Source organism: Mycoplasma sp. CSL7475-4, from assembly GCF_024834065.1.
Lineage (GTDB): Bacteria > Bacillota_I > Bacilli_A > Mycoplasmatales > Metamycoplasmataceae > Mycoplasmopsis.
This window is the reverse complement of record NZ_JANUYA010000003.1, coordinates 57,672-99,229: the sequence shown is the minus strand read 5'-3', so window position 1 is coordinate 99,229 and position 41,558 is coordinate 57,672. Positions and strand designations below refer to the sequence as shown.

Annotated in this window: 26 protein-coding genes (1 of these 26 only partly in view); 8 read left to right on the top strand and 18 right to left on the bottom strand. The window is 30.4% G+C overall.

The window, feature by feature from the left end; all coding sequences use genetic code 4:
- Nucleotides 1–210 precede the first annotated feature (210 nt).
- The 8 genes from dnaK to NXS15_RS01890 all read right to left on the bottom strand — a co-directional run bounded on the left by dnaK (nt 211) and on the right by NXS15_RS01890 (nt 8,356).
- On the bottom strand, nt 211–1,998 hold the full coding sequence (gene dnaK, locus NXS15_RS01925; RefSeq protein WP_259290185.1) for a molecular chaperone DnaK: 1,788 nt from the start codon (nt 1,996–1,998) through the stop codon (nt 211–213).
- Nucleotides 1,999–2,088: 90 nt separating this feature from the next.
- Nucleotides 2,089–3,447 carry an MAG0480 family ComEC-like protein gene (locus NXS15_RS01920; RefSeq protein WP_396888597.1) on the bottom strand — a complete coding sequence of 453 codons (1,359 nt, stop codon included), beginning with the start codon at nt 3,445–3,447 and terminating at the stop codon, nt 2,089–2,091.
- Nucleotides 3,372–3,824, bottom strand: a complete 453-nt coding sequence (locus NXS15_RS01915; RefSeq protein ID WP_259290183.1) for an MAG0490 family ComEA-like DNA-binding protein — start codon at nt 3,822–3,824, stop codon at nt 3,372–3,374. The genes NXS15_RS01920 and NXS15_RS01915 overlap by 76 nt, the downstream gene beginning before the upstream one ends.
- Nucleotides 3,825–4,020: 196 nt before the next feature.
- Nucleotides 4,021–4,686: a deoxyribose-phosphate aldolase gene (gene deoC, locus NXS15_RS01910; protein ID WP_259290182.1), complete on the bottom strand. Its 666-nt coding sequence runs from the start codon at nt 4,684–4,686 to the stop codon at nt 4,021–4,023.
- 8 nt (nt 4,687–4,694) lie between these two features.
- A complete protein-coding gene (locus tag NXS15_RS01905) occupies nt 4,695–5,993 on the bottom strand; it encodes a pyrimidine-nucleoside phosphorylase (protein ID WP_259290181.1) in 1,299 nt (432 codons plus the stop codon).
- Nucleotides 5,993–6,700: a purine-nucleoside phosphorylase gene (deoD, locus tag NXS15_RS01900; RefSeq protein WP_259290180.1), complete on the bottom strand. Its 708-nt coding sequence runs from the start codon at nt 6,698–6,700 to the stop codon at nt 5,993–5,995. Before deoD ends, NXS15_RS01905 begins: the two co-directional genes overlap by 1 nt.
- A gap of 307 nt (nt 6,701–7,007) precedes the next feature.
- The gene (locus NXS15_RS01895; RefSeq protein ID WP_259290179.1) at nt 7,008–7,253 is read right to left on the bottom strand and encodes a hypothetical protein; all 246 of its coding nucleotides are present in this window, start codon (nt 7,251–7,253) and stop codon (nt 7,008–7,010) included.
- 575 nt (nt 7,254–7,828) lie between these two features.
- On the bottom strand, nt 7,829–8,356 hold the full coding sequence (locus NXS15_RS01890) for a hypothetical protein (RefSeq protein ID WP_259290178.1): 528 nt from the start codon (nt 8,354–8,356) through the stop codon (nt 7,829–7,831).
- Nucleotides 8,357–8,767: 411 nt separating this feature from the next.
- Here NXS15_RS01890 and NXS15_RS01885 point away from each other — a divergent pair, with 411 nt between their 5' ends.
- From NXS15_RS01885 to NXS15_RS01875, 3 genes are all read left to right on the top strand, one after another.
- Nucleotides 8,768–9,580, top strand: a complete 813-nt coding sequence (locus NXS15_RS01885) for an HAD family hydrolase (RefSeq protein WP_259290177.1) — start codon at nt 8,768–8,770, stop codon at nt 9,578–9,580.
- 18 nt (nt 9,581–9,598) lie between these two features.
- Nucleotides 9,599–10,864 carry a GTPase ObgE gene (gene obgE, locus NXS15_RS01880; RefSeq protein WP_259290176.1) on the top strand — a complete coding sequence of 422 codons (1,266 nt, stop codon included), beginning with the start codon at nt 9,599–9,601 and terminating at the stop codon, nt 10,862–10,864.
- Between the two features lie 98 nt (nt 10,865–10,962).
- Nucleotides 10,963–13,002 (top strand): S41 family peptidase, encoded by a 2,040-nt coding sequence (locus tag NXS15_RS01875; RefSeq protein ID WP_259290175.1) that lies wholly within the window; start codon nt 10,963–10,965, stop codon nt 13,000–13,002.
- 290 nt (nt 13,003–13,292) lie between these two features.
- Here the strand turns inward: NXS15_RS01875 and NXS15_RS01870 are convergent, their stop codons facing one another.
- The 8 genes from NXS15_RS01870 to NXS15_RS01835 all read right to left on the bottom strand — a co-directional run bounded on the left by NXS15_RS01870 (nt 13,293) and on the right by NXS15_RS01835 (nt 34,319).
- Nucleotides 13,293–14,639 (bottom strand): ABC transporter ATP-binding protein, encoded by a 1,347-nt coding sequence (locus NXS15_RS01870; protein WP_259290174.1) that lies wholly within the window; start codon nt 14,637–14,639, stop codon nt 13,293–13,295.
- Entirely contained in the window at nt 14,639–16,114 is a 1,476-nt protein-coding gene (locus NXS15_RS01865) for an ABC transporter ATP-binding protein (protein ID WP_259290186.1), read from the bottom strand. The genes NXS15_RS01870 and NXS15_RS01865 overlap by 1 nt, the downstream gene beginning before the upstream one ends.
- Before the next feature lie 73 nt (nt 16,115–16,187).
- Nucleotides 16,188–17,168, bottom strand: a complete 981-nt coding sequence (locus NXS15_RS01860) for an ABC transporter permease (protein ID WP_259290173.1) — start codon at nt 17,166–17,168, stop codon at nt 16,188–16,190.
- A gap of 12 nt (nt 17,169–17,180) precedes the next feature.
- A complete protein-coding gene (locus tag NXS15_RS01855) occupies nt 17,181–18,260 on the bottom strand; it encodes an ABC transporter permease (protein WP_259290172.1) in 1,080 nt (359 codons plus the stop codon).
- A gap of 10 nt (nt 18,261–18,270) precedes the next feature.
- Nucleotides 18,271–21,204 carry an ABC transporter substrate-binding protein gene (locus NXS15_RS01850; RefSeq protein ID WP_259290171.1) on the bottom strand — a complete coding sequence of 978 codons (2,934 nt, stop codon included), beginning with the start codon at nt 21,202–21,204 and terminating at the stop codon, nt 18,271–18,273.
- An 8-nt stretch (nt 21,205–21,212) separates the two neighbouring features.
- Complete coding sequence (locus NXS15_RS01845) at nt 21,213–29,291, bottom strand: PDxFFG protein (RefSeq protein ID WP_259290170.1); 8,079 nt, start codon at nt 29,289–29,291, stop codon at nt 21,213–21,215.
- A 17-nt stretch (nt 29,292–29,308) separates the two neighbouring features.
- Nucleotides 29,309–32,476, bottom strand: a complete 3,168-nt coding sequence (locus NXS15_RS01840) for a hypothetical protein (RefSeq protein ID WP_259290169.1) — start codon at nt 32,474–32,476, stop codon at nt 29,309–29,311.
- Nucleotides 32,477–32,768: 292 nt separating this feature from the next.
- The gene (locus NXS15_RS01835) at nt 32,769–34,319 is read right to left on the bottom strand and encodes a phospho-sugar mutase (protein WP_259290168.1); all 1,551 of its coding nucleotides are present in this window, start codon (nt 34,317–34,319) and stop codon (nt 32,769–32,771) included.
- A 138-nt stretch (nt 34,320–34,457) separates the two neighbouring features.
- Here NXS15_RS01835 and NXS15_RS01830 point away from each other — a divergent pair, with 138 nt between their 5' ends.
- Together NXS15_RS01830 and NXS15_RS01825 are read left to right on the top strand one after the other, a co-directional pair.
- On the top strand, nt 34,458–35,321 hold the full coding sequence (locus NXS15_RS01830; protein ID WP_259290167.1) for a hypothetical protein: 864 nt from the start codon (nt 34,458–34,460) through the stop codon (nt 35,319–35,321).
- A 26-nt stretch (nt 35,322–35,347) separates the two neighbouring features.
- Nucleotides 35,348–35,776, top strand: a complete 429-nt coding sequence (locus tag NXS15_RS01825; protein WP_259290166.1) for a transcription antitermination factor NusB — start codon at nt 35,348–35,350, stop codon at nt 35,774–35,776.
- Between the two features lie 24 nt (nt 35,777–35,800).
- Here NXS15_RS01825 and NXS15_RS01820 read toward each other — a convergent pair whose 3' ends face one another.
- Complete coding sequence (locus NXS15_RS01820) at nt 35,801–36,406, bottom strand: FMN-dependent NADH-azoreductase (protein WP_259290165.1); 606 nt, start codon at nt 36,404–36,406, stop codon at nt 35,801–35,803.
- 173 nt (nt 36,407–36,579) lie between these two features.
- Between NXS15_RS01820 and NXS15_RS01815 the strand changes: the two genes are divergently transcribed.
- Both NXS15_RS01815 and NXS15_RS01810 read left to right on the top strand, forming a co-directional pair.
- Entirely contained in the window at nt 36,580–37,326 is a 747-nt protein-coding gene (locus tag NXS15_RS01815; RefSeq protein WP_259290164.1) for a nuclease-related domain-containing protein, read from the top strand.
- The gene (locus NXS15_RS01810) at nt 37,316–38,071 is read left to right on the top strand and encodes a YgjP-like metallopeptidase domain-containing protein (protein WP_259290163.1); all 756 of its coding nucleotides are present in this window, start codon (nt 37,316–37,318) and stop codon (nt 38,069–38,071) included. Before NXS15_RS01815 ends, NXS15_RS01810 begins: the two co-directional genes overlap by 11 nt.
- 75 nt (nt 38,072–38,146) lie before the next feature.
- On the opposite strand, the gene mgtA is transcribed toward NXS15_RS01810, so the two are convergent.
- Nucleotides 38,147–40,858: a magnesium-translocating P-type ATPase gene (gene mgtA / locus NXS15_RS01805; protein ID WP_259290162.1), complete on the bottom strand. Its 2,712-nt coding sequence runs from the start codon at nt 40,856–40,858 to the stop codon at nt 38,147–38,149.
- Between the two features lie 112 nt (nt 40,859–40,970).
- Here mgtA and NXS15_RS01800 point away from each other — a divergent pair, with 112 nt between their 5' ends.
- Nucleotides 40,971–41,558 carry the 5' portion of a M42 family metallopeptidase gene (locus NXS15_RS01800; RefSeq protein WP_259290161.1) on the top strand. The gene runs 501 nt beyond the window's last position, so only the first 588 of its 1,089 coding nucleotides appear in the window; the start codon lies at nt 40,971–40,973; its stop codon lies beyond the right edge, outside the window.

Sequence of the window (41,558 nt, the reverse complement as noted above, 5' to 3'; positions counted from 1 at the left end):
GAAATTCTTAAATTATTATCTAAAACTTATCAGGAATTAATTAATAAAATTTAAAATGTGCTTTAAAAAAAGCACAATACTAGACAATAAAATTCTACATTTAAATCACAAATGTATAAAACAAAAAGAGATTATTTAAATTTAAAATAATAAGTCACAGAAAATAACAAAAATATTGAGGACCAAATTCCTCAATATTTTTTTGTATTATTATTTAGAATCTTCTTCTTTAAAACCGTCTGGTTGTGCTTCTTTATTAGCTTCTTGGTTTTGCATTTGTTTCGAGATCATTTCAAATGCTTTATCAATTTCGTCAAGTTTTGCTTTTAGTTCTTCATAGTTTTTATCATCTAGTAATTTTTGTAGTTCATCAACTTTTTCTTGTGTTTGTTTTCTTTGTTCATCGTTGATTTTATCTTTATTTTCGTCTAGTGATTGTTTCATTTTTGAAATTAATGTTTCAGCACGAACTTCAGTTTCTATTTCTTGAGCACGTTTTTCATCTGCTTCTCTATTTGCTTCAGCATCCTTAACCATTTTATCAATTTCATCGTCACTTAATTTTGAGGAGTTTTTAATTACAATACTTTCTTCTTTCCCTGATTTTGCATCTTTCGCTGCAACTGTTGTAATACCGTTGGCATCAATTGTAAATGAAACTTCAATTTGCGCAGTACCACGTGGCGCGGGATCAATGCCCTCTAAATTGAACATTCCTAATGATTTATTGTCTTTTGCTAGTTTTCTTTCACCTTGAACAATGTGGATTGTAACTGCTGTTTGATTATCAGCTGCAGTTGTAAAGGTTTTTGATTTAGTGATTGGAATTCTAGTGTTACGGTCAATTAGTGAAGCAACTACACCGTGTTCAGTTTCAATACCTAGTGTGAGTGGTGTAACATCTACCAATAAAATATCATTAATATCACCTGCTAAAACAGCACCTTGGATAGCAGCACCCATCGCAACAACTTCATCTGGGTTAACAGATTTGTTAGGTTTTTTACCTAATTTAGATTCAACTAACGCTTGGACAGCTGGCATTCTTGTTGAACCACCAACTAATAAAACATCACTAATATCTGATAATGATAGTTTAGCATCTGAAAGAGCTCTATCGATAGGAGCTTTTGTTCTTTCTAAAAGAGATGCAGTCATTTGTTCAAATTCACTTCTTTTTAAAGTCGCTTCAACGTTAATTGGTGCTTTACCTTCCACAAAAATTAAGAATGGTAAAGAAATATTTGCAGTCATTGATGATGACAAGTCAATTTTTGCTTTTTCAGCAGCTTGTTTTAGACGAGCCATTGCCATTTTGTCTTCTTTTACATTGTAGTTGTGTTCTTTTTCAATTTTTTCAACAAGTCATTTAACGATTGCATTATCTCAATCATCACCACCCAATTCATTATCACCGGCAGTTGATAAAACTTCAAATGTACCATCTGCTAATTCAAGGATAGAAACGTCGAATGTTCCACCACCAAGGTCAAATACCAATACTTTTTTCTCTTCTTCTGTTTTGTCTAATCCAAAACTTAATGCAGCAGCAGTTGGCTCGTTAATAATTCTCATGACTTCAAGACCGGCAATTTTACCAGCCAATTTTGTTGATTCACGTTGAGCATTATTGAAGTAAGCAGGAACAGTAATAACAGCTTTTTCTACTTTGTGACCAATTTTTTCTTCAGCATATTTTTTCAAATTGCTCAAGATCATTGCTGAAATTTCTTCAGGTTTATATTCTTTTCCGTTCGCTTTAACAGTTTGTTTAGTCCCCATTAATCTTTTAATTGAAGCAATTGTGTCAGGGTTTGTTTCAATTTGGTTTTTAGCATTATCCCCAACAATAGTTTCGCCATCTTTAAACGAAACAACTGAAGGAGTTGTTCTTTTTCCATTTAAGTTTTCTAGTACTACAGGAGTTCCATTATCCACAATTGAAACAACTGAGTTTGTGGTACCTAGATCAATACCAATAATAACTTCTTTTGCCATAATTATTTTCCTTTCGTCCGGTTTCTTTTTTTGTTTTACATAACTATTTTACCACAAATTAGCACTCGAACTATTAAAGTGCTAATTTTTTTATTTATGACGTTTAGGTCTAAAAAACAGTGGAATATGTAAAAAGAATGCATAAGATATCATTCAAATTAATAAAGTTTTTTGAGAAATATTTAGCGATGTCGCTATAACTATGCTAAATTTCGCTGCCATAATTATTATTTTGTCAAGAATTAAATAAATTAGGTTTAAAAATAGCGGACTGAATGAAAAAAATATACTTAAAATATATACTATCTCAATAATTGGTGCTAAAACGAGTGAATATATTATTCCAGTAATGTTAATAAAATTATTCATTTTAATTGTTCACACTACCATATATAAATAAAGAATAATAATAAACAATATATAACGTAATACCTTATTTATTTTTCACTTTGTGAATATTTTATTAGTGATTAATATTACAAGCGTAATTGAATATGAAAGCAAAAAAGTGATCGAAATTATGTTGTTAAAATCAATAGCGAAAATTATTAAGGCGCTAAAAACCAATGCACTTCAATTTTTCTTGGGAAAAAGCATCAAAAACACATGCATAATAAATGCTCTCAAAGCGGGTACCGGATTATTGATAATGGTAAGGTAGTAAAAAATTAATATTAAACAAAAATATTTAATACTATTGCTAACTCATTTATTTCTAATTTTGGCGATTAATTTATTCGATATTTTAAATAGGATTTCAAAATGTAAACCCGAAATAACCAGCAAATGTATTATGTTAATTTTGATTGCATTAGCAATCACATCTTGAGAATCATTATTTATCCCAAAAAGTATTAATTTTCAATATTTTTTAAAATAGTCACCGCCGCTCGCTGAATAATTTTCAATAAAAGCATCGATTGAATAATCAGGATTTTTAATGGTTTTAATATAACCTTTTTTAATAAAATATTGAATATTATTACTTAAAGCAAAATAATTTTTACTATCAGTTTTTTCAATAAACGCATCGATTTCGACAATATCTCCGACATAAACTCGATTAGGTGTTGTGTATTTATTTAAGTAAATTAATAAGTTGTTGTTATTGACGTTGATGATTGCGTATTTATTTGATGTTTTAGCAATTCGGCCTTTGATATTGTATTCAATACCACTGATATAAACATTGGGTTTTCTTAAGAGATATAAAAATATGTAACAGAGTATTAAAATTAATGCTATTCAAGTTTGTTTAGGTCATAAAAAACCGAAAAATAATGTATAAATTATTGAAAAAAATATTCAAAAGTATTGAGTTTCAATAGGTATTGCCGATAAATGTAAAACAATAGGAAAAAACATTAAAAAAATTAAAGAATTAAAATTTTTCTTAATTTTTTTAATGTTTCTGGTCCAATTCCTTTTAATTGTCCTAATTTTGTCCAAGTTGTTTTGTTATTTGTTTTTCTGTATTTTAACAATTTGCTAGCAATACTTTTTTTAATACCATATCTGGATAATTGAGTTGATTTATTCAATAATTTTCAGTCAAGAAACGGGCCTTTTTCAATATCATATTCAATAAATATACTCATATTTTTATTGATAGACAAACCGATGTCTATTTCTTTTAAATTTGCGTTTGATAAGGGTTGTGCTTGTTTGATGACATCAAATAATTTATCTCCTTTTTTAGCTATATATTCACCTTTATTTAGCACAGCACCTTCAATTTTAATTTTAAATTCTTTTGGCGTTTCTTTAGGTTTTATATAACTCTCTTTCTTATCAATTACCAAAGAAGTAGTAACCCCAAACACCATTATAGGTACGAGCGTACCCAGAGTTCAAATCTTTCACTTTTTCATGCCTAATAAAAATGTTTTTTATCCATAATGGCAAAAAACGGAAAAAATTAATATTTTTATTGATTTTTTTTAATGCACAATTATTGAAATAAAAAATTCAAGTTTAACTTTAAATTAAACCTGAATTTTTATTATAAGTAATGTGGGTTAATTAGTATCCTTCATTTGAAGATTTACCTTCAACAATAGCGATTGAACGGCTAGTTCCGAATCTATTTGCTCCGGCTTCAACCATTTTAATCATATCTTCTTTGTTGCTAATGCCACCGGCCGCTTTAATTAATAAAGCGTCGCCAGCAATTGCCTTCATTATTTGAACATCTTCTAAAGAAGCACCTCTTGAAGCAAAACCAGTAGAAGTTTTAATAAATTCGGCACCTGATTTCATAACAATTCTTGTCACTTCTTCGATTTCTTCCTTAGTTAATAGAGCTGTTTCAACAATAACTTTTAAAACATTGTTAGGTAAAGCAGCTTTAACAGTTTTAATATCTTCTAAAACGTAAGCATAATCACCTTCTTTCATTTTTCCGATATTAATAACCATATCGATTTCATCAGCTCCTGCCTTAACTGCTTCAGCAGCTTCAAAAACTTTAACATGAGATAGAGTAGCTCCTAAAGGGAAACCGATTACTGATGTGATGCCCACTCCACTATTAGCTAATTTTGCTTTTGCGTAAGGAACTCATGAAGCATTAACACATACAGTTTTAAATTTGTATTGAATTGCTTCGTTTAATAGTTTATCGATTTCTTTTGTTGTTGCGTCAGCTTTTAAATATGTGTGGTCAATCATTTGGTTGTAGTTTGTCATATTTTCTCCTATCCTAGTTTTGCAATAATTATTTTGTTTTCAACTTCTTTATCATTGAATTTATAAGCACTAGCTAACTCATCGACTAGTTTTAAGTCAATTGGATTTGATGAGTATAGAGTGAATAAAGTGTCACCTTTTTGCACTTTTTCATTAGTTTTTTTATTCAATGTGATTCCAGCTTCAAAGTCGATTGAGTCTTCTTTTTTAGCACGTCCGGCACCTAGTTTCATTGCCACAATACCGAATGTTAAAGAATCAAAAATTTCTAAATAACCATCTTGGGTTGCTTTAATTTCGTGTTTGTATTTTGGATTTCAAAATTCCGCTTCTTTCATTAAGATATCAGCATCACCACCTTGAACTCTTACCATTTCAATAAATTTGTCCAATGCCTTACCATTATTCATTACTTCGATAACTCTTTGTTTTGCTCTATCGTAATCAGTTTCTAATTTAGATTGCAATAAGATTGTTGAACAAGACGAAATAACTAGCTCATTAAAATCTTGTGGGCCTTTACCTTGTAGGGTTCAAATTGCTTCTAAAACTTCGTTTTTGTTACCGATTTCTCTACCGATTGGACGGTTCATGTTGGTGATTTCAGCACGAACATCAACGTTCAATGATTTACCGATTTCAATCATTGTATTCGCTAATTCAATAGCTTCTTCTTCATTTTTCATAAATGCACCATTACCGCATTTAACATCCAACAAAATAGCATCCGAACCAGTTGCTAATTTTTTAGACATAATTGAAGAAGCGATTAAAGGAATTGACTGAACACAGTTAACAACATCTCTTAGTGCATATAATTTCTTGTCAGCAGGCACTAATTGTCCTGTTTGACCTATAATTGCAATTTTGTGTTTTTTAACTTGCTCGATAAATTCACTTTCACTTAAAGCAAATCTAAATCCAGGAATAGATTCAAGTTTATCTAATGTTCCACCTGTGTGGCCTAATCCTCTACCTGACATTTTAGCAACAGGAGCTCCTAGAGCTGCAACTATTGGTGCCACAGCTAAAGTTGTTTTATCTCCAACACCACCTGTTGAGTGTTTATCAACTTTAATACCTGGAATTGAACTTAAATCAATCACATCACCTGAGTGCATCATTGTTTTAGTGAATTGAGCAATTTCTTCTTTAGTCATTCCATTAAACATAACAGCCATAATAAAGGCCGACATTTGGTAATCAGGTGTATCGCCTGATACGTAGGTTGAAATTAAGTGATGAATTTCTTCTTTAGTTAATTCTTTGTTTAGTCTTTTTTTCTCAATTAAATCAACAATTCTCATTATTTAACTGCTCCTAAAGCAACTTTCATCATGTTTGTAAATGCAGTTTGTCTTTCTTCAGGTGTAGTTTCTTCTTGAGTAGCAATATTATCTGATACTGTCAATAAACATGCTGCATTTTTGCCTAATTTTTCGGCATTTGTGAATAATGCTAAAGATTCCATTTCAACACAAATAGCTTGTGTTTCATCAATTCTTTCTTGAAGTGTTTGAACTGAATAGAATACATCTGATGAGTGAACTCTTCCTTCAATTAGTTTGATATCTTGTGCTTTAGCTGATTCTTTTAATCTTTCGTTTAATTCGGCAGAAGGCATTGAAACGTTTGATTCAAATTCTTTTCCTAAAACTAATCTTCTAAAGTGAGAACTATCAGCTACTGCTTCAGTAGCTAAAACTGTATCGTAAAGTTTTAATTCTGGAATATAAGATCCAGTAGAACCAATTCTAATAATTGAGTCTACATCATAGAATGCGAATAATTCGTAGCTGTAGATACCGATAGAAGGACATCCCATCCCTGAACCAGCGATTGAAACATCTTTTCCGTTGTATTTACCTGTGTAAATAAACATGTTTCTTACTGTGTTTACTAATTTAGCATCTTCTAAAAAAGTTTCAGCAATAAATTTTGCTCTTAATGGGTCTCCTGGCATTAAAACTGTTTTGGCAATTTCGCCTTTTTTTGCGTGAATATGTGGGGTCATTTTATCTCCTTTTTTTTAAAAATCAAAATTCTTGAAAGTTCGTGAAATCTGATAACGTGCGATTTATGTATACTAGCTTTCTTTATATAAATATATAAGTAAAACTTACGAGTAAATTTTACCATATTTTCTTCATTTTTCACTGATGTTTATTGCCTTACATTGTTGAAAATTTTGATAAAAATGGAACATCAGTTAAATTTGATGTTCCATATTTATCTTAGTTATAAAACCGTAATGTGCTAAATTTTAAAGGGTGATTAATGTGATGCCTGATCAATATGTGTTGCTGCATAATCAATATTTTTTATGAATAGCTCAAGTTGTTCATCGGTAAGTTGCATTCCATTTGCAGTAACTTCATCAAGCATACTTTGAAAAGCATTGACATAATTTTCAACATTTTCAAGTCAACTGTATTTTTTTCTAAATTCCTCAATTTTTTTCTAGCTTTTGAGTTGTTGTCTTCTTTATTACATGCAATTGTTGCTAATGGTGTTATTGCGGTAGCTAAAACAGGTAATGAATAAAACATTAATTTTTTTAATTTCATATTTTTATCTCCTAAATAAAATACACTTGCGACACTTTGTTTTGAATTATCAGAATGTCACATGTATATTTTATTTTTTTATTTTTTTGCAAGAAAGTCAACAAAACTATTAACAAGATGTGAAATAAAAAAACAAAAGTTCCACTTTTTTCGAATTTGTAAATGGGAACTTTTGTTTTTTATTTCGCTTTGTTTTTACTGATGTTTATTGCCTTACATTGTTGAAAATTTTGATAAAAAATGGAACATCAGTTAAGTTTGATGTTCCATATTTATGCTATTGTAATAATTTATCAAACACTTTTGAAATATCATCAATACTTTTTGTAATTAGATAGCTTGTTCTTTACGCCACTTTTGCTTAATTTCTTCAAATAGGTGTTGAAGTTAACAAACGTTTCTTGATTACCTTTAACAAAACTGTGTTTTTCGCCAAATTACTTAATTTTCAGCTATTTTTTTGTTATTGCCTTCTTTGTTCCAAGAGACTATAACTAAATGAGTTTTAATAGTAGTTAAAGTCCACAATGATTAAAACACTATTCTTTTTGATTCGGTAATTTAATTTACTTCTTTTATTGTCTGTGCGAATTAATTGATGCACTATTTTGTGCTAGATATGAATTGAATTTATTTTTAAATTCAACTGCATTTTCCAAAAAATACACTGTTGGAAAAATAGTATTTTTAAATTTGATAAGCAATCTTGAGAACGGTTTAACATCTATTTGTTTTACATCGTTTAAAGAATATGTTTTTTGTCCGAAAGCCTTACCAACTATTATGCTTTTTTCATCCATTTTTATGCTTATTTTTCCGGTCGCATATGCCAAAAAATCAAATAAGGAAAGTAAAAGTGGTATTAATCCTGCAATGATAAAAATAGCACTTATCACTAAAATAAATATTCTAAAATCAGCGACTGTTTCAGGATCCCTAAAAATATCATATATTTTCATTGCTAATCCTGAAGTCAAATATGCTCATTTTGTTTGAGTTTTAGAAACAAAAATAGAACCAACCACAATAAATATAGTTGAAATAATAAGTGAAATAGATATTGAAATAATATAATTTGTTTGTTTAAGTTTGCCTTTATACATAATTTATGTCCTCATTTTTTTATTTTGTATGACCAAGATTAATAATTTAATATCAGTCATCATTATTTTATTTTTTTTTTTTTTTTGCAAGAAAATCGCAAAAATTATTAACAAGATCATGTCGTGAAATAAAAAACAAAAGTTCTTATCTGTCAAATTCAAAAAGTGGAACTTTTGCTTTTTATTTCACAAAGAAAATCACCAAAATTATTAACAAGATCAATGTCTTTTTTTCGTTATAATTAATAAGAAAACTATGTTTGATAATAAACACAAAACATTAAGCAAAATGGCTTAAAGTGTGTTAGTTTTTCCCCCAAAATTTATTAATATCTATTTAATTTATAAATTTAAATAAAAAATTAATGTAGTATTTACTAGATTATAGACAAATGTCGGAAAAGAGGAATTATGAAAAAGAAACCTATTGTGTTTAGTGACGTTGACGGCACAATTTACACAAGCAACGGTTATGTGTCAATTTATAATTTAAACATAATTAAGCAAAACGAGTTAAGTTTTAACATTGCAACAGGTAATCCTATTTGTCCAAAAATGTTTAAGCTGGCAAAATTAGTTAATGCCGATTACATCATCGGTTCTAGTGGTGTTCAGATCTATGATTTTAAACACTATAAATTCGTTCGTGAAGAATTTATTAAAGAGAGCGAAGTTAAAAAGATTTTTGACTTATTTAGAGAGAAAAAAGTTTCTGCTGCTGGTTGAAGTTCAGATGCATTCTACATTTTCAAAGATGAAGATAAAGAATTTTTAAACCGTATTTACTTTAAATACGAAAACTTCGACCAATTTGAGTTATACGAGGGACAAGAAATTAAAAATGTTTCAAAAATCGAAGTTTATTTCGAAACCACAGAAAATGTTGATGAGTTAATTGACGTTCTAAAAAATTATGATGTTAAATTAATTAAAACTCATATGAACCTAGAAATTTTACCTCGTGGTGCTTCTAAAGGTAAAGCAATCACATGAATGATTCAAAACATTTTTAAACAATACACAACTGATGACGTAATGGTAATCGGAGATAGTGAAAACGATTTCTCGATGTTCAAACGTTTCAATTATTCATACGCAATGGATAATTCAAAAGATTTTGTTAAAGAAAAAGCAAAATATGTGACAAGATCAGTGCAAGAGCACGGTTTAGGAATTGCTATTCTAGACTATATTTCAAGATTGAATGGCGAAAACGAAAAATAAATTTATCAAGGAGGTAAAATGGCTAGATTTATTGATGAAATAAAAATACAGCTTATCGCCGGAAAGGGTGGCGACGGAATGATTTCTTTTCGTCGTGAAGCACATGTAGATAAAGGTGGTCCTGACGGCGGCGATGGTGGTCGTGGCGGAAACATTTATTTCGTTGGTGATTTAGGTAAAAATACCCTCTTATCTCTTTATGGTAATAAAAAAATCACCGCCGATGATGGTGTTAACGGAGGCCCTAAAAACCTTTATGGTGCTGCCGGTAAAGATAAATATATTCCCGTTCCTATTGGTACAGTGGTTTATCGTGACGGCAAAGTAGTTGCTGATATTATTGAACCAAAAGAATACTTAGTTGCCAAAGGTGGGCAAGGTGGCCGTGGAAACATGAAATTTAAATCTCCACGTAACACTGCCCCAAGAATTAGTGAAAACGGAACAAAAGGCGAAAAATACGATGCACATATCGTTTTAAAAATTATGTCTGATGTTGGTGTGGTTGGTAAACCATCGGCCGGTAAATCAACATTACTAAGTGCTTTGTCGAATGCTAAAGCCAAAGTGGCTGAGTATGAATTTACAACTTTAGTGCCTCAGCTTGGTATGGTTAAATATTACGATAATTCATTCGTAATTGCTGACTTACCTGGACTTATTAAAGGTGCTTCACAAGGAAAAGGATTGGGAATTCAATTTTTAAAACATATTGAAAGATGTCGTGTTATAGCGCATATTATTGACTTTGGTAGTGAATATAAAGACCCAATTGCCGATTTTGAAGTTATTAAAGATGAACTAAAAAACTACAGTTTAAACTTGGAGAAAAAAGACCAATTAGTAATTGCTAATAAATCTGATTTACCGGATTTTGAACAAAATTTGAGTAAATTTAAACAAAAATACCCTGAAATTAAAATTGTATCTATCTCTGCTTTAACAAGCGAAAATCTGGATGAAGTAAAGAAAGAATTATTCAATTTGATTGAAATCAATAAGTTAAAACCTGTTGAAGAGATTGAAGAAGATTCAGTTGTAGAAATTATGCTTGAAGAAGAATACAAAGTCATAAAACCATATGAAGGTTTTTACGAAATTAGTGGACCTAAAATTAAACATCTATACGAAAAAATTCCGTTGGTTAGTTATGATAACTTATTAAGATTCAATAATATATTGAAAAAAATCGGCGTTTGAGACGACTTAATCAAAAAAGGCATTCAACCTGGTGACACAGTAAGAATTTTCGAATACGAATTCGAATGAGATGGTGATTATTAAACAACGCGTTCGACATACTAAAAATAAACCCTTGTTTTCATGCTTCGGGTTTATTTTTTGTCCTATTTTAAGGTGGTTTATTTTATATAATAATAAGTATGAGAAATAAAAAAATTTTAAAATTAATAAGTCTCCCAATTTCTGCAAGTTTTTTCCCGATCGCACTATTTACCGCATCATGTACGAAACAAAAAACTAAACAAGATAGCAATGAAAATACAGAAAAAAATGCAATTGAGAAACAAGAAGTAAAAGATAAACAAAAAGATAATACAAATCAAAATTCAACAAATAATACTGTTGTCGAAAACAATAATGAAGGAAAAACCAACATCAATAACGAAGAAAAAAATGATTCGACAACAAATATAATAGCAAAAGACCACTTAGTTGCTCCGACACCGGCTGAGTTAGACTTAATTAGTAACAATGTACAATTAATTGACCCAATTGAACAAAACAATGATTTTCTTGTTGAAGATGACGAAGTCGAAAATACTAGTGAACCTTCATATGTGTCTTTATTTAGACATAAAACCAATCAACAAATATATGTAAATATCAATGAATTTTTCACAAATGTTCCAGGTTATTTCAGTGTTACGGCACTTAAAGAAATCAAATCAAATAAACCATCAATAATTTCATACAAAGTTAATGATAGTGATGACTTAATTTTTGATGCTGAACAAGAAAAAATTACCTACACATCAGAAAATTCTTTTATTATTAACGATCAAAGCGAAACTCCCGACCCACAATACAATTCTCATCTAAATGAAAGTGAAAATGTCTATCAATACAACCGTGTCGAAGAAAGCGATTCCTTAGATATTAACCTTAAAAAATATAACTTCGATATTATTGTCAAAGACAATTTTGTATATATTCCTTTAGCAATATTTAACTTATTCTTTATGTCAAACGGCTACAATAATATTCAATATAATAACGATAAATTATTAATTTTGAGCTATGAGCTAAGTAGAACTACCGACACAGATAGCTTAGATCGAGAAATAGAAACTTTATACTCTGGTAACAAAAATGTTACAGGAGCACAACGTCGTGAAAATTATGATTTTCTAGCATTATTATTTGATAATTTCTATGGATTAAACAACGAATTATACAAACGCAACGGAAATGCTATTGATTTTTATTCTTTCGCTAAGACGACTAATTTAGAAAATGAATTATTATCAACAACGCCAAGTAAATATTATTCTGCGTATAAAAAATTGTGGGGAGTATATTTAAACGAAGCACACTCGAGAATAATCTCCAAATCTTATGCGCAAACAAATGAAAAATATGTACCTAATAATGTCGATACTTCGGCTAAAAGTAAAGAATATGATAAATTGGCAAATAAATTATACGAATTAAAATATGGTGTTGATGGCGAAAACGAAACCGAAATAGACCCAAATAAGTTATTCCAAGTAGAAAATGACACAGCGAGAATAACTATCGACTCATTCAATTTGGAAATTGAACCAAGTAGAGTAAATGCAAATGATTTATGGAAATATGATACATTTTTCTTTATGTTAAAAGCAATGGAACAAATCAAAGATTACAACAACAAAAATAACAATGTAATCAAAAACATAGTTCTTGATATATCACAAAACGGCGGTGGATCGCCCTTGTCTGCTCAACAACTTTTAGGATTCTTAACCAATAGCGAGAAAAAAATTAAACAAGTTATTATGGATAAAATGTCGAAAGTTCTATATGACATCGAGTATTTAGTCGATACGAACAATGATGGTACATTTGATCAAAATGACGGTTATGCAAATCTATATAACTGATACGTTTTAACTAGCGGAATAACTTTTAGTGCAGCTAATATGTTTGCTCATGTTGTTAAAACCAATAATCTTGCAACATTAATCGGTCAAAAAACTGCTGGTGGTATGTATTCAATATTGCCAACCGTGTTACCTGACGGAACAAATGTTGATATTTCTTCGGCCAATGCATACGCAGGAAAAAGCAATGAGGCATTCGAAACCTTAGACGAATTCCCTAATACCGAAGACGGTGTGGAACCAGACATTACCTTAAGTTACGAACATTTTTATAATGGCAATATATTAAAACACATCAAACAAAACGACCGACAATAAATTTGAACACATAAAAAACTTGAATCATTGCGATTCAGGTTTTTTTCTTATTATTGATTTTGCCTTAAACTGATAATTTTTTTAAAATAATCAATCATGCTTAAGCACTATTATATAAACCTTGAACCATCCCTTTGAATTGAAAAAGTTTGTTTGTTAATGCTAGTCAATACCATATGAAGTGGTGAATAATATTCATATAAAATTCTAATTAGTAATATTAATTGATTACATTTTTATATTTATAAATCCTTTTAGATAACAAAAAAACACCTACAAAGGTGTTTTAATTAATCTATAAATTTTGATTTATACAATTTAGCTTGCTCTTTAATTGATTCAAATTCTTCATCAGATGCCAGAACAAAATGTTTATCAGTAACTTTTTGTCATTTTGGTTGATGTTCTTCATCATAATCGTGAATACTTGGGTCATAAATTTTACCGACCAATGAACCTTTTTCGGCTTCAATTGAAGGAACAGCATCCAATAAACTTTGAGTATATGGGTGATGTGGATTATGGATAACTGATTTAGTCGGTCCAACTTCAAGTAAAGTACCTTTATTAATAACTGCAATCCGGTCAGAAATATATTCAACCATTCGTAAATCGTGAGCAATAAAGATAATAGTTAAATTATATTTTTCTTTTAGCTCTTTAAAGATATTAATAACTTGCGCTTGAATTGAAACGTCAAGTGCGGAAATAGGTTCGTCGGCAATTAAAATTTGTGGTTGTAAAACAACAGCACGACAAATTCCCACACGTTGTTGTTGCCCACCAGAAAACTCTAATGGATATCTATTTAGCACAGTTTCATCTAAACCAACTTGATTTAAAATATCAACAATTAATTTACGTTTATATTGCTTTTCGCTCAATTTATTTTCTGCATCACGAATTTCTCTTCGTGATTCTAAATAATTTATTAATGATTCATATTGTTCATTATTGAGTTTAATACTTAAATTATTAAGTTTTTGTTTAGTATCTTCGTAAACAAATTTATACAAACTTTCGGCACTTTCTCAGTTATTTCTAATATCTGATCACACATCTTTAGAAAGGGCAAGATCAGGATTGATCTCACTGATTTTTTTGTTTAATTCAACATATGTTTCAGTATCAACATTAGTCAAATAAATATATCTTGAATTTTTTAAATTTGTTAAACCTTCACCAACTACAGTTTCCACATTTTTAAATGGGTTTAATGAGTTAGTTGGATCTTGGAAAATCATTTGGACTTTATTAACCATAAAGTTAATAATGTCTCTACCTTTTTTTGACCATTTAAAAATTTTATCTCTGTTTTTTGGTATCACACGATCTAAGATTTTAATTTGACCAAATGCGTGTGGAGTTAAGCCGATAATTGCTCTTCCGGCAGTGGTTTTACCCGAACCTGATTCACCAACTAAACCTAAAACTTCACCTTGATAAATATTTAGGTTTAAATCTTTTAGCGCGTAAAAGGTATTGGCACCATAACCATAAGTTACATCCATATTTCTAATTTGCACAATCGCTTCTTTATCAACAGAATTCAACATTTCCTCAGTGCCGGGTCTTATTGCGCGGTAAAGTTTTTTACCACCACGAGTGGTCTCAACGTAATATTTTTTTTCTTCCATTATGACTCCTCGTTTTGTTGTTGTTTTTGGGCGATTTCGAGTGCTTGTTGTTTTTTAATTTCGTCAACTTTTGCATTATGTTCTTGTGCTTTGTTTAAATCGTTGATGTAATCTTCATGTGCTACAAAAATATTTTCGCCGTGAATCAATTTCAAACGATCAAAGTAACGTTTTCAAAGATTTTGAATGATTTTAGGTGGCTCATAAAATGGTGCATTTTCGTCCAACAAACTAGATTTAACATAGTGAGTTGGTGATACATAATAAAAGTTTGCTTCTTCTTCTAAATCAATTTTTAATGCGTAATCATTACGAACTGCAAACGCATCTCCTTTGATGTTATTTAGAGATGAAGGCACAGCACCTTTAATCACATTTAAACGTTCATCATTATTGTAATCAGGCATTGAAGAAATCAATCCCCATGTGTATGGATGTTGTGGGTGCATTAGCACTTCTTCACGAGTTCCTGATTCAACAATTTGTCCTGCATACATAATGTTGATAAATTCAGATATAGATGCAACAACTCCTAAATCGTGGGTAATGAAAGCTACTGCGATTTTGAATGTTGATTGAAGCTCTCTTATGATGTCTAAAACTAGAGCCTGCACTGTTGGGTCAAGAGCGGTCGTTGGTTCATCCATTACTAATATTTTCGGTTTAAGACTAACAATTGCCGCAATAGCAATACGTTGAATCATTCCACCTGAAAGTTCATGCGGATAAAGTTTCATAACTTTTTCTGGATTGTTAATTTTGGCTAATTGTAGATATTTAATTGCTTCTTGAACCGCTTCTTTTTTAGTTTTAACAATTCCGTTAATTAACATTCCTTCGGTAATTTGATTACCTACTTTCATCGTAGGGTCTAATATTGACATCGGATTTTGGAAAACAGCACTAACTACCCGACCTCTTAATTTTGATTTCTCTCAGTTATATAAGTTGAAATTATGAACTTCTAAGCCATATAGCTTCACAGTTCCTGATTCAACAATTGAGTTATTTCCAGTCAATCCGTATAACAGCGAAGTAATTACTGATTTACCAGAACCAGATTCGCCAATTATTGAGTGTATTTTTCCTTCATATATTTTGAAACTAGGACCTCTTAAAACAAGGTTTTTTTCTTTAGGGTTAGCTGGGTTTTTAAAAGTTAAATAAATGTCTTCAATTTCGGCTGCCACTTTAAGATCTTCACCTAAAACGTGTTCAATACGTGCTGAATCAAAATATGATTGTAAGTCAATATTTGATTGGAATTTTTTGCCTCAGCGAAAAATTCTACTAATTCCGTGACCAATATTTTTTCAAAAATCAGCCACATCTTTTCAAAAGCCTTTATTTTTTTCTTTCCGCACTTCTAAAAGATTAAGTGGGTGTGGTTTTGCTAATTTTTTTATAACTTGTGGATAAAGTTTACTGTAGGGTGCTGGATTTAATTCGCGTTCTGTTTTCAATGTTGTTTGCATTGTTGAAGCATAGTATTCAATTTTTTTATCATAGGATAGATCATTTCAATTCTTGGGTTTATTCATAATTCTCCTATCTTTGTCTTAACAATGAATCTTGAATACTTGCGGCAATTAATTGAATTGATGTTGTTAATAGCACAAGCACCATCGAAGGCAACAGCACATAGCGTGGATAAGCCGTAAATACTTTTGAACCTTCGGAAATCAAGTTACCTAATGTTGGAATATCAATACTCAAACCAATAAACGCTAATGATGTTTCTGAAAGAATAACACCAGGAATATGGAAAACAATTTCGGTAACTAATAAAGGAATAACAACAGGTAAATAATTAAGCAGTATTTTTCATGTTGGTGTTCCTAGAATGCCCGAAGCCGAAACTCACTCAAATGTTTTTGCTCTCAATACTTGTGAACGCATTTGGTTAGCGATACCCGTCCATGAAGTAAAAGTTAGGGCAAAGACCATAACTCAAAATGTTGGCCGTCAAACAATAGTAATAACAATCAAAATAATTATTGAAGGCACGTTTGAAATTACTTTAATAACATAGGTCATAATTGTGTCAAAAATTCGAAAATGACCCATCGTAATTCCAATCAGTAAACCGACAAAAACTTGAATTACAGCCGTAACTAAAGCTAGTGCTAGTGAATATCTTAAACCTCATCAAAGACGAGCAAATAAATCACGTCCTAGTGCGTCAGTACCGAAAATGTAATCAGCCGATTCGAAAAAGTTGTGATATCTGTCATTAATACTCAATTTATCAGGATCTTTTGTGAAAAAAGGAATAAATACTGCGCTAAGTACAATTACCATAAATAACACAAATCCGAAAACTCCGGCAAAAGATCTAGAAAAACGATAGAAGAAATCTATTCATTTGTTTTGTTGTTTTTTAACATTGTTTGATTCATGAAATTCTAATAAATTCCCTAATAATTCTCATTTTTTGTAATTTAAAGGTTGCACAAAACGATTCGGTGCTAAATTTTTACCGTGTTCGTTATTTGGCGAAGTCTTATTTCTGTATGCTCAAATTGCCATATTGTGTCCTTTCTATTTACTTCTTCTAACACGTGGGTCAATTGCTTTATATAGCAAGTCACGGCATGTGTATGAAAGTATTGTAATTAATGAGAATAATGTAACCATAAATAAAATAATATTATAGTCTTTTGAAGTAATGGCGTTCAATAATAAACCACCACTACCAGTGATAAAGAATATTTGTTCAACAAATAAACTTCCAATAAAACTTCCGAAGATTACCACTGGGAAAAAGGTAGCAATCGGGAATAAAGAAGGTTTAAGTGCGTGTGTTCAAACGAATCTTGATTTTGATAAACCTTTTAAATAGGCGAATTTTGCGTGTTGTGAATTTAATTCTCTATTTAGCTCTGTTCTAATATATTTAATATAAACGATAATCGAACCTAACGAAAGTGCCAATCCAGGCAATAGATAGGTTGCTAAATCAGTTTCAACATATAAATAAGGTATTTTAACTGTTCTTCCTAATAATAATAACCATAGAGCGAAAACCAATGAAGGTATTGATGAAAATATCGAAACTATCACGGTTGCAATATGATCTGGTAACTTATCGGGATTCATACCGACATAGACGCCGACAGGAATTCCAATCACAAGTGTTAACATAACCGAGAAAATACCAATTAAGAATGATTTATAGAATCTAATTCACACAAAATCATTGATATTTTGGCCTGGAAAGACTGAAAGCGATACACCGAAATTGCCGACTAAAATATTTCTTAAATAGATAAAATATTGTTCAACTAGTGGTTTATCTAATCCGTAGGTCGCCTCAACAGCTTTTCGTGAAGATTCATCCAGTCCTAATGTTAATGATGTAGAACCGGGAATTGATTTAATTAAAAAGAATGTAATTGTGATAACAATTCAAGCGATTGTTAAAAATTCAAAGACAATAATTAGAAATCTCAATAGAAATTTAATTAAAGGAGATTTAATATTGAACGTCATCGCAAGCTTAGAAATATTAGGCTTGATTTTGTTGTTAAAATCAACATATGATGGTCTTTGAACATATGCTTTGTTAGTTAAATCAAGTTCTGATTCACTAACAATATTATTTGTCGTTTTTTGTTCCATTTTTCCTCCTTTACTTAATTATTTTTGGCAATGTTGCTGATGGTGGGTTAGAAACATCATAAGCATATTGCAACGAGTAACTATATAAACTCGAAGTACCATTCACCCTTGAAACTTCTCAATAAGTATCAACTTCCATTAAAGGAATAACAGGGGCAGTTTCTCTAACTATTTTTTCAAAACCAGCTATTACAGCAAACGCTATAACTTCGGTTCAACCGTCTTTTTTCTCTTCGGGTGTAAATTGTGAAGTGAAAAATCTAAGGTGTCTTTCAGTATAATCATTGATATTTTCGCCATTTTTTACAACTGATAGGTCAACTATCTTATCTCAAACATCCGGACCACCTGGCTTAGTACCTAAAATTCTCAATCTTTGTTTTAATTCATTTATTTGTTTTGCTTTAACCGGATCATTAATAACAAGATTATTGTTTTCATCACGTGAATATCCTAATGATCTGAAATATTCATCATATGTTCATGAACCTGAAGGGTTATTTCTAAAACCTGTTGTTTTTTGACTTTTGGAGTCAATACCATCTGATTTTAGAAACACTCTGATATATGAATAAATATCACTACCAAAGGCATCGAAGTTACGGTAAATTAAGTCATATTTACCAGTAGTTCTTCAATCTTCATAAACGTTTTCCGGTAAGTTTTTGATGTCAATTTGTACATAGTCACCAAATGCTTTTTTCATGAAATCACGCAAAGCAATTCCGGCATTTTTTTGCTCGTCAGTTGAGTTAGAAATAAAATTCAATGTAACATTTTTTAGGTTTGGATGTTCTTTTTTAAACTCATCCAAAAATGCACGAGCAACATCTAAATGATAACCTTTATCGGTACGATCGACAGTCTCGAATTTCATTGATTTAGATATATGATCAATGTGAGTGTAATTTTGTACAGGAATTGGAATTCCTCAAGATTTATCTTTAGCTTCTTCTTTTGCTTTTTTGTAAATATATTTATTTAAATAATTTTTATCGTTGTTTAACTCATCGCCCGAAGGGTATGAACCAAATTTGGTATACATATAGTCGTGTTCAAAACCAGATTCAACTGCATCACCAAAACTAGAAGATGCTTGACCAAAGGCTGTTCATGTAATAACGGGGAATGATGAAGATCACCCAACAATGTTTAATAATTCATTTCTATCAATTGCATAATAAATCGCATTTCTTAAATTTTGGTCATTAACGAAAGAATTTTTATTTGTTTCAGCGTCCAAGTTAAATGCTAAGGCAATAGTACCAAAACCGTTTGATTTATTCATATATGTACGATGTTCTTTATCTGTTCAATATTTTCATTGTAAAACAGGTGGAATTCTAGTGGCTGAAATATAGCCATCATCATACATTGCTGAGTTAATGTTTGGGTCATTTGAGAAATAAATTTTTATGTTATTAGAAATAGTTTTTGCAGCTGAATAATATTGATTATTTTTAGTTAATCTCACAAATCCTTGTGGACCTAAAACAAGTTCATCAATATTGAAAGGACCATTTGTTAAAAAGTTTTCTTTTTTCAGCCCAAATTCTCTTATTCCACCAATTGACTCAACAAAACGTCTATTGATTGGCACTACAATTGATGTTATATCTTGATATGCGTTGTTTAAATTTGTTGGTTGGAAATCGTCATAGGCGATTCTTAAGGTAAATTCATCCAAGGCTAAAACTCTATTTTTAAAGTATTTTTTAGGCTCAATATGTTTAACAAAAGGATTATCAAGTGTTGTTTGGCCACTCGGCAATAAATTAGCGTATAACTTATTTACTGCATCTTGGTAAGGGATTGGGTCAAATTCATCATACGAAATAGACCCTAATTTATGTTTTAACTCATGTGATTGCTGCAAAATCTTTGTAAACTCATCCGAAATTGTTTGTTTAGGGTCAAAATATAGATACTTTTTAACTCTGGTAGGAATTCTTTGTGGTATTTCCTCCAGTTCTTTTTCGGTGTGCAAGTTTAGTGAATATTCAGGGTTAGGAAGCATCAAAATTGTTTCATCATCTTCTCAGTTAAAATCAGGTGAATATGGGATTGATGTTAAAACAGTTTTATTGTCTAAATTTCAGTACATTCTGCCTGAATAAAAACCAAAATTTAAAGCAGCTTCTTTAATTTTTGCAACAGCTTCTTCATCACCTTCAACTTGTGATGCTCAAGGTGAATAATCGAAATTGAAAACATCATATATTCATTTACCGTTTACTTGTTTTAAAGGTGGATAAGCAAAAGGATTTTTATATGCCACTTTGAATTTTTGAATGTATTCTTGTTGGGCTTGCAAAATCTCATTTGAAGCTCTGAATTTTCTTTGCAACATTGTTGTTTGTTTTTGTGATCCAGTTTCTAAGTCAAAAATATAGTGCATTGCGTCAATGTAATCTTCGGCAGTAACTAAATCGCCATTGCTTCATTTGCTTTGACCATCGTTAAGTATTACATTCATTGAAAGAAACTTATTACTTGGTGTAACAACTGCATTTACTGGTAAATAGTCTGTCAAACCAGTTCCGATATTACCGGGAGCTGAACCAAAATCATCCAATGAATAGAAACGACCCGAGTTTTCTGGGTTAGGATTATCGTTTAAAAACTTATCTAAAGTCCCATCTTCTTCTGTTTGATATGTTCCAAGACGGATATTTGGAATATTAGCTATTCTTTTTATTGCCTCGTTAGGTCCAGATTTTAAAGGTGATTCAACAATAGAAGGAAGAATTGTGTTTACTGATGGATATTTAATGTAGTTCAATGAGTTGATTGGGTTAGTAGCTAAACCAAAGTCATAATCTTTTTTGTACTCTAATTTAGTTTTTTGATTATGATCATCTTTTTTGTTATTGGTGCAAGCTACAACAACAAATGGTGTTGCGATAGGCAATAAACTCAATAATTTTCAATATTTTTTACTCATTTTCCCTCCTATTTTGTTCCGTTGAATTGGAAACCAACTTTTATAACTGATACTTTTTTACCATCAATATCTTTTCTATAAACAGATATTGGCGCTTGAGAGAAGGTTTTACCATTCTCTGATACACTTTCGTTGCTTCCTAAGTCAATATTTAATTTTTCACCTGCTTTATTTGCAAAGTAAATTTTGTACTCGTGTCCTGGTGTTAATAATTTGTTTGAATAATTTGACATAATAGCATAATCACTAACTCAGGCTGTAAATCCTGAACCGCTATGGTGTCCATTAGAATCAGTGTAGTCATAAACTTCATCTTTTAAGTAATGACGTGAGCTAGGATCTGATTCGTTATTCACATGTTGAGTTTTGTAATAGAACATATTACTACTGTTTTCTTTATTGATTTTTAGTGTTTTAACTTCTTTGGTTGATAGATCTTCGAAAACTAAATGATCAGCTTTATCAACAACGTCGTTGCTCAAGTAACCGAATAATGCCACAGCATCTTTATCTGTGTTTCTTCAAATGTTTGAAAGGTTTCTATCCCCAATTCCTTGGGCTTGAATGTAGTATTCTCAATAAGCTTGTGGACGATTTGTCACTGTTTTTCCAGTTAAATCTTTAATTCTAATTGTGTCATCGTGGATAGGTTGACCATTGTCATCGTATAGTTTAAATTTCAACATTTCTCTGTATCAACGGTCTTTAAATCAACCGTTATTGATTGATTTAAATTGACCGAAGTAGTTTGAAACTCTATTTGAATCTTCCGAAAATGCTTCAGAATTAACAAATGAACCTGGTTCAAAATCAGTACCTAATTTATCAGCACGTAATTTAGCTTCGGTATCCTCATTAATTTCGTAATTGATAATTGCGTTTTGTACATTTGTACGTTGTTCGCCAGTGAAATTAACTTTTAAGTTATTTCATTTATCAGTTGGAGTTCCATCGATCACATATTCTAAACCAGTATTTGACTCATTTACATTAGTTAAAAACGATGGTAGGTTTTTAAACTCTGTATTTGATGGAGAATAGGTAATTTGCAAGTTATCACGGTTAATAACTTCGGCAAATGAATATGTATAGTCAGAGAAGAATTCATTGAATCTTCTTTCAGTTTTGGTTTTGAAGTATTCTTCAACATCTGAAGTAGGTCTTGATTTTTTAGTGAAACCTTTAACTATTGAAAGCAAGATATCTTTCATACTGAAATTAGACTGACGGAAATTGAAATGTAATTGTGTTGAATACATTTGTGTTTTGTCGTCTAAAATCAACTCATCGAATAGCGACATATCATCTAAACTTACACCATTTTCAGTGGCAAAAGTTGAAAAAGTATCAAATAATTTTTTAACACTTATTTCTCAATTATGCTCATCGATTGAATCGGGATCGGCATTCACATCATTTGATTTATATAGTCCATATCCAAGATTTTTGTCAAAAATTCAGCCATATCTCAATGCATCATCAGTGTTTGCATTCACTTTTTCTTTAATTTTACCTAGTTGAATATCTTTAACTAACATTGCAAGTGGAGAACTTGTGAATCTTTCCATTATTTCATTAGCCATCACTTGTTTATCGTAAGAACCATCTTGGGCAAATAGAGCATTTAGTCTTTCTCTATCGCTTTTTGAAAGAGTGGTTGCAGTCGAAAGTGCTGATCTTAGTGTGTTTGCGAATCTATCAATATTGAATTTAGATTCAACATAGTCTATATCTCAGTTAACAACTTTTTTAACTGGGTCTAATTTTGCTCTAGTAGTATCTACACTTGAAAAACTAAAGAATTTATTGTAGTCGTTGAATGTAATATTGTGTCCAAAACGTTTTATTCCATTTTCGTCTGTTGAATAGAATGAATTAAATAAAGATATTGCGGCGTCTTTTGCCAAAATGTTGTCATTAATTTTAACGGCACTCATTTCTCAAAACGCAGGGTAATCTTTGGCTCTTGGGTTTTCGTTAACAACTTCACCACTTGAGTTAACCATTATATAAACATGTTTTCTTAAGTCATGCCCAACCATTTCTTTCATGTATGGACTGAATCAATTCATATATGGAAGTTGGTTTAACTGTTTTAAGATTTGCGGACTAAAACTGTCTGCTAAGAACCCAGTGGTTAGTGATTGAGAAAGTTTGATATTTGGTAAATAAATTTCATCTGGTGAAAGTCATAACGCTTGTTTTCCACCTGCTGAAACCATTGAATAATTACGTCCGTCTCCAAGATACATAGCAATCATGATGTCAGCAAATGTTACACTCGATTTATCTTTTTCTCTTCCTGTTTCATCATCTTCAATAAATGGGTTAACATAGAATATTTCTTGATCAATTGGTGTTGAAAATCTTACTTTTCTCACTGCTTGTCTTGAATCATTAATATCGTAAAGCAATTCACCATCAGTTGAATAATATTTCGCAAAGAAATAACCTGGTCTTAATCATCCGGTTTCTCTTTTTCTAGAATGGATGTGGTCTAAGTAAGGTTTTAACAATACATTATTGTAGTTTTTGTCAACTTCGGGGAAGATTTCACTATAGCTAGGGTAAGCAATTTGAGTTTTAGGTGTCAATGAAGTATTGGTTGTCGCAAAGTCTCATCCGTTAATTGAGAAATCTTTAACAATTAAGGCTTTAATTGTATTTGATGCATCAGTAATTTTTTTGTTTACAAACTCTAATGCAGCATTATAAGTTTGATTTGCTCTTCTTCTTTGTTGATAATATGGATTGACATTTAAGTCGGTGCTTGATAAATCAATACCAGTTGGAACATTCACAATTGGAGTTCCATCAGCATTAAAGACTAACACTTTATTAATTGTGGTGTAATCACCAGTAGCTTCGTTTCTGATACCTTCAACGATTTTAGGAACAACTTCACCTTTGTAAATTTCAAATTGAATATCGTTGCCTAATCCATCTTTTGCAATTCCTTTTAACATATCTAAAGAAGCTTTTTTGAATGATCAGGTGCCATCAGCGTTTTGTGTCATGTATTTTACAGGGTATTGGTCATCAGAGTATTTTGTTGGGTTCAATGTTCCAGAGTTTTGATCTAAAGTATTCATTAATCATAGGTCGAATACTTCAAGTCATTTTTTATCTTCTTCACCATCAATACCGTTTGCTTTACGACGCTCTTCGGTTGCTTTAACTAGACCTTCATATGTTTGCAAGAAACGACGTTTTGAATTTTCTAATGCTGTTTTTAAATCTTCTTCGCCAACATTGTGACCTCAAACATCGGCAGCAGTTTCCACTGTTGTTTTATCAATAATAATTTGATCACCTTGTTTTTTAGCTAAGTTGTATAGTAAGTATTCACCTTCATTATTTTCTGAAACGATATTAGGTTGGTTCAATAACGGAGATGAGTTTAAACCAACGTGGGTTCTAGCTTTTAGATATAAATCTAATACTTTTCTTGAGTAATAGTTTTGAATGTTTGGAGTTGATCCAGGCACTAAGGCAGAACCATAAAGTGGTTTTTGTCCTTTGTCTCCTAAATCTTGTGCTGCGTTTAAAGTCATATGGTGTCCATACTCATGGGCTGCAACAAATTTTAGAAAATCTACTGATAATCCTTTGTAATCAGGGTTGTTCATTGCCAATAGTGATCATAGACCAATACGTGTATCTGGTTGGAAACCTAAATATTTTCCATCTTCGATTGAATACTCAAATTCACCCTCGTCATTAACTTTTTTAACTAGGTGTTTTCCTTCCAATCATTCAGCAGCTCAAGGTACTTTTCTTAATAATTCATCACTAAAGCCGTCGTATGCTTCGACAAAGACACTGTATGTCAAAATTGTTTTATCGTTGCCTTTTTCGTCTTTAACAATTTTGCTACCTTCTTCTTTAATAACTGCTGGTTTTATTGAAGGTTTGTAGCCAGCTGAGTAAAACATTTCTTTTAATTGTTCTAATGATTGAGTATTTAAAGCGAAATCATCTTTGGCATCAATGTTGTATTTTAAGTATCTAATTGCTTTTAATGTATCAACATCATTAGCACGTTTATCACTAACTTCTTTCAATGTGAAAAATAGTTTTGAACCTTTTTTGTAAGTTCTGTCAATTTGCACATGAAGAATTTTTTCATTAGCTTGTTTTGCCAATTCTTGAGGTGATGTGGTGTCGCCATTAGCACTTATAATACCTAATTTAGTTAATTTTTCTATTAACTCGATTTTAGAAGTTGCAACGATTAATTGATTTTCGTTGTTTAATTCTAGACCGTCACCATTAATCATTTCGTTAAGAACTAGATTTTTAACACTATCAGTTAATTTGATGTTTTTAGCAGCTTTAATTGCGTCAAGATATTTATTGTTTATTTGTCTCTCGAATGACTCAAGATCATTTGCAACAGACAATAGAGATTCAGCTTTGTCAATAATGTCTTTAACAAAAGCTTCTCTTCTATCATTGTAGTTGTTTCTAGTTTGTACATAACGAGTAACAGCGGCGTTATAAGCATCAACAATTTCTTTGTTTGATTCGTAATTTAGTTGATTTTCTTCGCTAAAGTCAAATTCGTGCTCACCGTCATCTTCGAAATCATAAAATTCGTAAGCATCTTCAAAAGCTTCTTTTAGAGTGTCAAGATTAAATAAATCAACCATTTTTTTGTTGTTTGGTAATTGTTGACTTGATTCACTCTCATCATTTTCTTCTTCATCTTCAAATTCTTGGTATCAAGATTTTTTAGCTTCTGCAAGATAAAAATTAGCTTTTGCTTGTGCGTCAGTATATTCACTTAATTTTTGGTTATATTCTGGTGAATTTTGTTCTAATTCGTCAAGTTCATTTTTCAAGTTTTCAGCCAGTTCTGAAAACTCATTATGTTTTTCAATTTTTTGATCAAAGAAGTGTTTTTGGAAAGCGATTACTGGGTTAAATATAGTTGCTAGATAAACTATTTTACGTTGTTCAGGAGCATTTTCTCCATCTCTTGTAAATGTTTTGTAAACGTTGTTTGTGACAATTGCAAAGTATGTTCTGATTAATTCGTTTGTGTCATCAATCATGAATTTAGCAGCAATATCTTTTACGTATTTCAACGGTTCTTTGAAATCGGCCATTATTGATGATAAATCTTGATCATTGGTTAATAATGTTAGAGCTTTAAATAAATCTTCAACGTTATTTTTTATTGCACTATCAGACAAGTTAGCATCTTTGATTTTCTCGTATATTTCATTGATTTTTTGTGTGAAAAATGCAAGTTTATCTTTTTTGTATTGATCAATACCAGTATCAAGAGTTGCTTTATTAGTAATTATTTTTGCATATTCGTCGTAAATAGATTTAATTATGCCGGCAGCTTGTAAGTTGAAATCTGAAATTTGTTTTTCAGCATCTCTTCTCATATCGTCAATATTATCCATTACATACTCAAACGAAGATAAATGTTCTTTTAAATCATCATTTGAATTAATAATTTCTAGAATTTCATTTTTTAAAGTAGGACGATTTTGTTGATCAGTAAATTGAACAATAGCTTTTAGAGTCATTATTCTCACATAGTTTGGAATATAGTACTCAAATTCTTTTGATAATTTACTTAATTTATCAATATCGTCTTTAACTTTTTGCACTGAATCGGCAATATTTAAAGAATCATATTGCGATGAAAGTTCATTATATGCATTTTTTAATCTTGCTTCATCAATAAACTCGTTTTCCAAGGTTTTGAATTCTGATTTAATTTTATTCGCAATATCGTTAATTTGTTCATCACCGCCAGTAAAATCCTCCGCAACACTTCTAGCATTAGGGGCATAAACAAAGAAATCTTTTGGCTCATCATCATTTTGCGAACGAATGAAACCGTTAATGTCTGAATATTCTCTTCAATTAACTTGTGATTTTTCAATATTTTCTTTTAATTCATCAATTGCAATCAATTGTAATGGGTTGAAGGCTAAATCGTGTGAATACAAGACAAATTTTTGTTTTTCAGGCACGATTCTAGCAAAGAAATCACCGCCAAGGAATTTTTCATAGTATTTATAAATTGGCCTGAATTTGTCAATTTCTTTTTTGAAATCAACAATATATTGTGCTTTTTCAATTAAAGAAGTAAATTCAGTTTGTGGGTTGATGAATGGTGATGCTTTGATGTCAGTATAAAGTTTTTCTAATCCAATAAGAGTCTCAAATGTTGCACTTTGAATATTTGCTCTAGCCAGAATTTTTCCAGCATCGCTTTTTAGTTTTTCTTCATTTAACTCATCTTGTTCGTTCAACAATGCACCGATTTGTGTGTTAACTTCTTGAACTTTTTCTTTATTAGGTAATTTATAGTATTGCTCTAAAGCTGAATTAAATCTAGCTAATAATTCATTCAAGTCAGTTAGTTTTTCACGACCAGCTTGAACTTGTTTATTTAAGTTTAAGATTTGTTCTTTTAGTTTAATTATTTCATCTTTGTCGTGCTCATTTTGAATTTGAGTGTTAAGTTCTTTAATTTTTTGTAATTGTAAACCTAATTTAGTTTCAGTCTCTTGTCTTTCTTGATTGTTTGATTCGATTAAATTATCATAAAAACTCTGAACAGTTCTAAATTGACCAGAAGTATTTGTGGCGATTAAATTGTCTTCTGTTGCTTGAGTTTTATTTATTTCATTGCTTAATTTAACAATTTCTGCTTTAATGTCATCAATTCTTTTTAACTTTTTAACCAATTCTTTGAACGATTGAAAATCAGCTTGTTCAAGCAGTATGTTTTCCGACAATCATTTTGCGTATAAAGAATCTAGGTCACTATTTAAGTTATTAAAATCTTTTAGACTTAAGTCAAAACCTGCCTCAATGCTCTGTACATTTTTTGATTTTTCTCACATTGCGTCAGTGTCTTCATTGGTAGATGATACTTCATATTCGGCATCTTCAATTGGGCTAAACATTGTGAATGATTTACCATCATTAAAGTTTAATTGAACAAATTTGTCGGCAATTTTATCTTTTTCTTTAGTTTCTTCAACAAAATCACGAGTTATATTCATAATAGTTTTTTGTTCAAAACTATATGAATCAATATCAGTTGAAAAACCTTTTATACCTTTTTTTGCATATTCATTCAATAGTTTGGCAAATTTAGTTTTAGCTTCTTTAGCACTAGCGGCATTAACTATTGAAACATATTCAGAACTTGCATTTACCCTTCCTGTTTCAATAGGACTGAATGCATCATCTTTGTATTCAGCAGGTAATTGTCCTTTTACGGCAAAAACAGTTTTATTGATTAGCGCTCTCATGTCAGGGATTGATCTAAATGAGTTGGCTTTAAGCGTTTTAAGTGAAATATTACTAAATGCATTATATTTGCTTGCTTTGTCTAAAAATGATTGAATTTCTTCAGAAGTCAATAGTTTTTTATTGATTTTATATAACAATGAATCCGTTGCGTTACCTTGACCACTAATTGTGCTGTAAAAAGGAATAGAACCGAAAAACGCATCAGGGAAGAATTTAATTGTTGTATATTCTTTGTCTTGATTAGAGTGTGAACCTAATGTTATATTATTTCCTTTAAGTTCAACCCCTTTAACAATTGAAAACTCTTTAAGAGTAATGATTTCGGGACCCCATGACACATTTTTCATAAATCATTTAGTAAATGAATAAAAGTCTTTTGCACTAACAGCTTCTAAGTACTCATTGTAAAAATCAAACATACCATATCTAATATTTAGAAATGGATATGCTTTATTCGCTTCGTAATATTGTTTTAGAAACTCATTGTATGACAACTCTTTCCCTTTGTAAACAACAACACCTTCTTCGCCTTGATTTGGGTCAAACGAAGCTACTTCACTTGTTTTTTCAGAGTTTACGAAAGTCATAGACGGCTCTTTAGATAAGTCTAAAAATTCATTGCTTAATTTTTTAGCTTCTGTTCCGTCCTCTAATTTCGGGTTGCTTGAGTTATATTTAAGTACACCGATAGTTGCACCCGCTGCGGCTGCAACTATTCCTAGCGAAATTAAATATTTAGGTCAAACTAGTGTTCTTCAATTTAATGCTTTTTTGGGTTTCTTGTTATTTTTTTTCATATCCCCTCGCTTATTTATTATTTTACATATTCGTTATATAAATTCGTGGCCACTTTGTTAACTCCGGTTGATGATACATATTTTTTCAATAAATCAAATGGAGTTAACTTGTCTTCTGCATCTTCATCGGTTACGTATCTATCAGCACTCATTCTGATAAATTTATTATCTAAAATTACACCTTTTTCTTTTAGAGAATTTAAAAATTCATAATAGTTATTTCTTGCTGTATTAACTGATGCTTTTAGTTCATTTTCTTTGCTATTTTCGTTGTTTTCAATAAATTCAATCAATGCATTAGCATATTGCTCTTCTAATGTTCTGAATTCTTGGAATATTTTATTTTGCTCAGCAGGGTCTTCGTGACTAAAGTTTTCTACTTCAACAGAAGTAATTTGTCTAGCCGAACTTGGTTGGCTAGTTATTTTTAGAGATTCATCAAAGAAATCAGCGATTTCTTTATCTTGACCACCGTTAGCCTCTGTTGCATTATTTCCGTTTTGGTCATTTGATTTTTTAGGAAGAATTTCTAATAATTTTGATTTTTGATTATTTTCATAATATCTAATTAAGACTAGCAATTCTTGAATTGGTAATAATTTTGCTAGATTTTGGATTCTTCTTTTTCTTCTATTTAGATTTTGAATTGCTTCGTTTGCTGTATCAATACTGATTTTGATAGAAGATGTTAATTCGTTTGTAGGTGTATCAGTTGCAGGGTTTCCTAGTGCAGGAATTTTAGTTTGAAGTCCTTTTTTAACTTTATCTAATTGTGCTTTTGCACCTTCTTCGCCATCAACATTGCCAGATTCTTTTTGAGAAAGAACTTTTTGAAGTTTTTTGTCTAACCAGAATAAATCGCCGGCTATATCATCTCTAATTTGATTTACAATTTCACCTTCGACATTTCAATCGTAGTAACTGTTATAATCTTTTGCACTCTCAACATTTTGTTTAACTGTTGCCAGCTGAGTTCTGATGTTAGAAATATTATTGTTAAATTCAGGGTCATCATAGTTTAATGCATTCGACATGTTATATAAATCTAAAACGTCAGTAAACAATTGAATTTGTTTGTTATATTCTTCTCCAGATGTTTCGTATCCTTGCTCTTGTAAATTATTGAAGAATTGAACAAAATATGAATCAGAGTCGCTTTGATCATCGTTTGCTTCATCTTGGTTTTCTAAAGATGTTTTTGAACCAAAGAAATCTGTTTTAAGTTTATTTGTTTTTTCTTTAATTTTTTGAATATCAGCATTTAGTGATTCGTTATCTTTCGATTGTGCTGATGAGTTGATTCCTTCAACAAATTGTAAATAATTGTCGAATGCTTCAATCATTTTGTTTTCATCTTCAGCAGAATAAAATGAATTTCACTTACCACCTTCTGCAAAGTTTGTAGTTAACAATGTTTTATCTTCATTGGCTTTGGTGTAAATATTTTGGATATAAGCCAATGCATCTTCTTTTGTAGAACCTGTATATTCTTGTAATAATGCTTGAATTAAATCTCATTTTTGTTTTAAAGCATCTTTGTATGAAGCGATTTTCGTTTCTTGTTCTTTAATTTTTGAGTCAATTTCTTCGGTACTGTCATATTTAGTTAATGCTTTAAAACCTTCATCATTAATATTATCGCCCAGTAATTTATGCAAGTCAATTAATTTGTATGCATGATTAATTTCTGCCTCTAAAGTTAAAAATTGAGTATATCTAACAAATGATTCTTGGAAGTTTGAATGTGCTTTGGTTCTTAAGTCAACAATTTTAGGTCTGTAATAAGCATAAAAATCTTTATACATCTTTTCGTAATTGTCTTCGTTTTCTCTAAATTCTTTAGTATTTCTATTTGCGAATGATGTTCATAATGTTCCGTTAGTACCTACTGCATCATCAACTAATTTATCAAGTTTTGCTTTCTCTGCTTCAAAGTCAACTGCTTTTAATTGTGCTAATAATTCTTTGGCTTCGGCAATAAATAATTCAACGTCTTTTTCGTATTCAAAACTGCTATATTTAACACTATCGCCAGTTGTTGAAGAAATTAAAGAGCTAAGTGTTGAAATTAGTTTTGTATAAAGTTTTGTGTAACGCAATGAACGTACAAATGGTTTTTGTTTTTCAACTTTTAATCACTCAACAACTTGATTTTTCATCGCTGTTAATTTTTCTTTGGCACTTTGAATAAATTCTTGATCAATTATTGATTGATATACAGGGAATGGCGAGATTGTCATGCTTGGATCAACTTTATATTTTGCTAAGAAACGTCTATTAGCTATTGAGTCTGTTACTGAACCTACATTAATAAATTTTCCAGCAACAGCTGTTGCAGTATTATCTTCCAATCTGTATCAACTGGCGATTTGAGCCATCAATAATTTTTCGTTTTTAGCATTCAAGTATTCTTCTTTATATGATTCTAATTCAGCGATAAGTTTTTGTTTTTCGCTTGCACCATCGTCATTAGAGCCTTCTGTGTTATACACCGAGTCTTGATTTGCTTTAACAGCTTCAATCAATCTATCAATATCATCAATTCTTCATTGGAATAACATTGCTAATTGTTCATCTGCTTTAACAGGTAATAAAACAACACTCGAACCGCTATTAACATAGTTTGCAACAACTGAAGCACGACCTAAAACATTGATAATTGCTTGTTGTCAACTGATAAAATTAGATAAGTCTTCTGGAGTATTATTGTACTCGTTCAATGTAGCTAAAACACTTGTTCTAATTTGATTTAGAACATTTTTTTCGCTCTCATATCTTTCAGGGAACTGTCTTTGCAATTCATTTGGAAATTGATCGGTTAAAAATTTTGATAAAGTGTTAAGTAATTTTTTAGCCGAAACATTACTTCTTTCGATTTTTTTACCTCTAACTTTTTCAATTTCTCTATTTAACAATTCAATTTGAGCTTCTAGATCAGCAATTCTATCTCGATCATTTGAGTTTGGATTTTGTTGTGCTTCTAATTGAGCAGTTAATTTTTCAATCAATTTTTTGCTTTTTTCAATATCTTCTCTTGCTTTTTTCAATGTATTTGTTAAACTAGCAATTTTTCTTTCGTCTTCATTATTGTTTGATTTTTGTCCGTCATTAGTACATGCAGCAGCCAAAGCTACTAACGGCAATGGCGACAATGCTGTTATTGACAATAAATTTTTCTTCTTCATATTGACCTCCGTGGTATTAATTTATGGTTATGTAAATAAAATTAAAAGTAGATTTCTAGAACCTACTTAAGTTAATTAAATTTACTGGGTAGGCTTCGATCAGCCACCATAGAAACACTTGTGGCTCGCATTAGTAAAAATTCATGATTTGAATCATGATAATATTTTTCCCTTTAAAAATGCGTGCATTTAAGTTTTTTAACATAACAATTCAATTATATAGAAAAAAGATTTTTTAAAAAATAATTTTTATCATAAAAAAACACTCAAAAAGTGTTTGAAATCATTTGTTTTAACGAACTAATAACTCAATTTTTTCAATATATTTATTGAGATTTTCTTCAGAAATTTTCTTTGTTTTGCCATAAGCAAAAATATAAAACTTAATTTTTGGTTCAGTGCCAGAAGGTCTTAAAGCAATTCAATCATCGTTATCTTTAAAACTGATCTTAATCATATTTGCTTTCATGTAATCAGTGTTTTCGTTAAAGTCAGTAACAACTTTATTTGCTAAGTCAATATTTTTAAATTGTTGTTGTAATTTAGATAAGTTAAAATTTTCGCTAATTTCAATATTGATTGTTTTTGAAGAAATAAAATTGTATTCTTCGTAAATGTCATTAAGCACATCAACAAGTGTTTTGGATTGTTGTTTGTAAAAATCAACCATTTTTAACAGTATAGCTAACGATTGCAAGGCGTCTTTATCACGTGCAATTGATGGATCAATTAAAGAACCATAACTCTCTTCAAAACCATATAAATAATTGCCACTGTTTTCGTTAATAAATTTAGAAATTCATTTAAAACCTGTCGGAACTATGAAACTATTTATATTGTGTTTTTTAGCAATCAAAGCGGGTAGATTTGATGAGACAAACGAGTAAACAATGTATGAATTTTGTTTAATGTTTTCAATATTTTTCAGTAAAAAATCAAAAATTAAGGTGGCAGTTTCATTTCCATTTAGCAATACATATTGCCCTTTGTGTAAGACTTTAATACCTACTCGATCCACATCAGGATCAGTAACAATAATTGCGCCTGCATTGTTTTTTAATGCCACTATTTCACTCTCTTTATAGGCTTCATTTAATTCCGGATTAGGATAAGGACAGGTAGGAAAATTGCGATTCGGTTTTATTTGTTCTGTTGGCATAAAATAATCAATATTTTGCTTAAAGCCAAATCTGTCAAAAATTTCACGAGCAAATTTAATTCCAGCTCCGTGCAAACTTGAATAGACAAATTTTATTTTTTCAGAAGTGGCAAAATTATATTCGCCACCAGCCTGAATAGCTTTAGTCAAATACTCTTTTTTCTCTTTTTCAGTATTAATTTGAATGTTTTTGTTGCTTAAAGGAAATTTAGCATCAACATATTCAGAATAAAAGTCATAATTTTCAAAATATGATTTTATTTGTTCAATTTCCTCAGGCAAACATTGTGAACCATAGTTGTTATATAGTTTGATTCCGTTGTATAGATAAGGATTATGACTTGCAGTGATATTAAAACCACCATGGGCTTGGTGTTTAATAATTAAAAATGAAACAAAGGGTGTAGGTGTTAAATCTTTGCTTATAATTATTTTAAATTTTTCGTAGCTTTGCAAAATATTTGCAATAATGCTTGCATATTTGTGTGAGTAACGACGACTATCACGTCCAATTACCACTTTTATTTGTTTTTCATCTTTGTATTTATTCAATAAATATTTAGCAAATCCGTGTGCAATCCGTTGAACATGTGCTTGGGATAAATGATTTATACCCTTGCCGACAATTCCCCTTATGCCTGCAGTTCCGAAATCTATCGGTTCTAATTTAATATTTTTACTCATGCAATAATTATAAATTAATAAACTCCTTATTAGTTATAAACTGGTAATTTTATACAAAAAGTCAAAAAATAAAAATTTTTTTCAAATATTAATTATTCCTTTTCTGTGTGTTTATAATTCATCTTGAATTGGAGGTTTATGAAAGATTCTATTATAAAAAAACCTAAGTCTAAAACTTGAATTAACGAAATTTTTAAAGTAAATGTTTATGAACTGGTTCTTGGCGCTATATTTTTGTCAATGCATATTGTGATTATCTATTTTGCTAAATTTACAATATTGCGTGTAATTCCAGTGCAATTAGAATATCTGATGTTTATTTTTTATGGTCTAATTTTCGGACCTTTTAAAGGTGCAATATTATCTTTATTAGGTGACACCCTCGTTCTTTTATTAACAGGTTCTATTGGAACATGATTTTGGCTTTACGCAATTGTGCCCCCACTAATTTCGGCTGTATCTTATTTTTATTTTTTAATGTTTAGAAAAACAAAAATAATTCGTTTTGTCTTTGCTTACACATTGACCATAATTTCTTTTGTACTAGCAATAATCATTTATTTAAAATATGCCGATCCTAATGGCGATTTTAAATTAAGCAAAAAAGTAATTGCTCCTCGCAATATTATTGTCATTTTAATTATGGTTTATGCATTCTTATCACTGATTTTAACTACTTTTTTCACTATTTTGTACTTCATTTACAAAAACGAAAAATGAAACTATTATATTCTCGTTACATCATTAATTTTATTTATCTCAATAGTATTTAGATGAATACTAGGACCAGTAAGCTATATAGAATTTTATAATTACTTTTTTGCTCCCAAGAGCGGAAAATTAAAACATTATGGCATAGACTATATTGTTTTATTCGTAAAAATAGTCATTAAAGACTTATTTATAATTCCAATTTACATTACAGTTTTTAGCCCCGTATTTATCGTAACTAATATTTTGAAAGAAAAATTCATTAATAATGTCCGAAAAATCAAATATTAATTGAATTTTAGTATACAATTACAAACATGAATAAAAAGACTAAATCACGCAGAACTAATCGAATCGAAGTCATTAATGTTATTTATGCTTGCGAGTTATTGAATAATTATGATTTAGCAAGAATAAGACAAACACACGATGAATTGAATGATGAACAATTTTTACAATTAGAAAAAGTTGTTCAAAATAAAGACTATTTAGCGAAAATTATTGACAAATTTTTAACCAATAAAACTTGAAACGAAGAAAGCCCATTAATAAGAGCAATTTTATTGAACTCAACATTGGAAATGTTCAGTATTAATCCTAGAATTGTAATTAACGAAGCTGTCGAAGTAACCAAAGATTTTTTTGGAGAAGAATCCAATTTATACAAACACGTTAATAGAGTAGTTGATAATGTTTATCGTTTCTTCGTGGTTAATGAAGCATTTTTACGTAAATATTTGAAATAATAAAAATGGCTTGCGCCATTTTTTTTATATTTCCAATGATTCTAAAATTTTATTTAATTCAGGTTTAACTTCAGCAATGATTTCATCGTGGCTTTGTTTGCTTCTAGGTTCAACTTTGTTGCCGTCTACTAAAAATGTTTCAATTTGTTTAGCACCAAAGAAATTGAAAATTCCTTTTAGTGTGTCAAGAAAACCGGCAAATGGGTATCAACCTAATGGAGCTCCTTGGGTTCCGATAATAACAACTTTAAGATTAGTTAGTAAACCAATTGAACCACCTTTTGTACTGTATTTATATGAAAAAGTTTTGTTAGCAACTGCAATAGCATCTAGAAAGTTTTTAATTCCTGCTGTGTATGAAAAGTTTGTCATTGGTGTTGATAAAACTAAAACATCTGTGTCGTGTAATTTATTGATTCATTCGTCTGAGTCAACATCTTTAAAAAATTCTGCAAAGTTTGTTGCTGTCAATGAATGATTAGCAAATTGTGAATTTGAAGTATCTAGTTTAGTTAATGTTGAATTTGGATATTTAGCCATTAATTCTTTTACGGCTTCATTGTTTAGTTTTTCTGATAAAGATTCTCTATTTACGGTACCTGTTACCGATAATATTTTTAATGATTTCATTTATTCCTCCGATTATATAACGTTATTATAACACCACACGAAATAGCATAAATAACTTTTTTTCGGTTTTTTTCGCCTTAAATCACGTTTTTTGCTTTTTTTGCACCTTTAATGCCGGCGAATAGTCATTAAATTAAAATAACGACTTGAAAATTATTTATAATTAAAACATTATGAATCAAAACCAATTTAATCAGATTTTGCAAAATACCGCAAATGAGCCAAAAAATATATCGATCGAAATGCGAAACGGTATTATTATAGGCACAGTTTTAATGGGATTATTAATCGTATCTCTATTAACTCTTTACATTTGACATATCACCAAAGCAAGAAAAAAAGAAACAATGGGCTTCAAATTCGAATCGCAAATTTCCAACGAGTTAACTTACTACACAAAAAACAAAAAAATCAATTTCAAATACATTCCTGGTGGCTTATACGAATATGCCATGGGCAGTCAAAAATTTGAAATTGACGGAATTTTATACAACAACAAAATATTCATTATTATTGAAACGAAATATTTAATTGGTGAATTAAAAGGCAGTGTTGCCAACAAAAATTTGTCATTAGTTTATAAAAAACACAACCGAAAAGTAACTAATCCAATATCACAAAACCATACACACCTAAATCATTTTCACGCTATGTGTGGTTTTAATTTACCAATGTTATCAATGATTATTTTTCCTGAGGATTTGAAATTTAGTGTTGAAGGTGTTGATAATCACACAATAATTGCCAGCGAAAAAAATTATCAACAAATACTGCAAGAAGTTGAGAATGATTTAGATGAATTCGGAGAAATGGATAAAGAAAAAGTTAATGCTGTGTTAGACGCTATTAAAACAAATAAAGTAACTTCACGTAAAGATATTAAAAAATGAGAAAAAGGCTTCAAACAAAATGGAGAATAATATCCCGAGCTCAGTATCTATTGACAATGTCACCTACGATTTATACTATACAAAAAATAAAACTAATGGCTATAAGGCGAGCTCAATAACTAAAAATATTGTTATTTTTTACAATAGCAAAAAGAATTTAGCAAAATACATAAATGGACTTATCCAAAATAGTGACTCTATTAAATTTGAACAAAAAGCAATATACGTTTTTTCACCAATTGAGAATAAATTTGTTTGAATAGGCGGAAAAAGATACCAAACAAAATTCATCTATAAGGATACAAAAATGCGTATGCTTTTAGACGACAAAGAAAATATTGCCTATTTTGTATTGAAGCAAAATTATCGCAATATCAGTATGGAAAAACTTAATTCAAAACTGTTGAATTTATTGAAAATCTGGTTATTTAAAGAAGTTGAACAAAGACACAAAAATATTGAAAGAAAACTCAATGTTATTGATACAATTCCAATAAATATCTATAAAAGATTGAGCTATTGAGGATCATACAAGTTCAATACCTTAACAAAGAAAAAAGAAATTCACTATTCAGTGTTAACATTGTTAACACCGCACGAATATTGAGATTCAGTCATGATACATGAAATCGCACATGATATTTTTCGCGGTAAAGGCCACAGTCGTGAATTTAAACAATTTTGTAAGCAAAATGATTCTAATTTCAATATTTATTCAGGAAAAAATATTGAAATCTCTGCGTATATAAATTTAGATTTAGAAATAGCAAAATAGCTCTTTTTAATAAAGAAAAACCAGCGTTTATATTGACGCTGGTTTTTGATTATTTTTCGCTTAAATCTGTTTATATTAAAGCAATTCTTTATATTTTTTTAGATACAATCTTTTTACAAATAAAGTTAGGGTTATGTATAAAAGTATTGAGCCAGCCAATAAGGCGTAGAATCAAGGGTTTAAAGCCTCAACTTTTAATGCGTTATTTAATCATGGAACATAAGGACTAACAGTAATTAGAATTGACCCTAAAATCGAGAATAACAATAGCGGTGTTGCTGGTTTTGATTGAATAAAGGCAATTTTTTCAGTCCGAATAAAGTGAATAATCAAACTTTGAGTTCACATTGAAATTATGAATCAACCTGTTTGGAATAAGATTTTAAATCTTTCGCTGTCGACATCAAGACCTGGATATAGATTAGGTATAAAGACATAGCGCAATAATATAAAGGCTAATATATCGACTATAGACGAAACAGGGCCGAATCAGAGCATAAATTTAACAATTGACTTCGGATTTCACTTACGAGGTTTGTTCAGTAATTCTTTATCAACATTATCTCAAGGTATTGCACCACAAGAAATATCATAGATTAGGTTAAGGAATAGAATTTGAACTGCCATCATCGGCGAGAATGGTAAGATCAAGGCAGCAAATAAAATACTGATAATATTACCGAAATTACTTGCGACAGTCATTTTGATATATTTATTCATGTTTGAGTATGTTTTACGACCTTCAATAATTCCGGTTGCTAAAACATTTAAGTCTTTTTCTAAAAGAATAATATTAGCACTCTCTTTGGCAATATCAACTGCTGTATCCACTGAAATGGAAACATCAGCAACTTTCATTGCAGGGGCATCATTAATACCATCACCCATATAACCGACAACGTGTCCTTTGTTACGTAAAGCAGTAATAATAGTTGCTTTTTGGTCTGGTGAAAGTTTAGCAAAAATATTGTAATGTTCAACAACATCTTCAATTTGTTCTTGGTTTAATGACTCAAGATCTTTACCTAAAATTACTTTTTCACTAGGGATACCAACTTGTGCACAAATTGCTCTTGTAACACGAGCGTTGTCACCTGTTAAAATTTTAACTTCTACACCGTGTTTGTGTAGATTTTCAATAGCACTCGCTGTTGATTCTTTAGGCGGATCAAGGAAGGCTAAATAACCAATCAAAATCATTTCTGATTCATCTTTAACGCTAAATGTTCCTACGGTATTTAAATCAACATCTTTACGGGCAACCGCAATAACACGCATACCTTTATCGTTTAAATCATCAACATTTTTCAATACTTTTTGTATTAGATGGGTGCTTAATTGTTCTATTTTGCCACCAATTTCAATATGTGAACAAATTGATAACATTTCTTCAACAGCACCTTTAGTAATAACTTGTACTTTTGAGTCTTTGCTCTTAACAATAACTGACATTCTCTTTCTTTCGAAATCAAATGGTATTTCATCAACCTTATTGTATAAAGTCTCTAATTGACGTAATTGCTCATCAATAACACTTAATTCTTCTGTTTTATCAATTATTGATAAATCAAGCAGATTTTTTAAACCTGTTTGGAAATACGAGTTTAAAAAACCATATCGTAATACACGATTATTGTCTTTGCCTAAAACATCTAAGTGACGTTCTAGGACAATTTGATCTAAGGTCAATGTTCCGGTTTTATCTGTACAAAACACGTCCATTGCCCCAAAATTCTGAATTGAATTTAGACTTTTGATTATTGTTTTTTTCTTAGACATTGTTACAGCACCTTTAGCCAAGGTCGATGTGACTATCATTGGCAACATCTCAGGGGTTAAACCAACAACAACTGAAATAGCAAATAGCAATGCTTCTAGTCATTTACTACTATCGCCTTTGACTTGTCCCTTAATACCAATAATCAAAAATACAATCGGCACCACTATCAACATTATTCTAATTAATAATTTTGAGATTGATGAAATACCTTTTTCAAAATCAGTTTTAACTGGTTTTTCGTTTATTTTCTGTACAACTTGACCAATGTATGTTTCATTTCCAGTTGCCACAACTATTGCCCGAGCAGAGCCAGAAATAACATTAGAACCCATAAAGGCTAAGTTGTGGTAATCAACGATATTATCGTAGTCAAAGTTTTTGACTAAATGCGAAAATTTTTCGATCGAATGACTTTCGCCGGTTAAAGAAGACTGAGAGACGAATAAGTCTTTCGCACTCAATATTCTTACATCCGCAGGAATAATATCGCCCGCAGCCAAGACTATGATATCTCCAACCACTATTTCTTCCAATGGCAACTCATAATAGATTCCGTTCCTTTGAACTCTTGCGGTAGTTGATATCATTTTGATTAATTTATCAGATGATGAACTCGAGCGAATTTCTTCAACTAGATGCAAAATACCACTTAATAAAACCATGGAAAGAATAATAATCATTGTTGCCGGTTCAGCTTTTTCGTTATTTACTAATTTCAATATAACATCAGTAACAAGCGAAATAAGTGATAAAACGATTAAAATAATTGAAAATGGATTAAAAAAGGAAGCCACAATTTTATTCCAAAGTGTATTATTAGATTTTTTATCCAACTTATTTGAGCCATAAATCTCAAGATTTTTTTCAATAGTTGAATCATCAATAATTCCTTTGGCTGAGGAATTAAATGTTGCAAATAATTCACTATCATTCATATTTGCACTCTCGTGAATACGTTTTTTAACTAAATCGGTTGAGACAGCTTGTTTTTTGTTTTTTCTTTTCATCTAACCTCCTTTACTATGCACTTATATATTAATTTTATATTAATTAAATATATAAGTTAATTATTAAATGAATATTTAAATATTTATGTAAAATAAAAATCAGGAGATTAATATGAGTAAAAAATATGAAAAATTAAGTACAAGACTTAAAGAATATATGGCTATTGAAGCAATGAGTAGATACGAAGAACCAGTCGTTGATGCTCTAAAAGCAAACATCAAATCAGATAAATTAGAATTTAGTAGAGACGGTTTTGGTTCGCTAATTATTTCAAATAAACAAAGCGATCCTAATGCCCCTGTAATTATGTTTGCAGCACACATGGATGAAGTTGGTTATTTTGTTAGAAATATCGAAGAAAACGGTAATTTACTAGTTGAACCAGTTGGTGGAATTTGACCAGTTACTGTTATTGGAACTAAAGCTAAAATTGTCACAAATCGTGACAACAAAGAAATTACTGGTATTTTTGGCCACACATCAATACACATTTTGGAAAGAGAAAAAGTTACAAAAGCCCCAACAAATAAAGAATTATTTGTGGACGCAGGTTTTGCTAACAAACAAGAAGTAATTGATTTTGGTATTGAACCAGGAGATAGAGTTTATATGAGTGGCGAAGCATTTGATATGCCTAATAATTTAGTTGCCGGTAAATCAATGGATAATAGAGCTGGGGTAACAGTTATTGATTTTCTA